At 59.4% G+C, this 57671-nt stretch carries 45 protein-coding genes (2 of these 45 cut by a window edge); 24 read left to right on the top strand and 21 right to left on the bottom strand.

Annotated features, from left to right (window positions below; translation table 11 throughout):
- The 5 genes from FHT78_RS10310 to FHT78_RS10290 form a co-directional block, all read right to left on the bottom strand.
- Positions 1–75 carry the 5' portion of a RidA family protein gene (locus tag FHT78_RS10310; protein WP_183743120.1) on the bottom strand. The gene continues 459 nt to the left of window position 1, outside the view, so the window shows 75 of its 534 coding nt (coding positions 1–75); its start codon is at positions 73–75; the stop codon falls past the left edge of the window.
- Between the two features lie 22 nt (positions 76–97).
- Positions 98–1306 (bottom strand): amidohydrolase/deacetylase family metallohydrolase, encoded by a 1209-nt coding sequence (locus FHT78_RS10305; protein ID WP_183743118.1) that lies wholly within the window; start codon positions 1304–1306, stop codon positions 98–100.
- Positions 1307–2176 (bottom strand): ABC transporter permease, encoded by an 870-nt coding sequence (locus tag FHT78_RS10300; protein ID WP_183743116.1) that lies wholly within the window; start codon positions 2174–2176, stop codon positions 1307–1309.
- A complete protein-coding gene (locus FHT78_RS10295; protein WP_183743114.1) occupies positions 2176–3117 on the bottom strand; it encodes an ABC transporter permease in 942 nt (313 codons plus the stop codon). The genes FHT78_RS10300 and FHT78_RS10295 overlap by 1 nt, the downstream gene beginning before the upstream one ends.
- A 78-nt stretch (positions 3118–3195) precedes the next feature.
- Positions 3196–4722: an ABC transporter substrate-binding protein gene (locus FHT78_RS10290; protein ID WP_183743112.1), complete on the bottom strand. Its 1527-nt coding sequence runs from the start codon at positions 4720–4722 to the stop codon at positions 3196–3198.
- 673 nt (positions 4723–5395) lie between these two features.
- Between FHT78_RS10290 and FHT78_RS10285 the strand changes: the two genes are divergently transcribed.
- From FHT78_RS10285 to FHT78_RS10260, 6 genes are read left to right on the top strand one after another with little or no spacing between them, the layout of a single operon-like run.
- Positions 5396–6385 carry an NAD-dependent epimerase/dehydratase family protein gene (locus FHT78_RS10285; protein ID WP_183743110.1) on the top strand — a complete coding sequence of 330 codons (990 nt, stop codon included), beginning with the start codon at positions 5396–5398 and terminating at the stop codon, positions 6383–6385.
- Between the two features lie 39 nt (positions 6386–6424).
- Positions 6425–7603, top strand: coding sequence for a glycosyltransferase (locus tag FHT78_RS10280; RefSeq protein WP_183743108.1), 1179 nt, complete (start codon positions 6425–6427; stop codon positions 7601–7603).
- The gene (locus tag FHT78_RS10275) at positions 7597–10608 is read left to right on the top strand and encodes a trifunctional glycosyltransferase/class I SAM-dependent methyltransferase/polysaccharide deacetylase (protein WP_183743505.1); all 3012 of its coding nucleotides are present in this window, start codon (positions 7597–7599) and stop codon (positions 10606–10608) included. Before FHT78_RS10280 ends, FHT78_RS10275 begins: the two co-directional genes overlap by 7 nt.
- A 6-nt stretch (positions 10609–10614) precedes the next feature.
- A complete protein-coding gene (locus FHT78_RS10270; RefSeq protein WP_183743106.1) occupies positions 10615–11700 on the top strand; it encodes a glycosyltransferase family A protein in 1086 nt (361 codons plus the stop codon).
- Positions 11697–13439, top strand: coding sequence for an ABC transporter ATP-binding protein (locus tag FHT78_RS10265; RefSeq protein WP_183743105.1), 1743 nt, complete (start codon positions 11697–11699; stop codon positions 13437–13439). The genes FHT78_RS10270 and FHT78_RS10265 overlap by 4 nt, the downstream gene beginning before the upstream one ends.
- Positions 13440–13449: 10 nt before the next feature.
- Positions 13450–14598 carry a glycosyltransferase family A protein gene (locus tag FHT78_RS10260; RefSeq protein ID WP_183743103.1) on the top strand — a complete coding sequence of 383 codons (1149 nt, stop codon included), beginning with the start codon at positions 13450–13452 and terminating at the stop codon, positions 14596–14598.
- Between the two features lie 3 nt (positions 14599–14601).
- On the opposite strand, the gene FHT78_RS10255 is transcribed toward FHT78_RS10260, so the two are convergent.
- Complete coding sequence (locus FHT78_RS10255; protein ID WP_183743101.1) at positions 14602–15516, bottom strand: DMT family transporter; 915 nt, start codon at positions 15514–15516, stop codon at positions 14602–14604.
- A gap of 298 nt (positions 15517–15814) precedes the next feature.
- Here FHT78_RS10255 and FHT78_RS10250 point away from each other — a divergent pair, with 298 nt between their 5' ends.
- On the top strand, positions 15815–17017 hold the full coding sequence (locus tag FHT78_RS10250; protein ID WP_183743099.1) for an ROK family transcriptional regulator: 1203 nt from the start codon (positions 15815–15817) through the stop codon (positions 17015–17017).
- A gap of 21 nt (positions 17018–17038) precedes the next feature.
- On the opposite strand, the gene FHT78_RS10245 is transcribed toward FHT78_RS10250, so the two are convergent.
- Positions 17039–17953: a DMT family transporter gene (locus FHT78_RS10245; RefSeq protein WP_183743097.1), complete on the bottom strand. Its 915-nt coding sequence runs from the start codon at positions 17951–17953 to the stop codon at positions 17039–17041.
- 277 nt (positions 17954–18230) lie between these two features.
- Here FHT78_RS10245 and FHT78_RS10240 point away from each other — a divergent pair, with 277 nt between their 5' ends.
- The gene (locus FHT78_RS10240) at positions 18231–19028 is read left to right on the top strand and encodes an AraC family transcriptional regulator (RefSeq protein WP_246715248.1); all 798 of its coding nucleotides are present in this window, start codon (positions 18231–18233) and stop codon (positions 19026–19028) included.
- Positions 19029–19093: 65 nt separating this feature from the next.
- On the opposite strand, the gene FHT78_RS10235 is transcribed toward FHT78_RS10240, so the two are convergent.
- Positions 19094–19909, bottom strand: a complete 816-nt coding sequence (locus tag FHT78_RS10235; protein ID WP_183743095.1) for an oxidoreductase — start codon at positions 19907–19909, stop codon at positions 19094–19096.
- Between the two features lie 89 nt (positions 19910–19998).
- On the opposite strand from FHT78_RS10235, the gene FHT78_RS10230 reads away from it, so the two are divergent.
- Positions 19999–20460: a helix-turn-helix domain-containing protein gene (locus tag FHT78_RS10230; RefSeq protein WP_183743093.1), complete on the top strand. Its 462-nt coding sequence runs from the start codon at positions 19999–20001 to the stop codon at positions 20458–20460.
- 123 nt (positions 20461–20583) lie between these two features.
- Here the strand turns inward: FHT78_RS10230 and FHT78_RS10225 are convergent, their stop codons facing one another.
- The 8 genes from FHT78_RS10225 to FHT78_RS10190 all read right to left on the bottom strand — a co-directional run bounded on the left by FHT78_RS10225 (position 20584) and on the right by FHT78_RS10190 (position 29285).
- Positions 20584–22605, bottom strand: a complete 2022-nt coding sequence (locus FHT78_RS10225) for a beta-N-acetylhexosaminidase (protein ID WP_183743091.1) — start codon at positions 22603–22605, stop codon at positions 20584–20586.
- A gap of 30 nt (positions 22606–22635) precedes the next feature.
- Positions 22636–23106 carry a GNAT family N-acetyltransferase gene (locus FHT78_RS10220; RefSeq protein ID WP_183743089.1) on the bottom strand — a complete coding sequence of 157 codons (471 nt, stop codon included), beginning with the start codon at positions 23104–23106 and terminating at the stop codon, positions 22636–22638.
- A gap of 13 nt (positions 23107–23119) precedes the next feature.
- Positions 23120–24046: an ABC transporter ATP-binding protein gene (locus FHT78_RS10215; protein ID WP_183743087.1), complete on the bottom strand. Its 927-nt coding sequence runs from the start codon at positions 24044–24046 to the stop codon at positions 23120–23122.
- Positions 24043–24858, bottom strand: coding sequence for an ABC transporter ATP-binding protein (locus FHT78_RS10210; RefSeq protein ID WP_183743085.1), 816 nt, complete (start codon positions 24856–24858; stop codon positions 24043–24045). Before FHT78_RS10210 ends, FHT78_RS10215 begins: the two co-directional genes overlap by 4 nt.
- Complete coding sequence (locus FHT78_RS10205) at positions 24855–25757, bottom strand: ABC transporter permease (RefSeq protein WP_183743083.1); 903 nt, start codon at positions 25755–25757, stop codon at positions 24855–24857. Before FHT78_RS10205 ends, FHT78_RS10210 begins: the two co-directional genes overlap by 4 nt.
- Complete coding sequence (locus FHT78_RS10200) at positions 25757–26737, bottom strand: ABC transporter permease (protein WP_183743081.1); 981 nt, start codon at positions 26735–26737, stop codon at positions 25757–25759. The genes FHT78_RS10205 and FHT78_RS10200 overlap by 1 nt, the downstream gene beginning before the upstream one ends.
- An 18-nt stretch (positions 26738–26755) precedes the next feature.
- Positions 26756–28450 carry an ABC transporter substrate-binding protein gene (locus FHT78_RS10195; protein ID WP_183743079.1) on the bottom strand — a complete coding sequence of 565 codons (1695 nt, stop codon included), beginning with the start codon at positions 28448–28450 and terminating at the stop codon, positions 26756–26758.
- Between the two features lie 367 nt (positions 28451–28817).
- The gene (locus FHT78_RS10190; protein ID WP_183743077.1) at positions 28818–29285 is read right to left on the bottom strand and encodes an Lrp/AsnC family transcriptional regulator; all 468 of its coding nucleotides are present in this window, start codon (positions 29283–29285) and stop codon (positions 28818–28820) included.
- 132 nt (positions 29286–29417) lie between these two features.
- Here FHT78_RS10190 and FHT78_RS10185 point away from each other — a divergent pair, with 132 nt between their 5' ends.
- Positions 29418–29834, top strand: a complete 417-nt coding sequence (locus tag FHT78_RS10185) for a DUF2000 domain-containing protein (protein WP_183743075.1) — start codon at positions 29418–29420, stop codon at positions 29832–29834.
- Positions 29835–30302: 468 nt separating this feature from the next.
- Here FHT78_RS10185 and FHT78_RS10180 read toward each other — a convergent pair whose 3' ends face one another.
- Positions 30303–30488, bottom strand: coding sequence for a hypothetical protein (locus FHT78_RS10180; protein WP_183743524.1), 186 nt, complete (start codon positions 30486–30488; stop codon positions 30303–30305).
- A gap of 298 nt (positions 30489–30786) precedes the next feature.
- Here FHT78_RS10180 and FHT78_RS10175 point away from each other — a divergent pair, with 298 nt between their 5' ends.
- From FHT78_RS10175 to FHT78_RS10165, 3 genes are all read left to right on the top strand, one after another.
- Positions 30787–31326, top strand: coding sequence for a GXWXG domain-containing protein (locus FHT78_RS10175; protein WP_183743073.1), 540 nt, complete (start codon positions 30787–30789; stop codon positions 31324–31326).
- Between the two features lie 188 nt (positions 31327–31514).
- Positions 31515–31961 (top strand): SRPBCC family protein, encoded by a 447-nt coding sequence (locus FHT78_RS10170; protein WP_183743072.1) that lies wholly within the window; start codon positions 31515–31517, stop codon positions 31959–31961.
- A 128-nt stretch (positions 31962–32089) separates the two neighbouring features.
- Positions 32090–33148, top strand: coding sequence for an adenylate/guanylate cyclase domain-containing protein (locus FHT78_RS10165; RefSeq protein ID WP_183743070.1), 1059 nt, complete (start codon positions 32090–32092; stop codon positions 33146–33148).
- A gap of 63 nt (positions 33149–33211) precedes the next feature.
- Here FHT78_RS10165 and FHT78_RS10160 read toward each other — a convergent pair whose 3' ends face one another.
- Both FHT78_RS10160 and FHT78_RS10155 read right to left on the bottom strand, forming a co-directional pair.
- The gene (locus tag FHT78_RS10160; RefSeq protein ID WP_183743068.1) at positions 33212–41707 is read right to left on the bottom strand and encodes a glucoamylase family protein; all 8496 of its coding nucleotides are present in this window, start codon (positions 41705–41707) and stop codon (positions 33212–33214) included.
- Positions 41708–42186: 479 nt separating this feature from the next.
- Entirely contained in the window at positions 42187–43206 is a 1020-nt protein-coding gene (locus tag FHT78_RS10155) for a LacI family DNA-binding transcriptional regulator (protein WP_183743066.1), read from the bottom strand.
- Positions 43207–43422: 216 nt separating this feature from the next.
- Here FHT78_RS10155 and FHT78_RS10150 point away from each other — a divergent pair, with 216 nt between their 5' ends.
- From FHT78_RS10150 to FHT78_RS10130, 5 genes are all read left to right on the top strand, one after another.
- Entirely contained in the window at positions 43423–45681 is a 2259-nt protein-coding gene (locus tag FHT78_RS10150; protein ID WP_246715246.1) for an alpha-L-rhamnosidase, read from the top strand.
- 72 nt (positions 45682–45753) lie between these two features.
- Complete coding sequence (locus FHT78_RS10145) at positions 45754–47028, top strand: extracellular solute-binding protein (protein ID WP_183743062.1); 1275 nt, start codon at positions 45754–45756, stop codon at positions 47026–47028.
- A 63-nt stretch (positions 47029–47091) separates the two neighbouring features.
- Positions 47092–47955 (top strand): sugar ABC transporter permease, encoded by an 864-nt coding sequence (locus FHT78_RS10140; RefSeq protein ID WP_183743059.1) that lies wholly within the window; start codon positions 47092–47094, stop codon positions 47953–47955.
- A complete protein-coding gene (locus FHT78_RS10135) occupies positions 47952–48776 on the top strand; it encodes a carbohydrate ABC transporter permease (RefSeq protein WP_183743057.1) in 825 nt (274 codons plus the stop codon). Before FHT78_RS10140 ends, FHT78_RS10135 begins: the two co-directional genes overlap by 4 nt.
- A gap of 2 nt (positions 48777–48778) precedes the next feature.
- Positions 48779–49759 carry an ABC transporter ATP-binding protein gene (locus FHT78_RS10130; protein ID WP_183743055.1) on the top strand — a complete coding sequence of 327 codons (981 nt, stop codon included), beginning with the start codon at positions 48779–48781 and terminating at the stop codon, positions 49757–49759.
- Positions 49760–49762: 3 nt separating this feature from the next.
- Here the strand turns inward: FHT78_RS10130 and FHT78_RS10125 are convergent, their stop codons facing one another.
- Both FHT78_RS10125 and FHT78_RS10120 read right to left on the bottom strand, forming a co-directional pair.
- Positions 49763–50047, bottom strand: a complete 285-nt coding sequence (locus FHT78_RS10125) for an acylphosphatase (protein WP_183743053.1) — start codon at positions 50045–50047, stop codon at positions 49763–49765.
- Between the two features lie 89 nt (positions 50048–50136).
- Positions 50137–51045, bottom strand: a complete 909-nt coding sequence (locus tag FHT78_RS10120; RefSeq protein ID WP_183743051.1) for a helix-turn-helix domain-containing protein — start codon at positions 51043–51045, stop codon at positions 50137–50139.
- Between the two features lie 85 nt (positions 51046–51130).
- On the opposite strand from FHT78_RS10120, the gene FHT78_RS10115 reads away from it, so the two are divergent.
- The 6 genes from FHT78_RS10115 to FHT78_RS10090 all read left to right on the top strand — a co-directional run.
- Positions 51131–52405 carry an extracellular solute-binding protein gene (locus FHT78_RS10115; protein ID WP_183743049.1) on the top strand — a complete coding sequence of 425 codons (1275 nt, stop codon included), beginning with the start codon at positions 51131–51133 and terminating at the stop codon, positions 52403–52405.
- A gap of 80 nt (positions 52406–52485) precedes the next feature.
- Positions 52486–53346: a sugar ABC transporter permease gene (locus FHT78_RS10110; protein ID WP_183743047.1), complete on the top strand. Its 861-nt coding sequence runs from the start codon at positions 52486–52488 to the stop codon at positions 53344–53346.
- Positions 53343–54179, top strand: a complete 837-nt coding sequence (locus tag FHT78_RS10105) for a carbohydrate ABC transporter permease (protein ID WP_183743045.1) — start codon at positions 53343–53345, stop codon at positions 54177–54179. Before FHT78_RS10110 ends, FHT78_RS10105 begins: the two co-directional genes overlap by 4 nt.
- A gap of 11 nt (positions 54180–54190) precedes the next feature.
- Complete coding sequence (ugpC, locus tag FHT78_RS10100; protein WP_183743043.1) at positions 54191–55276, top strand: sn-glycerol-3-phosphate ABC transporter ATP-binding protein UgpC; 1086 nt, start codon at positions 54191–54193, stop codon at positions 55274–55276.
- Positions 55277–55309: 33 nt separating this feature from the next.
- A complete protein-coding gene (locus FHT78_RS10095; RefSeq protein ID WP_183743041.1) occupies positions 55310–57313 on the top strand; it encodes an aldo/keto reductase in 2004 nt (667 codons plus the stop codon).
- 169 nt (positions 57314–57482) lie between these two features.
- Positions 57483–57671: the 5' portion of a hypothetical protein gene (locus tag FHT78_RS10090; RefSeq protein WP_183743040.1), read on the top strand. It continues 30 nt past the right edge of the window; the window shows 189 of its 219 coding nt (coding positions 1–189); its start codon is at positions 57483–57485; the stop codon falls past the right edge of the window.

Genomic DNA, 57671 nt, shown 5'->3' with positions numbered 1-57671 from the left:
CGATGCGCTGGGTTGAACTGCGGTAACGGGGGGGGCGGCGGTGGCGGGAGACTGGTTCACGCAAACTCCTATCATGCGATTCTTTTATGCTCTAGTCTTATCGGTAGGAATATCCGTGGCTGTGGCGCACCAGCTTGCGAGCACGCGGCACGTAACGGCTGGAGGTGAAGGCCTCGTTGCCCAGCACTGCATAGCGCGGCTCAAAGAGCTTCTTCAAAACCGAGACGTCACCATTGGAATCGGTGGCTTCGAGGTCGGAATCGATGAGATCGAAGATCGTGAACTCGGCGGCAGCACCAACACTCAGGCGGTTTTCCATCGATAGTTTGATGACGGACGCCGGCGCATGGGTGACGGCATCGATCACCTTGTCGAAGGGCATGCCGACCGAGAGCAGCTTCGACATGGTCGTCGCCAAGTCCCAGACCGGGAAGTTCATCGAATGACCATGCAGGTCGGTGGAAATCGAGAAGGGAAGAAGGCCACGGGCGATTGCCGCTTCCGCCACCTTGAAGGAGAAAGAAGCGCCGCCATGGCCGATGTCGAGGCGGATGCCTTCTGACGCACAGCGTTCGGCAAGGTTGAAGAGGTCCTCGTCCTCCATGATGCTCGAACCGGCCTTGCCGTTAAAGCAGTGGGTGACGACATCACCGGGGCCGAGGATTTCAAGCACCTCATCATAGAGCGCCGGCGGTTCGCCGACATGCACCATCATCGGCACCTTGAGGATTTTGGCGATCTTCTTGCCGAGCTTGACGGGGGTGACACCCCAGGAGCCGGTGATCACATGACTGGCGCGCACCTTGATGCCGACGATGTGCTCGCTGTTTTCGGCATAGCATTCGAGGATACGGTCAAGGTCGATATCCCTGATATCGCGCAGTTCCGCAACACGATTGCAGGCGACCAGGCCGATGGAGCCGAGGTTCAGGAAGGCCTTGATCCGTTCCTTCGACGGCTCGATGATATATTCGCGGAAGCCATGAAAATTGGCTTCACCGGCAGAGCCGGCATCGACCAGCGTTGTCACGCCACGCTCGACGCCGCATTCGGACGGGCGGATCGAGATGTCGGTGCCGCCATGCCAGATATGAACATGAAGGTCGACCCAGCCGGGCGAAACGAAGGCGCCCTTGCCGTCGACGCGCATCACGTCATCGCTCGCAGCCAGGGATGGGCCGAGCTTGGCGATCTTGCCATTGGCATCGACCAGAATGTCGATTGCTCCATCGGGCGTGCCAGGGCCGAAGCCGACGGGTTTTACGTTGGTGAGGAGAAGCGGCTTGCCCGCTATTTCACCGGTCATTTAGAGGTCCTTTCGAAGTTTGGGATCGAGCATATCGCGCAGACCGTCACCGACCATCTGGAGCGAAAGCACGGAGAGAATGATGGCGACGCCGGGGAATAGCGTCATCCAGTCGGCCTGGCCGATATATTGCCGGCCGGCAGCAATCATCGTGCCCCAGGTCGGGATTTCCGGACTGACGCCGAGGCCGAGGAAAGACAGACCCGCCTCGGCGAGCATGGCGCTCGCAAAGAGGAACGTCGCCTGAACCAGGATTGGCGAAAGCAGGTTCTTCAGCACATGGCGCGTCATGATATGGAAGGTCGAAATCCCTAGCGCCTGCGCCGCCTCGACATAGGGCAACTCGCGGATGACCAGCGTCGAGGCGCGGACAATGCGGGCAAGACGCGGTGCATAGACGATCGAGAGCGCAATGATGACCGTCGTCAGCGACGGGCCGAGAGCCGCGACAAGCGCAATCGCCAGCAGGATATCCGGGAAGGCCATCATCGCATCGATCAGGCGGGCGATCGGCGTGTCGAGTTTCTTGAAGAAGCCCGCAAGCAGGCCGAGCGTGACCCCAATCGCCGCCGACAAGGCAACGACCGCGACGCCGACGAGCAGCGACAAGCGACCGGCGAAGATGGTGCGCGACAGCACATCCCGGCCGAACTCGTCCGTGCCGAAGAAATATGTCCCGCTCGGCGGCTTCAGACGGTTGATGATCGAGAGCTTCGACGGCGAATAGGGTGCAACCCATGGAGCCAGGATCGCCAGCAGCACGAAAATTGTGAGAATGAGCAAGCCAAGGGCGACTGTCTTGCGCTTTAGAAACTGGCGGATGAATTTGCGGCCTTCGCTTTCGGCCGGCTTGATCGCAATATCCGTCATCAGTAGCGCACCCTAGGGTCGACGAGCAGATAGAGCATGTCGATCGCAAAATTGATCAGGACGTAGAGCGCGGCGATCACTAGCAGCGCACCCTGGATAACAGGATAGTCGCGACGCAGGACGGCCGAGACGACGAGATTGCCGACGCCCGGAAGACCAAAGACGGTCTCGGTCACGACGGCGCCAGAGATCAGGACGGCGGCGGTAAGACCCAGGACGGTCAGGATCGGGATCAGCGCATTCTTCAGGGCGTGCTTGAGGACAACTCTGCGCTCGATCAGGCCCTTGGCTCGTGCCGTGCGGATATAGTCGTCGCCGAGCACGTCGAGCATCGAGGCCCGGGTGAAGCGCAGGATGAGCGCCGAGGAGACGATACCGAGCGCGAATGCAGGCAAGGTCAGGTGATACATGCGGTCGAGAAATGTCGAGCCCGGTCCGCCATATCCGGAAACGGGGAACAGGCCGAAGCGAACGGCAAAGACCTGTATCAGGATGAGGCCGAGCCAGAAGCTCGGAATGCTGGCGGCAAACATCGCCAGCGTCGTTGCCGCCTGATCGACGAAGGAGCCGCGGCGGTAGGCGGCGTAGATGCCGATCGGGAGCGCGATGAGGCTGGCGATAGCAAGCGAGAAGATCGTTAGGAAAAAGGTCGGTTCGGCGCGATCGAGCAGCGCAGACGTCACGGGCATGCTGAGGAAGATCGACTGTCCGAGATCGCCCTTCAGTAACTGGCCGATATAATAGAGGTATTGCGCGCCGATCGATCGATCGAGACCAAGGCTGGCCCTGAGATCGGCGATGTCCTGCGGCGTCGCATCGGGGCCGAGCATGACGGCAGCCGGATCGCCAGGGGTGACGCGCACGATGATGAAGACGATCGTAACGACGAGGAACATCACCACGATCATGCCAAGCAGGCGCTGAAAAATGTAACGTATCATGAAGTCTGTCCCGGTGCCGAGCGGGCACAATGGAAGAAGGATATCGGCGCAGGCGCGCCGATATCCTGCGATTGAGCGCTACTTCTTGACGGAGGCGTTCCAGAAATATGGCCACGGAGCCGGATCGACGCCTTCAAGCTTGGTCGATTTGGCCGAGACGGCGTTGAAATCGCCGATCTTCATGTAGGGCAGTTCGTCATACATGGCCTTCTGGACTTCGGCCCAGAGTGCAATGCGCTTCTGCGGATCGACCTCTGACGTGAAGGCATCGACGACGGCCTTGCGCGCCGGCGTATCCCACCAGCCGGGCGAGCTCGGAGACAGCGACCCGATCAGTGCCGGCTCCGGCAGGAAGGGGCTGTGGGTGATGTAGATATCCCAGAGCTTCGGATCTGTGCGGCGCTGCGTCAGCGTTGCCCAGTCGACGACCTGCAGGTCAACCGCGAAGCCCGCAGCCTTCAGATATTCGGCTGCGACCTGCGCCATCTTGTAGTGGAATTCATACTGGCGGCTGGTTAGAATGCGGATCGGCTCGCCATTATAGCCGGCCTTTTTCGCCGCTTCGGCGGCTCCTTCGGGATCGGCGACATTGTAATTGCCCTCGACACCGGCATCCGTATTCCAGACATACGACGTTGGATAGATGTCACCATCGAGCGTATAGAAATCCGTGCTGCCGAAGGCGGCGGCGAGCATGTCTTCCATACTGAGTGCCTGGCGGATTGCCTTGCGGACCTCGACATTCTTGGCAAGGCCTTCCTTCGTGTTGAAGACGAAGACCGGATAGCCGAATGGCTTCAGGACGACCGGCTGCGATGCGGTCGATGTCTTCAGCTTGTCGAAGGATTCGACCGGGATCGAGTCGACATAATCATACTGCCCGGAAACGGCGGCCTCGACGCGGGTGTTCGGATCCGGAACCGGTACGAAGCGGATTTCGTCGAGATACTGGTGACGGGCACCGCCATAACCGTCACTCTCGCCGTCACGCGATTTATAACCGTCGAAACGGACGAGCTGGATATACTGGTCCGCCTTGCGCTCCTTCAGCATGTAGGGACCGGTGCCGATGAATTCTCTCATCGGTTCATCCTGCTTTTCAGCGGGGATGATGATGGCGGCGGAGTTGTTGAATGCCAGCAGCGAGGTCAACGGCGCATAGGGCTGCTTCAGGGCGATCTTGACAGTCGCCGGATCGGCGGCGGTGATGGAGTCGATGAAGCCTGCGACCTGCTTGCCGCGCGAGGCGATCTTCATCCAACGGTTCAGCGAGGCAACGACATCTTCCGAGGTCATATCGGAGTTATCGTGGAACTTGATGCCGGTGCGAAGCTTGATTGTATAGGTCTTACCGTCGGCACTGATTTCTGGCAGGCTTTCGGCCAGAAGCGGCGTGACATTCCACTTCTTGTCGAACGTGTAGAGTGTTTCGAAAATATGCTGCGTGACGATGCCGACGAGGTCGGCAGTCGAGGACATCGGGTCAAGCGTCGGCGGTTCGCCGATCGTCGCGACGTTGATAACGCCACCCTTTTCCTGAGCCATTAAGGTTGTCGGCAAGGCGACCAGCGCAGTGCCGAGAAGGAATGCGACAAAAGTCTTCATTTCATGCTCCCGGTTTAGTGTTCCACAATTATGTTATCTTGATTTTTATAATAGAATAACGGCGAGAACGGTTCTGTCAAGAGAACGAGGTTCCGCCTGTTGAGACGAGTTCCGACCTATGTCGGAACAGGAGAGCCACGTCTTTATTTCGGGTGCAGCGAACTGGATCGGGTGAAACTTGTTGTTCAAGTCGAACACTCCTCCCGAAAGATTCAACCATGAATTACGCGCAGTATGGAAAGCATATCTCAGGTTCGTTGATCGCCTCTGTCTACTTCGGATGAAGTAGATCATATCAGACTAAAGTCCGTGTTCTGCAGCGCACAAAAAAGCTAAACACCCCTGTTGCTTGCAATCGAGGACAGCGTATGTGCGTCGAAAGCGATCCTCTAAGACGGCTGCTAGATGGAGTTTAAGCTTGGCGAGCGCTGTTATCACGGATCGGGGTGCGGCAACATCGAAGGCAGCCTTTCTCATTTCAGCCGTTGATCATTGCGCCACGCGCGATGAAGGGTCGGAAATTCGACGGAGGTATTCCCGATACCGATTTACTATAATTACTTTCGTTAACGAGGGATCTTAAGGTTAAGTTCTTGAAAAACGTCGCAGTTATTGACGAGCTTTCTCAGTTCTAACTGCTCTAATAGGCAACACGCGATCCGCAGGAGAAGTCATGAAGAAAGTGCTTGTAGCAGGCGGCGCCGGTTTTCTCGGATCACATTTGTGCGACAGGCTTTTAAATCGGACCGACATCGAAAAGCTCGTCGTCGTCGATAATCTTTGGACCGGCCATGCGGCAAATATTTCCCACATTCGAGATCCCCGCTTCCATTTCGTTCGATCCGACGTGGAAGACCTTCAAACTTCGGACAAGTTTGACGAAGTTTATCACCTCGCTTCTCCGGCTTCGCCGCCGTGGTATATGAGGGACCCCAAGAGGACCATTTCGGCAAATCTCATTGGAGCATTCCGTCTGCTGGACCTTCTGAAGAAAGGCGGCCGCTTCTGCTTCACCTCGTCCTCAGAAGTCTATGGCGATCCGCTCGTCTCGCCGCAGCCGGAATCCTATAAAGGCCAGGTTGATTGCACCGGGCCACGCTCTTCCTACGACGAAAGCAAACGCTGCACCGAGTCCTTGCTGTTCGAGATGCAGCGCACGCAGGGGCTGGACGTTAAAATCGTTCGGCCCTTCAACGTATACGGACCGAGAACGCGGCCGGAAGACGGACGAGCCGTCTCCAATTTCATTGCCCAGGCCCTGACCGGCAGGCCCATTACGGTGTTCGGGGATGGCCTCCAATCTCGCAGCTGGGGCTATGTCGACGACATCATTGACGGATTCGCGCGTTATTTCTGGATGAACGAAACGGATTACAGGGGCCCGCTTAACATCGGGAACGACAGGGAAATCGCGGTCCTGGAAGTGGCACAATACGTCTCACGCCTGATGGGCGGTGTTCCGATCGTCTTTGAGCCATCACCTCCGGACGATCCCACAAACCGGCGGCCAGACCTGACAAATGCAAATCATGTCATGCCCGAATGGTCATGCAAAATCAGCTATGAGGAGGGTGTTGCAAAGACTCTGAACTGGTTCAGGGAGGACATGAAAATTGCAGCAGGGCCGGCCGAGGCGAACTTCCGCCAGCAGGCCGAGGCATGACGCTAAACGGTTCACCGGCCTCTGGCGCAGAGAGTAGCAATGAGGGACCTCATACCGAGTGACATGAAAGACAACGTCTTTCCTGTGCCTATCCGATACGTCGATCTTTTGTCAGATGCTGTTGGTGCCAGTGCTCCCGTGATCGGCGCAGGCCTCGTCGTCTTCGTCTCCGACGGCCTTCCCGTCGGCCAGGCTTATATCGAGGGATCAGAAAACCTGGGCGCTCTGGCTGCGCGCGCCGTGTTGCCGGAGACCATACAACACGCTCGGAATGTGATGCAGGCGCCGATCAGGAACCGCGACGTCAGCCTCCTGATCTGCACCAAAGATCGGCCGGATGAACTGGCCAGATGCCTCGCGTCAATCCCCAGGCAGTCTCTGCCTCCGGTTGAGGTCATCGTCGTCGACAACGCCTCAGCCGGTGATGACACGCGCCGCATCGTGGAGGCGTCCGGCGCGACCTATGTACGCGAGAACAGGGTCGGGCTGGATTACGCCCGCAATGCCGCCGTACGCGCGGCAAAGACCGAGTTCCTGGCGTTCACAGATGACGACGTTGTCCTGCACGAACGTTGGCTGGAGAACCTGATGAAGGCCTTTGACCGGCCCGAGGTTGGATGCGTTACCGGCCTTGTCCTTCCCGGAGAGCTTTCCACGCCCGCGCAGCTGATATTCGAAACCCATTGGGGATTTGGCAGAGGCTATAAGCGTCGGGACTTCGGTCCGGACTTCTATCGCCAGAGCGCGCCATTCGTGGCGCCTGCCTGGCTGATCGGCGCGGGTGCAAGCCAGGCATTCCGGCGACAGGTATTCGACGATATAGGATTGTTCGACGTGCGACTGGACATGGGTGCGGCAGGGTGTTCGGGAGATTCCGAGTTCTGGAATCGCCTTCTCCATCACGGCGGCACTTGCCGCTACGAGCCGACGGCGGTTTCCTGGCATTTCCATCGCAAGGAGATGAAGGGTCTCGCCAAACAGATACGTCAATATATGAGCGGTCACGTGGCGGCCTTGCTGGTCCAGTATCAGAACACCGGAAACCTGGGTAATCTGTGGCGCATCCTTGTCTCGTTGCCTAAACACTATCTTCAAAAGTTCGGGAAATGGCTGCGCAAGGAAGCAACGTCGGACAACATCTTTCTCAGGGACGAAATACTGGGGTGCCTGAACGGCGCGTGGTATGTCCTTCGCCGCTGGAAGACGCCGGCATGGTAACCGCATCGAAGCCGGACATATCGTTCCTCATCCCCGCCTATAACGCTGCGGATACGCTGTCCGACTGCCTAGTCAGTCTGCAAAAACAGTCGGTGTCGAACTGGCAGGCCGTGGTCATCGATGACGGATCGAAAGACAAGACTTGGGATCTCCTCGAAGGCTTTGCAAAAGCGGACAGCCGAATACTGATCCATCGTCAGGCGAATGCCGGCGCGGCTGCGGCGCGCAACGCGGCAGCCGGGTTTGCTGCCGCTCCTCTTCTCTGCATGCTCGATGCGGACGACTGGCTGGATCCGGCTTTCATCGAAAGCATGTTGCCTGTTGCCGTGAAAGGCCCTCAGCCGGTGATCGCCTTCTGCAGCTATCGGCGTGTGACGCCGGATGGTCGGATGCTGGAGATCGAGACGCCCCCCAATCTGGTGGGCGATCGGGCTAAGCGGGAATTCTCGTTATTTTGCGCCCTGGCCATTCATGCAGTGGTTTTTCCCAAGGACCTTTTCGTCCGGCTTGGCGGTATGGATACCGAGCTGCAAACCTGCGAGGACTGGGATCTCTGGCTTCGCATCGCGTTTGCAGGAGCTGAATTCAGGCAGGTCGACCAATGCCTTGCCTTCTATCGTATGAAGGCTGGTTCGCTCTCGGGCGATCCCTATAAATTGGTAAGGGATACGATCCGGGTTACAAGCAGGGCCCAGGTCCTGCGCATGAATGGAAATCCGTCGGCGAACGATGAGCATGCACCGTGGACGGTACCGGCTGTCGCGCAATTGCGAATGCTCGCTTGGGCCGCTTCAGCAAACCTGTGCGTGGGAGCCGATCTAGCCGCGCTAGCAGAGCTTCTTCCGGAATTTCCTAACGCCGCGGGTTATGAAGGCTTACTCGCCGCAGTGATATTGCATGGATTGCAAACAGGTCTGGCAGTTGCGCATGCCGCCGATATTCTCGATCTGCAGGAGCAATGGAAACCAGCGTTTTTCGAAATTGTTCGACTGATTGAGCAGCACTCGCTGCCCGGGACCGGGCGGCGGCTGAAAGAACTCTTTGTCTGGTCGGTCTCGGCAGCGGATATGTCACGCTCCTTCATACTTGAGCATCTGCAGGTGGCTGTCGTCGATACCGGCAAACTAATGCCTGTCGCCAAGGTGGACGACGCCGACACGCTGTTGCTGCAGGTCTTTTCCGCAGGGCGACATGTGGGGTCCTATGTCGGCCCCCTGTGGGGAGACCTCTCTGTTCGCGCTCAACTCAGGCTCATCATCGATGAACTGTGGGCCGGAGATCACGTGCCTGCGCCGTCGACCTTTTCCTATGCGCGCTCCTGGGCAGTCGAAGCCGTTCGCAACATCAGGGTGCTGGGCAAAATCGTCCGGCGGCGACGGGGGCGCCGGCGGCAGCTCAATCAGCTCTCCTATGCAATACGCCGGAACGTGCTCATCAACTCTGCGGCGAAGGTGTCTGGGGACAATGACGCGCGCTTGTTGGAGGTGCTTTCATTCTCCGAGCAGAAATTCGCCGGGCCGGTTGCCGAGACGAGCGAGGCGCCTCGCGAAAAGGGAAACATGCTGGCGGTTCTGCCGGAGGTTGCAACGAAAGAGGAGTATTGGGAACGCGTTTTTGAGCGTCCGGACCCGTGGAACTACCTCTCTGTCTACGAGCAGGTTAAATATGAGCAGACACTGAGCCTTATTCCCGAGGGGGTTGATAGAGCGCTCGAGCTCGCCTGCGCGGAAGGGATATTCACAGCAAAACTTGCACAGAAGGTCGGTTTCCTGACGGCAACGGATATTTCCCGTCGCGCCATCGAGAGGGCATCCGAGAGATGTCGGAACTCTAAGAACACCGAGTTTCGCGTCCTGGATTTCGTTGAGAGCGAACTTCCGCCCGGGCAGGATCTGATCGTCTGCTCGGAGGTCCTATACTACATGGACGATGAGAAGATCCTGGAACAGGTATGCCGGAAGATCGCGGCGGCCCTGAGACCGGGCGGCTGCCTTGTCACAGCACATGCGCATATCCGTCGCGATGAACCCGATAGAACCGGTTTCGACTGGGACAACCCGTTTGGCGTTGGCACGATCAAGAAGGTTCTGGCGAACCTGCCTGATCTGGTGCTGGAAGAAACGATCGAGACCGAACTTTACGCGGTCCATCGGTTCGCAAGGCGCAAGGCTGCAACACCGAGCGTGCGGATCGAAACCCATGGCGTCCCTCTCGATGCCGATGTGGCCAAGCACATCATCTGGGGACCGACCGGCGTTGATCGCGGGGCGGCATGGATGAACGAGGTCACGACTTCGGTTCCTGTACTCATGTATCATAGAATTGCGCTCGACGGGCCGGACGCCCTCCGTCGATTTCGGGTTGCGCCGGAGGTCTTCCGCAAGCAGATGCAGTTTCTCCGGCGGGAGGGCTATTATACTCTAACGGCTCAGGGCCTGGCCGCTCTATTGCGCGACGGCAAACCCATCCAAGGACGTCCCGTCGTCCTGACCTTTGACGACGCCTATCTCGATTTTCTCACCGACGCCTTCCCTATTCTGGCTGAGAACGGGTTCGGCGCGGAGGTTTTCGTGGTGACAGACAAGGTCGGCGGCCGGTCGGATTGGGATGCCGCCTATGGGGAGCCAGCCCCGCTGATGTCCTGGGCCGATATTCAGATGCTGCACCGGCAAGGAATTTGCTTCGGATCTCATCTGGCGTCGCACAGGCCGGCAAGCTCCCTCGACAATGCCACGTTGCTCGGCGAAGCGGCTTTATCGCGTAATGCGCTGGAAAGCCAGCTAGGGGAGGCTGTCAAGTCAATCGCCCTTCCCTTCGGCTGCACCGATTTCCGCGTCCCCAGCATTCTCGCTCACACCGGTTACGAGATCGGCTTTTCGACAAAGGCCTCAAGGGTGAGCTCTTCCGACCCTGCACTTTTCCTGCCGCGCCTCGAAGTTCGCGGCGACCTTCCGCTTACGGCTTTTGCGGAACTGATGGGCCAACCCGATGCGTTCATTGGATAGCAAGTGATGAACGCGTCCTTTCTCCCTTTGGTCACGGTGGTCATTCCGGCTTACAATGCCGAGAAAACGCTTATCGACACGCTTGAGAGTGTATCGAACCAGACCTATGAACGCCTCGAAATCATCGTGGTCGACGATGGTTCGCAGGACGGAACATACGAACTGGCAACCGAATATCGCCTTCAAGATTCCCGCATCAGGGTCCTGAGACAAGAAAACGGCGGCGTGGCTCGCGCCCGCAACTTCGCAATCCGCGAAGCGGCCGGCAGCTATATTGCCCCAATCGATGCCGACGACCTCTGGCACCCCTGCAAGATCGAATTGCAAGTCCAAGCATTGGGGAATTTTCCCGAAGGACGAGCGGTCGCCTACAACTGGTATGCGGCAATCGACGCTGATGATGTGATATTCAACCATTCGAAGCCGGTGCTGTACAAAGGCGACGTGTTCGAAATCATGGTTTTGGAAAACTTTATCGGCAACGGCAGCACGCCGCTCATGCCTCGTGCGGATGTCCTGGCATGCGGTGGCTATGATCCGGCACTGCGTGATCAAAAGGCGGAGGGATGCGAAGATCTGAAGCTTTATCTCGCACTCGCCGAGAAGCTCCCCTTCGCTGTGGTTCCTGACTTTCTGACCGGATACCGGTTCAGTCAGGGGAACATGTCGAGCAATGCGTACCGCATGTTGAAATCCCATGCCTTGGTGATGGCAGAGGTGAAGACACGCTACCCACACCTTGCCGCAATCGCCAGCGCTGCGGAATTCGACACGGCGCGATGGTATTTCAACAGGACAATTGCTAGCGGAGACCAAGATCAGGTCAGAAAACTGGCGCCGATGATTGCCAGACGATTCCCTCTAAAACTAGCTGTCCATGCTACTAGCCTCCTCTGGCGCACGGCTAAACGTCGCGCGCGGCGACTGGCAAATCGATTGCGAAGGCATCCAACACCGTCTGCCCGCCCGACAACAGACGGGACTATGAAGATCGCACTTCCCGAAAACGGTACATCATTCCATGATCTTGCTGAAGCAGTCGCTGTCGGCAGAGCAGGTTGGTTCGCCACGCCGCGGGCGGGTGATGTATGACGACCATGCGAAGATACGTTTCCGGCAGGCCGACAGGCGCCTTCAATCTGGTCGTCGCGGCCCGTTTCCGAGAGCTTCTACAACTCGTTCCAGCGCTTCGGATGAAGACCACGATGATGATCGTAATCGGCATCCTGAGCGGCCTAATGGAAATGGTCGGAATCACCCTTCTCGTCAGCCTAGTTTTCCTTCTTGGCCAGCAGGGACCTGCTTCCGGAGCGGCAGTCAGTTTGCTTCCCGCATTTGTCGGTAAATTCGATACCGCGATCTCGAAGCCGATGCTCATCACCATCCTCGTCTGCGCCATTGTCCTCAGGATCGTGCTGGGCTTTGCCAACTCCATTATCGCGGGCACCGTCAGCCATCAGATCAGCAATCGCATCCGGCATCGTCTTTATTCAAAGATCCTGACGATCCCGTTCCAGCGCTTTCAGCATTACGAGCGCAGCGACGTGATGAATGTGATCGCCGCCGAATCGTATTCCGTCGCTTCGGCGCATGCGAGTCTTGTTCGCCTTGGGATCAATCTCGGGACCATCATTATCTTCGGCGCTGGAATGCTGGTCACGGCATGGCCGATTGCGCTGCTGGGACTCGTCTTCGGTATTGTCCACAACCTGACGCTCGGCCTGTTTGCCAATGCCTATCGACGTATCGGCGAGACCGCTCTTTCAGCAGTGGAGGATTTGGCGCAATTAACATGGACCACCCTGCAGACGTTAAAGGCGGTTAAAAGCTTCGGCCTGGAAAAACGCTACGAGCGGATTTTTGAATCCCTTTCCAAAGATGTCGGGCAAGCTATGTCCCGCTCCGACCGTTTGGACGCGGCAACGTCGCTCCTGAGCGAGGCGCTGACATTCGGCGTGATCCTGACGATCATTTTGTCCTCGCAGTTTCTTCCGGTGGATTTCCGCGCAGCATTATCGGCCACCGTTCTTCTCTACCGGCTTCAGCCGCATATCAAGGAGTTCGACTCCCAGATCCTTCGCCTTCATTCCATGGAAGCCTCCTTGCAGAACGTTCTCAAGATAATTTCCGAAGCGAACGATGCCCGACAAACTTCCGACGGGGAAGAGTTGCGACATCTGCAAGGCGAGATCGCTTTCCACGACGTTTCCTTCTTTTATGAGCCCGGTAGCGTTCCCGCTGTCAGCCATGTCAGCTTCTCGATCAGGGTCGGCGAGACGACCGCGCTGATCGGCCCAAGCGGCTCTGGCAAGACGACGATCCTCAACATGATTCTCGATCTCATCCAGCCGACGGAGGGTCGCATCACTCTCGACGGCAAGGATCTTTCGACCATCGAACGATCAAGTTGGTTGCGGCAGTTGGCCGTCTCGGGCCAGGATGTCGAACTTATGGAGGGTTCGGTCCTCGACAACATCCGCTTCCGTCGCGAGATTTCCGAAGAAGACATTCGTTGGGCAGCCGATATGGCCTGCGCGACTGAGTTTATAGAGAAATTGCCTTACGGCTTCGATGAATGGTTGGGCGATGAGGCGATAAGGCTTTCGGGCGGCCAGCGGCAGCGCATTGGCCTGGCACGTGCGCTGGCCGGACGACCGGAGATACTGCTCCTGGACGAAGCCACCAATGCGCTCGACGAGGCCACCGAGGCGCGGGTGCTTTCCCTTCTGCTTGAGGAATATCAGGGGCGAACACTTGTTATCGTCAGTCATCGATCGTCGGTCGCCAGCCTCATGAAACAACAGATCTGCCTGGTTCCGGCAGTGATATAAGGAATAATCTATGAATCGAGGAGACGCTTTTTATGCTGCTCAGCCTTTGGTTTCGGTAGTCATCCCGGCTTTTAACGCTTCCATCTATATCGAGCGCACGCTTCGATCCGCTATGCGCCAGACCTATACGGCGTTAGAGATCATTGTTGTTAATGACGGCTCCACGGACGACACGGCGAAACTGGTCGAGCAGATCGCGATAACAGATTCACGGATCCGCCTCCTGACCACCCCAAACCGCGGTGTCGCTGCTGCAAGGAATACTGGGATCGATGCATCATCAGGCCCATTCGTGGCATTTCTTGACGCCGACGATCTCTGGCACCCGACGAAAATCGAGAAGCAGGTAAACGCTCTCACTCGCTTATCCCCGCGATGGGCTGCGGTCTACGCGCTGCATTATATCATCGACGAGAACGACGACATCATTCGGCCTGGCACATCCGATATCGCAAGGGGTTATATTTACGCCCGACATTTGAATTTCAAATATATCGGCAACGGAAGCGCGCTTCTCGTGCGACGGGACGTTGCGCTTGAGATAGGCGGCTTTGATAGCTCATACGCGCAAGCGGATATTGGCGGATGCGAAGACCTTGATTTCGAACTTAGGCTTGCCGCGCGCTATTATATGGAAGCCATTCCCGAACGCCTGGTGGGTTACCGGAAATATCCCGGCAATATGTCGTCCAACTACGCGCGAATGGGCCAAGGCGTTTTGGAAGTAATCAAGCGTTCGATCGCCGCAAATCCGCAGCTTCCTGGCTACGCGGCCGAAAGCGCCATCGCGCTTACTCAAAGATGGGCATTCCGGCAGTACAGAAAGGCGAGGAACCTGCGCCTTTCAATCGCGGCCGCTTGGGCGATTATTAAAAAGCCGGGTAGTTTTCTCGATTTCCTGTGGCACACTAGCCTGCGGATCATAAAGCGACTCTCTGCTGCACCCAAACCTGGAATGGTGCGTGGCAAGCAGCAATTGCACCAATCGAAATTCGACGAGAAAATCATCCTTTCGCCCATTGTTTCCCCTGAAGGGGACTCGCGTTCACCACATCTTCTAATGCGATTGACCGCGACGGATATCGAGCTGAGCTCAATCCATGAGAACGATGAGAGGCCAGAGCTCCCCAGTGGTGAAAGTCGCCATAAAATCGCGTAGCCGCTAATGCCCATCGGGCGAAACATCGGCTTTGGACGTGACTTCAGCGATGTTCTTGCGATGGAAGATGAAGAGGCCTGCGAGAACGATGATGGCGGAGCCGATCAGAATCTGCCTGTCCGGCAATTCGCCGAAGAAAATATAGCCAAGCACGATTGCCCAGAGCAACAGGCTGTATTGGAGCGGCGCAAGCAGGGAGGCCGGGGCAAGTTTCAGCGCGCGCGTGATCATCAAATGAGCGCTGCCCGCCACGATGCCGAGCGCCAGCATCGCGACCAAGTCGAGGGCGGACATGGCGCGCCAGTCGCCTACGCTTAAGATTAGACCCGTGACGAGAGCGCCGACCGTCTGCCATGTCACGAGAGTCGCATCGTTGGTTTGCCGCAGCCGGCGGCCGAGGATCAGTGTCAGCGCGAAGGAAAGGCTGCCGATCAGACCGAAGATCGACGGCCAGGATAGCATCGCCGTCGAGGGCCTGAGTGCTATCACGACGCCGACAAAGCCTGTGATAACGGCGAGCCAGCGGCGCCAGCCGATCGTTTCGCCGAGGAAGAAGTGCGAAAGAGCGGCCACATAGATGGGACCGGCCATATAAAAAGTCATGACGTCGGCGAGCGGAAGGTAGGCGACCGCGGCATAGAAAAACGCGACATCCCCTGTCGTCAGGATCACCCGCAGGATCTGCAGGGGCACGCGCTCGACCTGAAATAGCGAGCGCGGTCCTTGCCGGGCAATCATTGGCGCAAGGATCAGAAAGGAGCCGACCGAACGGATTACCAAGACCTGACCGACCGCAAAGCTCGCCACCAGCCATTTGCCCATGGCGTCGTTGAGCGAAAACAGGAAATCTCCGAGAAGCATCAGCAGCACGCCGAAGAGTACGGTGTTTTCCGCGGTGCGGCTTATGCGCAGATTCATGATTCGTCCCAATTGGTTAGGCTTTCCGTCTGCCATAGAACTTCATCCTGGCGCCGTCGATTGCTGGCAGACGATTTTCATGACGGATCCCTTATCATTCTCAATGAATTCGATGCCTGTCCGGTGCCGTCAACTGCATCGATCGCAGCGACGCAGCCATTAAAGTGATACTTTAAGAACCAGTGGAACGATCGGTATCAATTGTCGTGGCGATCACATTGAAAAGACTGCACACTTCTCCCCTTCCCCACGTCATTATCCTGTGGCAATGGTGATACTGGAACTCCATAAAGACACCATGAAAGCGATTTCAGGCACCAATCTCGAGCAGGCCAAGTCACACAACAGGCGTGTCGTGATTGAGGCTATCCGTACCAACGGTCCGCTGTCGCGCGCCGCGATCGCCCGTATGACCGCGCTGACGGCGCAGACGGTCTCGAACATCGTCGAGGAATTGCAGCGCTCTCATCTGCTCGTGCCGGCGAAAGCGCAGAAGCTTGCGCGCGGCCAACCGATCATTCCCTATTCGATCAACCCACACGGGGCCTATTCCGTCGGCCTCGAACTCGGCCGCCAGCGCGCCAGTGGTGTGCTGACCGATCTCTCGGGCGCCGTCTGTGCACGCATCGAACGCCATGTCGAACATCCGGATCCCGAACAGGCGATGCCTGTCCTCGGTTCCATTGTCGAGGATCTGCAGGAAGCCTTCTCCTTCGATCGCAACAGGCTGCTCGGTGTCGGCATGGCCCTGCCCGGCCGCTATGCGGAGGGAGGGGTCACGTCGCTCAGCCCGCAGAACCTGCCCGGTTGGCAGGACTTCCCCGTTGGCTACGAGCTGGAACGGCGCGTCAGGGTGCCGGTGCTTGTCGAGAACGATGCAACGGCGGCTGCCATCGGCGAGCGCCTGCATGGTGTTGCCCGCGGCTTCAGCAGCTTCGTCTATCTCTTCCTTGCGGGCGGCGGCGGCATCGGCGCCGGCATGTTTCTCGACGGGCACCTCTACAAGGGCAGCCGGCAGAATGCCGGCGAGATCGGCCACATCATCGTCGAGCCGCACGGCCGGCTCTGCAGCTGCGGCAAACGCGGCTGTCTCGACCGCTACGTGTCGCCGACTGTCGCCTATGAGTTCATGGGTATTGCGAATGCCGAAGAGCTTTTGCCGGATGAACTCGAGGCGCTGATCGCCAGAGGCGGCGAAGGTCTGGATGCCTGGCTGGATCAGGCGGTTCAGCCGCTGCGGCAGACCGTCGATTTTCTGGAACTGGCCTTCGATCCGCAGACCATCGTGCTCGGAGGAAGCATATCGACATCGCTGATGCAGCGGCTCGCCGAGCGGCTGGAGCCGCTGCACATTCCGATCGACCCCAACCAGAAACGGACGGTGCCCCGCGTCATGATCGGCATGACTGGCAAGGATACGGCGATCCTCGGCGCCGCGGCCCTGCCGATCTTTTCCGAAACCAATCCACGCTTCGACGTTCTGCAAAAGCCGCTCGGCTAGGAAGATTGCCGACGCCGGCCCTCATCCGCCTGCCGGCAGCCTTGCATCTGCCTGCGGCGGGCGACGGGCCAGAGGTCGCGCAAAGATGACCACGTTCCCGAGAAGCGTCAGCGTTAGGCCGATCAGGCCTAGACCGCTCCAGTGGTAGCCCTCGAAGACCGTCGACAACGACAGGGCGACGATCGGGAACAGGACGGTGGCATAGGCAGCGCGTGAGGAGCCGATGCGCGACACCAGCATGAGATAGGCGGTAAAGCCGATCACCGATCCGATTGCCGCGAGATAGAGCAGAGCGGCAAGATAGGTGATGTCAGGCGGCGCCACGATGGGCGTTTGCGTCGCGGCAATCAGCAAGAGGAGGACGATCGTGCCATAGGCCATGCCCCAGGCATTGGCGGTCAGCGGTGAGATTCCGGCCGCGCTGTTTCGACGCGATGCCATATTCCCCAGAGAAAAGAACAGCGTGCCAAGCGCTGCAAGACCGATCCCTTTCAGCGTGCCCAAATCGAAATCCACGACAACCTCCTCTCCGAAAAGTAAGAGAAGGCCGGTTGCTCCGAGCGCCGCTGCGAGAAGCGTGCGGCCTGTAATGCGGTCGCCGAAAAAGAGGCGCGCATTGACCGCATTGTAGATCGTTGCGAGCGAGAAGATCACGGAGATTAGCCCTGATGGAATCGAGGCGGCGGCGTTGTAGAAACAGATGAAATTGAGGCTGAACAGGCAGAGCGCTTGCGCAAGGATGAAAGGTTGATCGCGCAAGGCGGGGAACTTGAGCCGCCGCATGACAGCCAGGATGGCGACGAGGATCACTGCTGCGACCGCAAATCTGTAAAAGACCGAGACCAAGACCGGCACCGGACCGACCTGCATCGCAATGGCGATCCAAGTCGTCCCCCATATCAGAACGGTCGCGATGAAGAGAGCGGCATTTGCCATAGACTGATCCTCGTTTTCCTAACGAGTAGGCGAACCGTGAGCAGGTCTCTTGCAGATTCTTGCTATGAAATCGATTTGCCCGGACTTCCTGCTCGCCACGCGGGCCGTCGATCAGTATTGTTCGCAAGGCGTGGCCAGGTGTGGGAAAGAATTGGTGAAAGACAGCCGCCTCTCGGTTTTCAGGTTTTTGTCCGCATCTCCCAATGCGCGGATGTCACAGTCCATCGATTTGGGTTTCGGGAGATCAGCTGCCATCTGGAGCAACGCACACGACAGGATGATCTACGAGCGGCCGAACGGTCATACGTTCAGTCTTTATCTCAGGGGCGGCGCCGGAACGCGTCGTCTGGATGGCAGCCTCGACGCACGCGGCCGTCCGGGGGTGCTGTGCATCATGCCACAGGGGCACTCGTCCGAATGGGAAATCACCGACTTCTTCGAATTCGTCCACCTGTATGTTCCCGACGATCAGATGCGCCGGATGTTTGCTGAGACGTTTGACCGCGATGCTCGTCTCATGACCCTTCCCGAAGTGACCTTCGCAGATGCACCCGCCTTGTCGCACACGCTTCGGCAGATGACGAAAGCGGTGTTGGCGGGCGGTCATCTGCTGGCTGAAGAAGCGATGACACAGGCGATCAACGATTTCTTCGTTGATCCGCGTTATGGAGGGATGCGTCCTTGCGCGATCAGCGGCGGGCTCGCTCCCCATGTGCGGCGGCGGAGTCTGGACTATATCGAGGCCCATCTCGGTGAGGCGATCCGCTTGCAGGATCTGGCGGCGATCGGGCAGCTGAGTGCATTTCATTTTCAGCGGATGTTTCGGGCAAGCTACGGTGTATCCCCGCAGGGCTGGGTGGCTCACCGGCGTATCGAGCGCGCCAAATCGATGTTGCGCGGCCCGGATCCAATCGCGCAGATTGCTTCGGCCTGCGGCTTCAGCAGCCAGAGCCACATGACACGGGCATTTAAGTTCGGTACAGGCGTCACACCTTCTGCCTACCGGCAACACAGTGAAGGCCCTTCGCTCGAGAAACGTTTGTTCGCTGTGGGCGGGGCGGGACGGCAGTCTTGAACTTACCGTCCTTCTGGGGGCGAACTTTCGTTCCTGTGGTGCCTGGGAAATGCGGTAAGGCTAGCTCAACCGGGAAGCTTGTTGAATTTTCGGAGGCTCTTGTCGACGAAGGACTCGGGCAGGAAGCGACGGATGAACCGCACCTGTCCTGCTGCTTTCCCGGCCGTATAGCGTCTCTTTGGTGATGTCACATTGGCCGCCTTGACGACGGCTGCGGCAACCACCTCGGGCGCATCGCCCTTCGAAACGATCTCGCGCATCAGCTTCTCCGCACCGGCGCGCACCGCATCGTAGACGGCAAGCGGCTGGTCCGGGCGCGTAATGTTCTCTTCGAAGGATGTGCGGGTGACACCAGGTTCGACGAGCACGACGCGGATGCCTTGTGTCCGCACTTCGTGATCGAGAGATTCCGAATAGCCTTCGATCGCGTGCTTGGTCGCTGCGTAGAGCGCGTTGAAGGGCGCCGGGATCAGCCCGAGGATCGAGCTGAGATTGATGATCCGCCCCCTGCGCTGCCGCCGCATCACCGGCAACACTGCATTCGTCATTCTGATGGTACCGAAGACGTTGACGTCGAACACGGCTTTCGCCTGCGCCGTCGTCGATTCCTCGGCGCCGCCGAGCAGGCCGATCCCGGCATTGTTAACGAGAAGATCGATTCGCCCTGCCCGGCTCAGAACCTCGTCGACGACGGCCTGTACGGATTGATCGTCGATGACATCGCAGATCAGCATGGTGATGCCGTCGGCAGTGTCGGCCATCGGCTTTCGGCTGGTGCCGAACACACGGTAACCGTCGCGCAGCAAGGCTCGCGCCGTTACCAGCCCGATGCCGGAGGAAGCCCCGGTGACCAGGGCAATACCGCGTTCTCTTTTGCTCATTGACATCTGCCTTCGTTTTGACGTGGAACATCTATGCGTATTCTGTTACTATCAAATTGATAGCAAGTCACTACTAAAAAGATATCGACATGAAAAATCTTTCGAACCAGCCTTGTCTCATCGCCCGAAGCTTGGCGCTCGTGGGCGATGCGTGGAGCATGCTGATCATGCGCGACGCCCATGCGGGACTGACTCGCTTTGATGATTTTCGAAGAAGCCTCGGCATCGCCCCGACAATGCTGACGGGTCGGCTGTCATCGCTGACTGAGGAAGGATTGCTGGAAAAACGCCGCTATTCCGAGCGTCCGCCGCGCGACGAATATGTGCTGACGGAAGCCGGCCGAGACTTCCTGCCGGTTCTGTTCGCGATCGGCGCCTGGGGGCGCAAGCACCGTGGCGGCGGCGAGATCACTCGCTTCTTCGACGCCGAGACCGGAACCGAAATCGATCCCATCACCATCGATCGCGCGACCGGCGCCCCTATTGGAACCCGTCCCATTCGCATCGCCGAACCCGGATGCGCTGCGCCGCCGCAGGATCCGCAAGGCTGAACGCCGGCGCATGCTTGCATCCGTGTCTAAGACGCTCAAGCTTGCAGCTTGAGCGTAATGTCAATGTCGAGTGCCATCCCCGTCTCCGGTGATGGCAAAATGATCCTCAATCCTGACCCGAACTTACGACTGCTGCAGCCCGTAGAGCAGCGGCATCAGCCCTGCGAGCGCCCTGAAACGCTCCCACGACTTGGACGACGGCTTCGTCCAGCCCGTTTCGGCAAGCGCGGACAGGCGCGGAAAGACGAGCCGATCGAAGACGGCGCGATCGGTCATCGGTTCCGACCAGATGCAGGCCTGAATGCCGCGAAGCTTCTGCTTCTGCGTTTCCGTCCAGCCGCCGACAGGATCGAAGGTGTAGAGCTTCTCGGCATCCGACGTGCCGGCCCAGCTGGCGCCCGGCTCGTCCCAGTCGGGCCGCAGCGCCATGTCGAGATAGTAGACCTGCCCCGGGCAGACGACGATCTCATAGCCGCGGTTGGCAAGGTCGGCCGCGACCTCGACATTGCGCCAGCTGCAGAGATAGCTCTTCGATTTGTCGATGACATCGCCATGCGCCGCCTCTTCCCAGCCGCCGGTGATGCAGCCCTTCGAGGCGAGGAAATTTTGGATGCGCTTCAGGAATTCCGCTTGCAGAAAAGCCGCACCCGAGCCGTGGATATCGTCAGCACCATGCGTGTTGGTGATCACGTTCAGGCGCTTGGCATGTGCATCGGCAACCTCGTTGCCGGCGAGCGAACGCAGCTTTTCGAGCGCCTCCGGCGAACCTGACCATGCGCCGAGCGGCACTTCGTCGGCACCGATATGGATGGTCTTGAAGGGGAAAAGCTCGATGAGTTCCGAAAAGATCGTTTCGATGACCTCATAGGTCTTTTCACGGGCAGGATTGATGCAATTGTCCGGGAAACCCTGAACCGAATAGTAGCTGCCAGCTTCCTGCGGATCGCGGAGTTCCGGTATGGCCTGCAGCATGGCGTAGCAATGGCCGGGTATGTCGATCTCCGGCACGATGTCGATGCCGAACCCTTGCGCGCAGGCGACAATCCGGTGAATGGCAGCCTTGGTATAGTAGCCGCCGGTGCGGGCCGGGCTGGAGCCGAGCAGCGGCGGCAGGGCAAGACCGTGACCGCGCCATGCGCCGATTTCGGTCAGCGCCGGATAGGCATCGATTTCGACGCGCCAGGCTTCGTCATCGGAGAGGTGCCAATGGAAACGGTTGAGCTTGTTCCAGGCCAGCACCGCCATCAGCTTCTTGATTTCGGCCTCGCCATAGAACTGGCGGGCGACATCGAGATGCAACCCGCGCCAGCCCATCGACGGTTCATCCACGATCTCGCCCGAGGCGGGGAACTGGAAGGTTCTTGGGTGCAGGCGCGCCCCGCGCCAGATCTGCCCGAGCGTCACTAGGCCGTAGAGGAAACCAGCGCGACTGCTCGCCTCAACGGTAATCGCCTCGCCTTCGAAGCTCAGCCGATAGGCTTCGGGGCCGAAACCGGCAGTCTTCTTCAATCTGACGCTCAAAGCACCTTCCGCTGCAGTGCGGATGATGCCTTCGACAGCAAAGAGCTGGTCGACCAGTGCCGTAAAGCTATCGGCAGCCGCTTTTGCGTCCGGATCGTCGGCCTGGAGCGAAAACCCTGCCGGCAAGGGCTGACGAGAACTGACGGCCACGTGGTTCGGCCAGGGTATAATTGAAACTTGAACGGGCACCGTGGCAGGTACCGGAAAGATCTCCGCGCCACGCTTCAATGGTGCATTGCTGGCGGAAGACCGCGTCGGCTCGAGCCCAAGCGAGACTGTGCTGCCGTCGGCAAAGGCCAGATAGGCGCTCGTTGCACCATCCGTCCAGTGACGGAACTGCCAACTCAATGCATGGACGGAAATCGTCCAGGTCTCGCCCCTATCGAGAACGAACCCTTCCGGGGGATGAAATTCGGTGAAGTTCGACAGCCTTTTGGAAACCGTCGCACCCTCGACGCGACCGGCGGGATCAATCCGCCCAGGCCCGCTGACACAGAGTGAGAAGCCGGCCAGCGGTTCGGCATTGAGGTTCTTGAGCTGCAGGACATAGGAAAAATCCTTGCCCTCGGCCGGCGGGTTCCAGACTGTTTCGAGCCGCAAGGCCTGAGGTCGCGGTGTGGACATGATCGTTTCTTTCTTTTCGTACTATCGAAATCAACTCTTCAGCATGCCGGCATAGATGCCGGGGGCGGAATCAGGGATGGGAATGGCATTGACGGCTTTTTCGTAGAAGGCGGACGGGCCGACATCGCCGATGATCGCATAGCCGTAGCCCATGGTTTTCAGGTCATTGAGGCTGGCAAAGAGCAGCGCCCGACCGATGCCAAGCCCACGAAGGCTCTCGTCGACACCGGTCGGTCCGAAGAAGTCGGGTGCGGTCGCCTCGTGGCAGGAAAAGCCGACGAGCTTGCCTTCGCGCGTGGCGATGAAACAGGTTGGCGGCTGGCGCGTCATCGCAACCGTTGCCTCGCTTGCCCAGGCTTCGCCAAAATGCTCGTCGATCCAGCGGATGATCAGCTTTAGTTCAGGCGGCAGTGCCCGGCGGATGGTGACGCCTGCCTTTGCCATGGCGTCGGGTGATTTTGTGTCCTGCGGAAGGGTCGACAAATTGACGAGATAATCCATGAGGACGTCCTGTTTAGCTCTGCGCGCCGAGCGTGCGCATGAAATGATTGGGACCGATCTGCTCGATCACGATGGATTCCGGGCGGCTGAGCGACCGGACGCGCTCGGCCTGTTCGAGGAAGCGTGCGCTGCCGCCGGTCACGAAGGGCCGTCCGCCGTCAGGCACTGCAGAAAGCAGCAGCTGGGTATAGGGATGACGCGGATGGGAGAGCACCGTTTCGGTATCACCCCATTCGACCATCTGGCCGGCAAACATCACGACGATCTCCTCGGCCACATGGGCCGCCGTCGCAATATCGTGGGTGATGTAAAGCATCGCCAGCTCGTTCTCCTGCTTCACCCGTGCGAGCAGATCGAGGATGTCCTTGCGGATGGAAACGTCGAGCATAGAGGTCGGCTCGTCGGCGACCAGCACGCTCGGCGCCACCGCAAGCGCGCGGGCAATATTGACGCGCTGACGCTGGCCGCCCGACAGTTCATGCGGAAACTTCTGCTTCGAGACGGCCGGATCCAGGCCGACGTTTTCCAGCAATTCCGTAATGCCATTCTCAAGGGCGCGCCGCGACGTGTTCTGGCTGTGAAGCTGCAGCGGCCGGGAAAGATGATGGCTTACGGTGAAGGCAGGGTTGAGCGACGAGAACGGATCCTGAAAGACCATCTGCACGTCCTTGCGATAAAGACGCTCGTCTTTTGCCGTCCCCTGGGCCGTCAGATCCTGCCCGTGAAAGAACAGCTTGCCGCCGGTCGGCCTGTCGAGACGCGCGATGATGCGGGCGCAGGTCGTCTTGCCGCAGCCGGATTCGCCGACGAGTGCCAGCGCGCGGCCGGGAAAGAGCGAGAAGGAGACATCCTTCAACGCATGGACCGGGCCGAACTGGCGCCTGATCTCCTCAAGCCGTATGACGGCTCCGGCCGGGGACGGATGTGCCTCGGACTTCATGCCAATGCTCCTGAAAGATGGGGCCTGCTCGGAAGCTGGGGAATGGCGTTCCAGAGCTTGCGCGTGTAGTCGTGGAGCGGCGCCTGGCTGACCTGCCTGACATCGCCGACTTCGACGAGTTCGCCCTTCAGCATGACGCCGATACGTTGGCAAAGCTGAGCCATCAGATGCACGTCGTGGGTGATGAACAGCACCGAGAAACCGTAAGTCCGTTGCAGGTCGACGACCTGTTCGAGGATCTCGCGCTGCACGACGACATCGAGCGCCGTCGTCGGCTCGTCCATGATGATGAGCTCCGGCCTCAGCGCCAGGCAGATGGCAATGACGATGCGCTGGCGCATGCCGCCGGAAAACTGATGCGGATAGTCGCTGATGCGCTCCGGCGGTATGCCGACGAGCCGGAACATCTCCTCGCCGCGCGCCCGTGACTGCTGGCGCGAGCATCCCGTGTGCCGGTAGAGCACATCGTGGAACTGTGCCTCAACGCGCATCAAAGGATTAAGCGAGTTCATGGCGCTCTGAAAGACCATGCCGATACGCTTCCAGCGGATGTTCTGCAGCTCCCGCTCCGGCATTTTGAGAAGATCCTGCCCGTCCATTCGGATGCTGCCGCCGCTGATCCAGGCTGGCGCCTTGGAAAGGCGTGTGATGGCATAGGCGATGGTGCTCTTGCCGCAGCCTGATTCACCAGCCAGCCCGAAGATCTCGCCTCGACCGATACTGAACGACACGTCCTTGACGGCGCGGAACTCGCCCTTGTCGAGCAGGTAGTCGACGTTGAGCTTTTCGACTTGCAGCAAATTTCCGCTCATCGGCCGGCCTCCAGTTGACGGTTGCGGGCACCGGTCAGGCGGAACCAGCGCGACAGCGCCGGCCCGGAGCGAAGCTGCGGATTGGCAATCTCGTCGAAGGTGAAATTGAGAAGTGCGAGGCCAAGGCCGGTCACGGCAATGCCGACCGCCGGGACACCGACATCCCACCAGGCGCCGACCATGATCGCCGAAGCGTTCTGGGCATTATAGAGCATCGTGCCCCAGGACACTTTCAGTGGGTCGCCGAAGCCGAGATATTCGAGTGTCGTCTGCGCGACGATCGCATAGATGATGCTGCCGACGAGGTTGATACCGATCAGCGGCGTGAGGTTCGGCAGGATCTCCACGAAGATGATCCGCCAGGCTGGCTCGCCGATCATTTTCGATGCAGTGACGAAATCGCGATTGCGCAGCGCCATCGTCTGCGACCGTGTCATGCGGGCACCCCATGGCCACGAGGTCAGGGCAATGATCGTCATGATCGTCGTCGGCCCGACCGTGCCGGCAAAAGAGGCAAGCAGGATCAAAAGCGGCATGTTCGGAACAACGAGTACCGTGTTCGTTGCAAGATCGAGGGCGGCATCAGTCTTGCCGCCGACATAGCCGGCGACGAGGCCGATGGCGGTGCCGATCACGGTAATCGCAATGCCCGTGGCAAAACCGACGGTGAGCGAGCTGCGCGCACCCCACACGAACTGGCGATAGACGTCGCGGCCCATCTTTGTCGTGCCGAGCACATGCTCGATGGACGGAGACTGGTGAGAGCGGCCGACGCGGGCGCCAGGTTCACCGGGCGCGATGATCGGTGCAGATAGCGCCATGAGCCAGAGGGCGACAACAATGATGAGGCCGGCGACGGCCTTCTTCTGTCGAAGGATGGATCTCAGCGTGAAACGCATTACACAGCATCCCGCAGTCTTGGGTCGATAAACCCGTAAATGATGTCGACGAGCAAGTTGGCCCCGAGCGTTGCGAGCGTCATCAGAAGCAGTTGCCCTTGAATGACCGGATAATCGCGGGCAACGCTCGCCGTATAGAGCGTCAGGCCGAGTCCCGGATAATTGAAGACAATCTCAGTGACGATCGAACCGCCGAAGACGGCACCAAGCATGAGGGCAAGGTTTGTCAGGACAGGAAGCATGGCGTTGCGCGCGCCATAGCCGAACATCACGTTAAGATGGCTGAGACCCTTGGCGCGGGCCATCGTCACATAATCCTCACCGAGGATCGAGATCATCGACGAGCGCATGGTCGTCTGGAATTCACCGATCAGGAAAGGCGAGAGCGTCAGTACCGGCAGGATGGCGTGCATGAAGACGCTGCCGGCAAAGGTGAAGTTGAACGCAGGATCGAGATTCGGGTCGTAGGCGTAACCGACCGGAAACCAGCGCAGCGAGACGCCAAAAATGAAAAGCGTCGTCAGCGCAATAATGACAGGCGGCACCGAGATCATGACGACCGACAGCGGCGAGACGATCGTGTCGAAGCGGCCACCGCGCCGCCATGCCGAGACCGCGCCAAGCACGACGCCGATGCAGAGCGAAAAGATGATGGCGGTGACGACGAGGAAAATGGTCCAGATGGTCGAGCGACCGAGAACCTGGACGACGGTCTGGGGATAGTATTTGACCGAGACGCCGAGGTCGAAAGTCGCAAGCCCCTTCAGATAATCGACGAATTGCAGAAGCATCGGCTGATCGACGGCTCCGAAGCGTACCTTGATCGCCTCGACGGCTGCGGGTGTGGCCCGCGGGCCAAGCTGGGCGACCATGGCATCGACGGGTGTCCCCGGCATGAGCCGGGGAAGAATGAAATTCATCACGATGGCAAACGCCAAGGCGACCGCGTAGACGCCGAGGCGCCGTCCGGAAATACGCATATCCCTACCCTCGCGGTCTTATTGGACCGGCTTCAGGCGCAGGAGATGCATCAGGCGCATCCGGTTGTTGTCATGATCTTCCGGGTTCATGACTGGGTCCTTCTCGGTTACCCAGCCGGTGAAACGCTTGCTGGAGAACTGGTACCAGGTCGGGCCGTTGAAGACAGGCACAACCGGGAAATCGTCGGCGACAAGCACCTGTATATCGTTGAAGATCTTCTTGTGATCCTCATCCGACGTCGCCTTCAGATACTGATCGAAGAGCGCATCGAGCTTCGGGTTCTGATAGCGCGAGGGAGCACCGGTGACACGCCCGGCATAGGCCGTCGACAGGCTTTGGTAGTAGCCGCGAAACGGAGTGGCGCCATCGGCGCGCGAGTTCATGACGACCTCGAAGCTGCCGTCGAGAATCTGCTTGCGCCATTGTTCATATTCCGGTGTCGCGACCGAAGCATTGATGCCGGCTGCGCGCAAGCCTTCGACGGCGATCTGTACGGCGTCGATCCAGTCTGTCCAGCCATTGGGAACGATGATCGGGAAATTGATCGGTTTGCCACTCGGCGTCGTACGAAAGCCATCCGAACCCTTCATGTAGCCTGCGTCTTCGAGGATCTTGCTGGCCTTCTCGGTATCAAAACCCATGAAGGCATCTTTGTCGCCTTCAGCCGCCTTGTTGCGCCAGCCTTCAAAGCGAGGCGGCAGGCCGGAGGCATGTTCGTTGACGACGGGATAGCCGAAGCCGGCAATATCGACCATCGACTTGCGATCCATGGCAAGACTGAAGGCGTGGCGGAAGTTGAGGTCCTTATAGGCTTCCAGATTGCCGTCATTCTTGCTTTTGAAATTCATCTGAAAGGCAACGGTTTCCGCAGGCGGCTGCCAATAGCCGTTATGGTCGGCGTCAAGCGCCACGAAGGTCTTGTCGATCTCGGGAATGAAGGAGCCGATCCAGTCCATATTGCCTTCAGGCAGGATCGCCAGCATCTGGTCGTTGCCGGAAATCTGCGGTAGCCTCAGGCAATCGACATGGAGCGAAGCGGCATCCCAGTAATTCGGGTTGCGGCACTGCTCGTAAACTTGCGGCGTGAAACGGTGAACTTCCGTCATCGGACCCGAGCCGACCGGCTTCTCGTTCTTGAAGGCCACGGGATCGGAGACATCCTTCCAGACATGCTCGGGAACGACGGCGAGGTCGGCCAGCGATTCCGGAAAGTCGGAATTGACCGCCTTGAGCTTGATCGTCACCTCAGTCGGCGACGGCGTCTCGACGGACGCTACGGTTTCGCCGACACCAACGGTATCAAGTGCGGCGTTCTTCAGCATCAGATCGATCGTGTATTTGACGTCCGCTGATGTCAGCGGCTGGCCGTCCGACCATTTCACGCCCGGACGCAGTTCATAGGTGATCGACTTCATGTCGTCGGAAAACCTATAGTTCGTGGCAAGGCGCCAGACCGGCTTGCCACCCTCCTGTGCGTTGAAGATGACGAGCGGCTCATAGATGAAGTCCATGGTGCTCTGCCGGCGCCCGGCGAGGTCGAACGGGTTAAAGTTCTGCACCCAGCTCGTCTGCTCTTCGATATGCATCGTCAGCACGGATTCGGCGGCCGAAGCAGCCGATATCCCAAACGCCATGACCGCAGTCAGGGTAGTCGCCGCGGCCCAACCGGCGCGCGCGGACACACTTCGGATTACGCTCTTATCCAGTCCCATTTTTACGTTCCTTTGATTGTTATTTTTGGAGTCAATCAAATTGATTTAATCAAGCTAGCGTAAGATTTCCGATCCGGTCAATCGGGCGGCAACTAAAATTTCGGCTCCGATATCTGAACGTTATCGCGTCGAACCACATGTTGGCAGATTGCTCGCCAACCTCCCACCTTTCGGGAAACTAAATTGTCATACTTATTGTGCGCTGCGAAAAGCCTGGCGCAAGCGCAGCCAGCCAGACTGAGGTCGTTAAAATGCGATGATTTGATCCAACCTTTATTGAAGCCATGACGGCCTAATTTTCAGCACGATCAAGCCGTCCAGCATCAGCTGGACGGCTATTCCAATGATTCTTGGTCGGATCAGCCTCTTAAAGTCCTACCGGGAAGCCTTCGAACGATTTGATTTCCTTGAGAACAAACGTAGTCTGCATTTCCTTGATGCGCGGCAGGCGGCGCACGACCGACATTGCGAAATCGGCATAGGAATCCAGATCGGCAGAGACGACCTGCAGCAGAAAATCGGAGTCTCCGGCAATGCTGTAGCAGGCGACAACCTCCTGCAGCCGTGCAACTTCGGTGGCAAAGGCATCTGCTTCCGTCTCGTTATGGCTGTCAATTTTCACCCGGATGAAGGCGAGGACACCGAGCCCGAGTTTGCGCCGATTGAGATCGGCTCTGTAACCCCGGATCACGCCTGTCTCTTCGAGTTGACGTACCTTTCGCCAACAAGGAGACGTCGACATGCCGACCCGCTCAGACAGTTCCTGATTTGTCAGCCGCCCCTCATCCTGCAAGCTTGAGAGGATTTTCAGCGCAACCGGCTCGAATGTCGTCATCGGTAATATCTACCCGCATATCCCATGATCCAGGTGAAGGTTACCAAATCTCGGCGCTGGATAGCAATATCAGGTAAGATCCTTCTGGTGTGATCGCTTAGGCTGTGACCATCGCAATTTCAGGTCTTTCCCATGCTCCCCGATATCCGCATTGCCATTGTCGTCGATCCCAAGCTTCCGCCAGCCTTTGTTGCAAATACCGTCAGCGCCATCGGTATAGGTATGGGCGCCAAGATGCCACTCCTCGGTGCTGAAAGGCTCAGCGACCGTGCCGGCAGGACGACCGATATCGTCTCCAACCGACCTGTGCTGATACTGCAGGCCGACGGGCAGACGATCCGTCAGATCATGCTGAAGGCGCTGAATCAACCTGAGGAGCGCGCCATCGTACCGTTTCCTGGTTTCGCGCGTTCACTGCACGATTACGCCGACTATCAGCGCAGTTTTCCGCAGCGGGACCTGAACGAAGAAGTGATTGACGGACTGGGTCTTGCCGGACCGGCGAAATGGGTGAGATCCTTGACGGGCTCTCTGAAGTTGCTTCGCTAGCTCGTTGAGCAAGTACCGAAAACGAGATTTGCTGTCGCTTGCAGATGGATCGTTTACTGCTGTTTGGTACCGGGAACTTGTTGGGGAAGCTCGTCCGGTCGAATGACCGGCATGTCTTCGGTGGGGGGAGCCGGTTCGACCAACCCACGATCGCCAGTCGGCGGAGGCGCCAGCAGGCCCTTGCAACGAGATGTTTGGCCTTCCGGCCCCCGATTTTCCGACTGCCGATCCTTGCCGACTGACGACTGGCTATCTGCTTCACACTCCGGTTGCGGCCCTTTGCTGTCCATCTGACTGATAGCAGCCTGGGGTCCAGCAAGGAGTAACGCGAAGGCAAGTCCAAAAAGGACAGACCTACCGGAAAGGCGATGAATCGAACGCCTGGTCAGGGATATGGGCCGTAAAATACACATCGGTGTCACTCCCTGCTCCCGAGACAGCCAACTGCGCTGAGCTACGGGGAGATCGTCACTTCCCTTCACGAACGCGAACGCCCGGTTTGCCAATCGGCATCAGCCGGGGATCATTGATGCCGGGCCTTATGGCATCCTGCTCGCTCGACTCCTTGAGAGGCGGCGCGCGTCCGGTCCTGTTCTCCGGGGCATTGGGAGGTGTTTGCAAATGTTCGCGATGTTGCTTGTCGAGTTTGGTCATAAGCAGCCTCATTGCGTCGACCAATCGCATGTCGGAACCGGTTCTGGGCGCGGCGGTTTTTCGAGGGATGAACGCCGCTTGCGGTCGCCAACGCCAGGATGAGAGGCTGCAATAAAGCCAACACACCGGGCGCCGTCTCGCGATTGGAGCTTTTCCTATCCGGTTCAACCGGCGCCGACTTCGAAAGTTCCGGATAGAGATAGAATTGATCCTCGGAACGTTCGGGTTCAGACGTTGCATCGTTCTCCGGAGCGAACATGAGAAAAGGTGACCCGTGCAAACGAACCTGCAGAAAGACATGACGGCTTGGTTTCGCTCGCTCGAACCTGTCGACCCTGTCGAGATGATCGGACTGTGGAGGGGTGTCGGCGTTCCGTCAGGACATCCACTGGACGGCGTTCTTGAGAATTTGCGATGGTTCGGCAAGCGCTTTCATCCCGACATGCGGGCGGATCCCCTGCTCTTTCAGTGGTTGCCGGGACAGCTCGTCGCCATCGATCCGCGCTTGGTCCCCGTCCGGCTTGCGATCAGACTTGCGCCGCTCGGACGGACCTCCCTTGCCCGAAATCTGTTCTCGCATATTCAGAAGGCATTCCGCGCGCAAGCTACGACAGCCGCTCTGGAGATTCGGACATTCGAGCAGACCGCGAGCGCTGCAATGATCTATGACAAGCAACCGATCGTCGACCACTTCAGGAGGGCAAACGATGACACGCTGGCTGGGATGATGTGCGTGCGCGACGACGAGATGCGGCTCTTCTTCAAACTCATGAAGGTCGATGTTCAGGTCTGGAACGATGTTGAAAAGGCAGATTCGCGATCGCGCCGTCATTCGTAGACACGCTCACGGCCTCCAATTTCTTCGAAATCAGTGAAACTCAAGGCGGCAAGCGAGAGCTGAGCGCTCTCCACAATTCAAGCGCTGCCAGCTGATGATACCCTTGCTGCGGGCGATCTTCCTCCTAAGATACTCGAGGTTATCGCGTCGTACATTCGGTCGACGCCGACCAAATTTGGGAGAAAGCGATGCAAGAGGCTCTCGTCGTACGCCGCGAAACGCATCTTTCCGCGCCGCCTGCGGCGGTGTTCGCCCTGCTGACGGATCCGGAAAAGATCCTTCGCTGGATGGGAACGGAGGCGGAGGTCGAGCCGCAGCCAGGAGGGCTCTATCTCGTCAATGTGACCGGCGCACGTTTCGCTCGCGGCTCTTTTCGCGAAGTGGTGCCGGTCCATCGTCTGGCCTATAGCTTCGGCTGGGACGGCAGCGAGGTGGTGCCGCCGGGATCGAGCCTGGTCGAGATCGACCTGATCGAGCAGCCGGATGGGACACTCCTGCGTCTGACACATACCGGCTTGCCCAATGCCGAACAATGCGCCGGCCATGCCGAGGGCTGGGCTCACTACCTCGATCGGCTGAGCACGGTGGCGGCTGGACGCGATCCAGGCCCCGATCCCTTTCATGGTCGGACATAACCACGCTGCTCAATCGAGCGAGAAGCCGAATTGATGAAGAAAACGACCTCTTGCCGAATGAAATCGACTCGCCGTTCTGTTGCAGCCGCCTGGCTGACATCAAGTGACCGCTATGGCATGATCGAAGCATGGATTTGCCCGCCCACCTTGCCTGGTTGATCGATGAGGCCAGCGCCTCGTCCGGCCCAGAACAATTCATAGCCGAGCTTGGCCGCCACTTGCTTGCAGATGGCCTGCCACTTACGGGTGGGGCTCTCACTCTCGCCGTTCCGCACCCGATCATTGCGCGCCGCACTTGGTTGTGGCGGGCAGAAACCGACGCAGTCATCGAGGCGCTCGACTTTGCCGGCAGCCCGCTCAACAAGTCTGCGGACGACTGGCTTGCCGGCCTTGGGCCAATATATGAAGGAAAGATCGGCCGGGGCTCTGACAGCCCAATATTGGGCTGGGCCGCATCCCGGCCGTTCGGTCCTGCCGAGGCGGATCGGCTGAACCAGGCCGCGCGTTTCGCAGCGGCACCCTTGTCGGCTCTGACCGCACGAACGGCGTTGACAACTCTTTTGGAGGCCTATCTCGGCAAACGCAGTGCCGCGCAGGTGCAGGCTGGAGCGCTCGGCCGCAGCAGCGGTGAAACCATTCGCGCCGCTTTGCTCTGCGCAGATCTGCGAGACTTTACGGCGCTCTCCGAAGCGACCGAGCCCCCTGCCATGATCGCCACGCTCGACGCCTGGTTCGATCGTGTTGCAGGCGCAGTGCACGCTTTCGGAGGTGAAGTGCTGAAGTTCATCGGGGACGGTGTTTTAGCAATCTTTCCCGTTACCGGCACGCCCGGCGAGGCCTGCGAAGCATCGCTACGCGCCGTCGCGGCGGCTTGTGCCGGCATGGCCCATCTTGATGCCGCACGGCAGGCACAGGGCCTGCCCCCGCTACCCTTCGGCGCGGCTCTGCACTTCGGCGAAATGCTTTGGGGCAATATCGGTGCCGCCGATCGGCTGGACTTCACCGCCATCGGCCCGGCCGTCAATCTTGTCAGCCGGCTGGAAGGGCTCTGCAAGTCCCTTGGTCATCGCGTACTGATATCAGGTGCGCTCGCCGCGGAGACGACGACACATCTGGTTCCCCTGGGCGAACATCGGCTGCGGGGCATCGCCGATCCCTGCGCTGTCTTCACTTTGCCGACGGACTGAATAACGCAGATCACGCGATCGCCGGGGCAGTGACACCAGTCGATCTGCCCCCGCAGCAAGTTCTCATTTGGCCGCGAGCAGATATCCTTCATTCAGATCATCGAGCGCCATGCCGTTGATGGTCACAGAGCAGCGGTCCGCATCCACCCTCGAAACGGAAACCTGATATTTCCCGCCCGGCAGGTCGAGTTCGGCGGAGAAGCCGTTCCATCCGTCCGGCAGCACCGGCTTGACGTGCAGGCGGCCATTCTCTGAGTGGATGCCGAGGATGCCCTCGATTGCCACACGGTAGAGCCAGCCGGCCGACCCGGTGTACCAGCTCCAGCCGCCGCGGCCCTTGAGCGCGCCTTCGCCATAGACGTCGCCGGCGATCACATAAGGCTCAGTGCGGTATACCTCCGCAGACGCCTTATCGAGCGAGTGATTGATCGGATTCAGCATTTCGAAGGCCCGCCAAGCATCGTTGGCGTGACCCATGCGGGCGAGCGCCAGAACTGCCCAGGCGGCGGCATGAGTGTACTGGCCGCCGTTTTCGCGAACGCCGGGCGGATAGGCCCTGATCACACCGGGGTCGTTGACCGGCTTGACGAAAGGCGGCGTCAGGAGACGGATGAACTTGCCATCTTCATCGACGAGGTTGTCGAGGACGGCTTTCATCGCCATCTCGCTGCGTTCCGGGTTGCCCTCGCCCGACAGCACACTCCAGGACTGAGCGATCGAATCGATCTTGTCTTCCTCGGACTGGCTGGAGCCGAGTGGCACGCCGTTGTCGTAATAGCCGCGACGATAATATTCGCCGTCCCAGCCGGCCGTTTCGATCGCGTTCCTGAGCTTTTCGAGATGTGCGGTCCAGTGGCTGACACGCTGCGTGTCGCCGCGGCTTTCAGCATAGGCAATGAAACGGCGCAACGCACCGGCCAGGAACCAGCCGAGCCAGACGCTTTCGCCGCGGCCGGCCATGCCGACACGGTCCATCTTGTCGCACCAATCGCCGCTCATCATCAGCGGCAGGCCGTTGACGCCGGTACGCTTGATCGCGAGATCGAGACCGAGGGCGGCATGCTCGTAAAGCGATGCGGTTTCCTCCGAAACACGCGGCTGCAGGAAGGCGTCATACTGGCCGGGGCTGAGCGGCGCGCCTTCGACGAAGGGCAGCATCTCGTCCATGATCGAGCTGTCGCCGGTCGCCGTGCAATATTGATCGACGGCATAGGCGAGCCAGACGGGATCGTCGGAGATGTTCGTGCGCACACCGGCGCCGCTGTCTGCCAGCCACCAGTGCTGGAAGTCACCTTCCGGGAACTGGCGCCGGCCGGTATTGAGGATCTGCTTGCGAGCGATATCAGGCGAATGCAGCAGGAAAGCCAGCGAATCCTGCAACTGATCGCGCAGGTTCCACGCGCCGCTCGATTGATAGAAAGCGGTGCGGGCCATGATGCGGCAGCTATAGGTCTGATAGGGCAGCCAACTGTTGACCATGAAATCGAGGCGTTGATCCGGTGTCGAAACACGCGTCTTGCCGGTAAAGTTCTTCCAGAAGTCACGCGTCTGACCGAGCACTTCTTCGAAGCTGACGGAACGGATCTCGGCAATCAGAGCAGCCGCTTCCTCCTGCGAGGCAGCATCGCCCATATAGAAGCAGATGTCGCGGACCTCGCCAGGCCCGATTGTCAGATCGAAGGCCATGGCGGCGGCCGGATCGCCATCGAGATCCAGAGCGTTGGAGAGACGCGAGCCGGCAGAGACGGTACGAGGCTGCTGGATCGTTCCGTGCCGGCCGATGAATTCGCGACGGCTGGTGGAAACGCTCGACGGCGTTTCGCTTGCGGCAAAGGCCGCAACACGGGTGCCGAAGCTCACGCTGAACGGATTGCTCGCGAAGACCGCCCCACTCGCGCTGTCGAAGCTGGAGATGATGAAGGGTTTGCTCTTCGTCGGGTTGTTGCCGAGGATCCATTCGGCATAGCCATAAAGACGCAGTTTGCGTGCCTCGTCGGCATCGTTGCGGATGCGCAGCTGCGTGAGCTTGACCGACTTCTGCATATGCAGGGTCTGCGTCACCTCCAGGACGATCTCGTCCTGAACCGTGGAGAAGACCGAGTAGCCGAGGCCATGACGGGCTTCGAAGCGCGTGTCGGAGCGCTGCGCCAGAGACGCATAGGGCACGATGACCGAACCCCGATCGAGGTCCTTCAGGTAGAAGGCTTCGCCCGGTCGGTTGGTGACGATATCGTTGGTCCAGGGTGTCAGCTGGTGATCGCGTGAGTTCTGGCTCCAGGTGAAGGCAGCGCCTTCCGCCGAGACATGGAAGCCGAAGCTGTCATTGGCCATGATGTTGACCCACGGATGCGGCGTCTGTTCGCCGCCCGACAGGCGCACAACATATTCGCTGCCATCGGCCGCGAATCCGCCATAGCCATTCCAGAACTCGAGATCGCTGCCGTCGACCGGTTCTGGCGAAGCCAGGCCGCGGACCATCCTCGGCACCAGCGTGGAATCACCCCACTGGCCGAGGAGCGCAGGTGAACCGGCAACGGAACGAGCCTTCTGCAACTGGTCGACAAGACTGCCGTCACGGCCCCGCAGTACGACGCGCGAGGCGGCAATGATGGCGTCATAGGCTTCCGGTGTCGTCAGGTCCTTGCGCAGCACATAGATGTTGCGCTGAATACCGGCAATTTCGCTTGCATGACGCGCCGCATCGCAGAGTTGATCGATCGTGCGCTGCATTTCCGCAGCCGCCTCGCCGGCACGTTCGTTGAAGATCACGAGATCGACCTCGACGCCGCGCGACTGCAGGAGACCCTGAGCCCGCAACAGTTCCTTGACGAGATCGGTGCCGAGCTCGTCGGTGATGCGCAACGTCATCAACGGCGCATCACCCGAGAGCGTTGCTCCCCAGAGAACGGACTGGGACTTAAGACCCTCGCGGACCGTCTTGCTGTCGGCGCGTAACGCCATGTCGGGATAGATAATGTAGCGCGCGAACCGCTGGTAGGCGGCTGCCTCCTTCGAGTTGACGCCGATCTGGCGCAACTGGCTCTGCGTTCTCGTCCAGGCCTGAACGAGGCCCTGGGCAAAGCTTTCCGGCTGGCGATAGTGCTCCAGCGCCGATTCGAGTTCGGCGCGTTCGGCTGCCGCAACGGTCCAGAAAGTCACGCTGACCTTTTCGCCGGCCGGCACACGAAGCGTACGGCGCAGCGACACGCAGGCATCCATGGTGAAGCCGTCGGTGCCTGACAATTTGGCATCCGGATCGAAGGCGGCAGCTTCGGTCAGGGTACGGCCGCGACCGAGGAAGCGCATTCGATCCGTCTCATATTGCGTCGGGCCGTTTTCGCCTGATGTATCGACGATCAGCTGCGCGATGGCGACATCGGGATCGGTGAGGCCACGCTTCTGGCGCTCGACGAAGATCGCATCGCCGGCTGCGGCAATCTCGGTCTTCAGGAACATGCGGGCAAAGACCGGGTGGCCTGTATCGACGATATCGAGTGTCGCGACCGGCTCCATATAGGAGGTCACTTCGATAACGCGATCTTCCGTGCCGGTATTGGAGATCGTCAGACGGCGGCCTTCCGCATCGTGATCGCTGGCGACGAAGACCTCCATCTCGCTCGTCAGTTCTCCGACGGTCTTGATGAACTCCGCCTTGTCGTCGCTGAAGCTGACGCGCACGTGCTCGTTGGCGATCGAGCGCGGCTCCGCCGTCGCAGACCACCATTCGTTGGACGCGGTGTCCCGCAGGAAGATGAAGGAACCCCAGCGGTCTTCGGTCGGATCGGCCCGCCACCGGTTGACGGAAAGGTTCTTCCAGCGGCTGTAGCCGGAACCGGTTGCCGTCAGCATGGTCGAATAGCGACCGTTGGACAGCAGCAGCAATTCGCGTTCGCGCGATGCCGGGTCTTCCAGGCGGCGCACTTCCGGACGCATGAGGTCGCCCTGGATGGTCGCCGGCGCATCGGTTTCGTGCTTGGCTGCCATGACGGGAATGTCGCGCGGCGCCTTTTCCTGCAGCAGCAGTTCGGCTGCCTCGATGACAGGATCGGCATGGAAAAGCTCACGCAGCATGCCGTCGAAAACGACGTTGGCAACCGCTGCGATCGACATGCCGTGATGGTGGGCATAGTAGTTGTAGACCACGGCACACTGCTTACCCTCAGGCACGCGTGTTGGCGTGAAGTCGACGGCATCATGGAAGCCATACATGCCGAGCGCGCCGACGGCCCGTAACCTGTTGAGGTTTTCGAGTGCGGCGACCGGGTGGTATTGGCTCGCCAGTAGCGAAGCGTAAGGCGCGATGACGGCATTCTGGCCGAGGCCGCGCTTCAGGCCGAGCGTCGGCACACCGAAATTGCTGTACTGATAGTTCATCTGGTGGTCGCGGGCATTGAAAGCCGCTTCCGAGATGCCCCAGGGGGTGCCGAGTTTGCGAGCATAGTTCATCTGTTCGAGAACGATCAGATTGTTGGTCTGGTTGAGAATACCTCCGCTGCGCTCCTGCATGACGAGCGGCGGCATCAGATATTCGAACATCGAACCGGACCAGGAGACGAGCGCCCCGCGCGGGCCGACAGGCACGACGTGACGGCCGAGCTTGTACCAGTGTTCAGTCGGAAGATCGCCCTTGGCAACGGAGAACAGGCTCGTCAGTCGTGCTTCCGAGGCAAGCAGATCGTAGCAGGCCGCATCGACTTCTTCCGTCTCGACCCGGAAGCCGATCGACAGCAGCCGGCGCTCGGGGCGATAGAGGAAACTGAAATCCATGTCAAAAGCGATTTCGCGGGCACGATTGCCGACACGGGTGAGCCTTTCGCTGATGGCGTCCGCTTGCGAGGGATCGAAAGCTTTATCGGTCAGATGAAGCTCGCAGGTTGCCACGAGCTTTTCCGCCCAATGGACAACCTCGTCGCTCTGCGCGGTCTTGACTTCGCGGTCGAGGCTGCCGGCTAGTTCCTTGATTTCTCGCGCCTGCCCGGCAAAACGCTCGATTAGGCCCGAAGAGAACTCCTTTTCCCGTTTGCCGGTAGCAACCGCACTTTCGAGGTCAGCAATTCGGCCATCCAGCCGATCGTGAAGGGATTGGACCGACTTATCTTCCTCCCGAAGCTCGTTCAGCACCTCGCGAAGAATGGCCGCAACATCGCCAATGCCGTCGAGATCGGTATGAATGTGAGCAAGCGGAGACTGCGCCCACATGCGGCAGGCCGACGATACTGCAATCAGATGGCCGGCAAAATTGCCGCTGTCGACCGACGACACATATCGGCGGCCGAGCGGCTTCAGCGTGTCGGTATGATACCAGTTGAAGAGGTGGCCGCGATATTTCTCGAGCCTGTCGACGGTTTCGATCGTCTGCTCGATACGCTTGACCGCGTCTTCGAAGGAAATCCAGCCAAAACGACGCGCCGAAATCACTGACAGCAGGTAGACGCCGATATTGGTCGGCGAGGTACGCATGGCGACGACGGCATGCGGCGTCTGCTGGACATTGTCCGGCGGCAGGTAATGCTGGCCGGGAACCACGAAGTGGTCGAAATAGCGCCAGGTACGCCTTGCGATCTTGCGCAATTCGTTGCGGACAGTCTCCGGCACATCGAGCCGGTCTTCAGTTTCCGCCGTCTGGCTGACCGTCCAGGCGATGGCCGGCGAGAGGATCCACAGAATAACGAAGGGAAGGCCGACCATCCAGGCGCTGTCGCCGGAGGAAATGACGAAAAGCAATGCCAGGATGGCAAGCACCGGAGCCCGCCACATGACTTTATAATGACCGAGGATGGTGGTCTGCGCCATCGCCTGGGCGCTTGCGGCAGTGCGCCACTGCAGCATCAGCTTGCGGCTGACGAAGAGGCGGTAGAGCGAGCGGATGATGGCGTCGGCCATCACGCAGGCGGTGTCGGCGATGAAGACGATGCGCATCGCCACCTGGGCGTTGGCATTCTCGATGTCTTTCCAGACCGTGTGGAGATGCGCCTGCAGGATGATGTCGCTGGTGCGCGGGATGATACCATTGATCAGCGACAGGGTCGGTGCGACGAACAGGCTGAAGATCAAGAGGATCTGCCAGATGAGCGCGCCGAGCGGGTCCATCCAGTACCAGCCGAGAACGGAAGCCAGGAACCAGGCGATCGGCGTCAGCGAGCGGCGCAGGTTGTCGAACATCTTCCAACAGCCGAGTGCAGTGACGCCGCGCCGATCGTCGAAGATATAAGGCAGAAGCTGCCAGTCTCCACGCGCCCACCGATGCTGGCGCGAGACTTCCACTTCATAGCGGATCGGGAAGTCCTCGACCAGCTCGCAGTCCGTCACCAGTGCGCAACGCGCCATCGAGCCTTCGAGCAGGTCGTGGCTGAGAACCGAGTTTTCCTTGATGCGGCCCTTCAGCGAGGCCTCGAAGGCATCGACGTGATAGAGGCCCTTGCCGGTGAAGGTGCCTTCGCCGGTAATGTCCTGATAGACGTCGGAGACGGCAAAGACATAGGGGTCGAGGCCGCGGTTGACCGAGAAGACGCGCTGGAAGGTCGATGCATCCTTGCCTGTCGTGAGCGACGGCGTCACACGGGGCTGGAGCACACCGTAGCCATCGACGACCCGTTGTTTCTTTTCGTCGAAGACCGGGCGATTGATCGGATGGTGCAGCTTGCCGACGAGCTTGATCACGGTGTCGCGGACGACACGCGTGTCGCTGTCGAGGGTCATCACATATTTTACGTCCTGCGGCACGACATCGGCGCCCGGCAGGAAACTCGTGTTCGGCTCGCCGCGCAGAAGCATGTTGAGCTCATGCAGCTTGCCGCGCTTGCGCTCCCAGCCCATCCAGGCGCCTTCGGCGGGATTATATTGGCGGCGGCGATGCAGCAGATAGAAGCGCTGCTTGCCGTCTTCGGCATAACGTGCCTCCAGATCGGCAATCTTGCTCAACGCATAGTCGAGCACCTCGAGATCGCGGGCGCTCTGTTCTTCCTGCGCGTCCGGCCAATCACTCAAAAGCGCGTAATAGATTTCACCGCGCGCATTGGCGAGATAATGAACCTCGAGGTTGCGGACGAGTTCATCGACATGCTCACGCTTGCCGATCAGGCAAGGGATGGTGACGAGTGTGCGGGCTTCCGCCGGCAAGCCCTTCTTGAATTCATAACCCACCAGACGATCGGGCGTGATGAAGAAGGTAGCAAAGAAGTTGAAGAGGCCGGTCGCTCCTTCGGAGGCCGGAAGCGCGAACATCAACAGCAGCACGATCGTCGCGAAAAGCGGCATCCCGGCATCGACGAAAACCGCTTCGGTAATGACCAGCGCCAGCAGCGTCAGGAGCAGCACCGGCACGGCGATTGCCAGCCAGTTCAGCTTGCGGATGACGCGCATGAACCGCAGGCCGAGCGGCCGCCGGAAGCCGATCTCTGCTTCGAGAGCGGGGCGTCCATTGCCGACGAAATAATAGCCGACATTGCCGGCTGCCGCGGAAAGATCCTGGCTTCCCGCCTTCGGGCGGTCGGCCAAGCGGACGGCCGCCTCGGCGATATCCATCTCCGTCTTGTCGGAGCGCTTCGCAAGCTTTTCGATCTGGCGGCGATAGCTGTTGCGGGAGCCGGAATCGAGCTCGGCATAATCCGTCTGCTGCCAGAGCAGCTTGTCGATGGTGCTGACCTCTTCGACCCATTCGGACCAGTCGGTATCGTTGATCTCCCGCAGGCTCTTGATGATGCTGCCCATCAGGGCATTGGCCGCCCCAAGACGCAGTTGCTCGGCCGACATCACAGCTTCGGCGTCCGTCCCCCTCGCCACGAGCTTGGCCTCAAGCCAATTGAGCGCGGCCTCGGTCGGCTCCAGCGCATTGCGCAGGCGATAATGCAGCTGGGTAACGAAGGTCGTATCGTCGAGATTGGCCGAAAGCGTCTCCAGGAAACCCGCGGCCCCGGAATCGCCGAGCGCAATCGCCTGGGTCGCCGCTGCGTTGGCGCTGCCGCGCATTTCGCTGCCCTTATGGACCCGTGCCGCAACGTGACGAAGATTGTCAATTAGAACGTAACGGACGAGCGAAGGCAACGCCCAGAGTTCGCCGATACGCAGCGTCTCCTTGTCCTGGAAACCTTCCGTAACGGCGGTCATGCCTGCATTGCTGATATTGCTGTGGGCATGCGCCATATAGAGCCAGGCGAGTGCCAGCGTGCGCGGCACTTCCGTCCCGTCGAGTGTGATCTTGCGCAGCTCCCGATAGAATTTCTTCGGAAAGTCGCGACGGACTTCCTGGATCGCCTCTTCGACGATGTAGTGGTTGTCGAGCAGCCATTCGGTGGCCGGCGTGATGCTCTCGCCGGCATCGACGTCAGCAGCGGCAGCGCGATAGACCCTCAATATCTCCGCTTCGTTCTCCCGATGCCGCTGGAAGAAATCGAAATTCTTGAAACTCGCCACATCAAGGGCGCGGCTTTCTGCAAACTGCGCAGCCTTGACCCTCAGCTGCTCGTTCGACAACAGAGATGCGCGGATGCCGAAATCGGGATCAGCGGAAGATGCTTGAACATGCGCGCTCGTAGCGCCTACAAGATTTTGAGACGTCATAGCTTTACCTTCTACTGGGTTCGTGTCCGACGAATGCATTCTTGCGGAACTGGATGCGAGCAGGGGCACGAGCGTTTCGAATTGGGCATCTTCATTGCTTCTGAGAGACAGTCTACATTCAAACGTGAATTGTTCGAAATGGCGGATAATGGTCAATAGCGGCCGTAAAATGAACGGACGATTAATCGGACGGCTCACCAAATGAAATGGACCTGCAGGAATATGTCGCCGCTTGCGCAGTCGCGTTCCAATACGCAGTCAGGCAGCCGGAGCCAAGGTGGTTCCATCGGGTTGAAACCCCTTAACGCCGTTGGTTTCGATCGGTACGCTTGGCGCTTTTAAGCGCCAGCGATCCCATCGATGACAGGCGAGATTGCCGATACTCTGCCGCCGCGGGCGCATGAATCAGCCAGTCACTCAAAATCGTGACGGCGTTCTTTGTCGCATAATCTCGCCAGCTTCCAGAAGCCACCTGCCCTTCAAGTGCTTCCGCGTATTTCGACATGCGGATCGATCAGCAGATGCCGGGCTTCTTCACGGCCGTCGATCCTGCCGAGCAGCGTCTTGGCTGCAGTTCTGCCGAGTTCAGCGGCATTCTGATCCACGCTGGTCAGGCCGACGAGCGGTATCGCCGCCATCGGAGAGTTGTCATAGCCGATAATCGCCAGATCCTCCGGAACCCGTAGGCCGCTCATGCGCGCGGCATTGATGAGCGGAACGGCATCGAGATCGGACCAGACGAAAACGGCACGCGGACGGTCCTTCAAGACCAGAAAATCATCGATCGCGGCTCGACGGTCGGTTCCTACCAAAGGCAGGCGAAGGATGCGGGCCTCCAGCCCCGCCGCCTTCATGCCGTCAAGATAGCCCTTCTCGCGCTGCACGGCGACAATGGTCGGCGGTGAATCCGCAAGGTCATAACCGAGCATGGCGATATCCGTGTAGCCGGACCGCAACGCCGCTTCCACTGCCAGAGTGGCGCCCCGGCGATCATCAGAATTGACGGTGTCGTAGGTCTGGGCATGCGGCTCGTGATGGGCGATGACGACGATCGGGATCTGACGCGCATAGCGCTCCAGCACCTTGCCCGATATCCTGGGAGCAATAATCAGTACACCATCCATACGATTATCGATCATCGATTCAATCATCGAAGCCTCGATCGGGCTCGTAGAGCGGCCTATCCCGATCAGCGACTTAAAGCTGCTTTCCGCCAGCGTGCCGTTGGCTTCCTCGATGACACCCGCAAGGAACGGGTTCGACAATTCGATCACCAGGATGCCGACCGTCTGCGTGCGGCCGCGCATGGCGCGTGCCGCCACAGACGGACGATAATTCAGCTTTTCGATGGAGGTCTCGACCTTCGTCCGCAAGATGTCGCTGACACCGTAGGCATTGCGCAAAACCTTCGACACCGCAGCGACGGAGACGCCGGCATCCTGCGCCACATCGCGGATCGTGATCCTGTCTCTCGTCGCGTTAATCGCCTGATTTTTCATTCCAAATTGCCTCAACCAAAAGTGTCCTAAAATTATTGGCACAAAAGCTCTTGCGCGGCAATCGAGAATGTAGAATGATATACATAGAACGATACACACGGAGCGGCCGTCGGAGGAATTGGCGGTTGAGGGAGGTTCTGAATGAGGACTATTTCGACCCATGGCATCGCCGGGGAGGACGGGCTTGCGGGGTCTGCTTTCCAGTTTACAGCATCGATGATCGGTCCGTCCTGCGATGGCGGACAGGCAACAGCTGGCACCTTCCTGTCGCGCGAATTCATGCTTGATACCGTTCCTGCAGAAGCAACACTGCGCATTTCGGCACTCGGCCTCTACCGCGCCTTCATTAACGGTCAGCGCGTGGGCAGCGACCTGTTGACACCCGGCTGGACCTGCTACGACGACCGCATCGCCTATCAGACCTATGACGTCACCAGGCTCCTGCAGCCCGGCAGCAACCGCATCGAGATCTGGCTCGGCGATGGCTGGTATCGCAGCCAGCTGATGTGGGCTGCCAATCCAATCGTCAATTGCTGGGGCGAGCGGGTAGCCGCGATCGCAGAATTGCGAGCCGGCGGCGAACTGCTCCTGAAGACGGATGACAGCTGGAAGAGCGGCTTCACTCCCGTTGTTCGCAACGGGATCTATTACGGTGAAGATTACGACGCCCGTATCCGCCCCCACGATGACTATGGTGTCGACATCCTTTCCTTCGATAAGGCCTCGCTGGTGCCGCACGAAACCGGTGCGGTCAAGGAACTGGATGCTCTCGCCCCGATCGACAGCTGGACGGAGGCCGATGGGCGCACCGTTTATGATTTCGGGCAGAACGCCGGCGCCTATGTCCGCCTGCGCCTGAAAGGTACTGCAGGCGCGCAGGTGCGCGTCGAGCATTCCGAGGTGCTCGGGCCGGATCGCTTCTTCGACAACCGCAACTATCGCAGCGCACGCGCCGAACTTCTCTACACCCTCTCGGGTGAGGGCGAAGAAGAATATGCCCCGCTCTTCACCTTCTTCGGATTCCGTTATGCGCGCATCACTGTGACCGGCAAGGCCGAGCTCGTCGCTATTACCATGGTGCCGGTCACCTCGGTGCCGGTCAGAGCCGGCGGCTTCACCTCGGGCGTTGCCGCCGTCAACCGGCTCGTCGACAACACCATCTGGTCGCAGCGCTCCAACTTCATCGAAGTGCCGACCGATTGCCCGCAGCGCGATGAGCGCCTCGGCTGGACCGGCGATGCGCAGGTCTTTGCCGGGGCCGCCTGCTGGCTCGCCGATAGCCAGTCCTTCCTGAAGAAATATCTTCGCGATGTGATCCACGACCAGCGCGCCGATGGCGCCGTTTCGCATTTCTCCCCCGATCCGACGCGACTGCACCCAATCAGCGGCCGTGGCGAATGGGCGGGCTCGACCGGCTGGGGCGATGCGATCGTCATCATTCCTTGGCAGCTCTACCTGCATTACGGCGAAAGCGCGGTCCTGGAAGAATGTTTTCCGGCCATGCTGCGCTGGCTCGATTATCTTTGGGGGATCTCCGATGGGCCGATCATCCGTCCGCCCGCCGTCTGGGGCGCGCATGGTTTCACATTCGGCGATTGGCTCCAGCCGGTCGGCGATAACAGGAAGCCGCGCCCGACCGTGGCAGACGATTGCGCAGCCACCCTCTACCACTTCATTTCCACTCAGCTGACGGCGAAGATCGCACGTATTCTCGGCGAAACCGTCGAAGCTGCGCGGCTTGAGAAACGCGCCGACGAGATCAGGGCGGCTTTCAGGAACGAGTTCTTCTCGCCCTCCGGCCGCATTGCCCATAACGACCAGACGTCATGGTCTCTGGCTTTTCTCCATGGCCTCGTCCCATCCGAATATGAAGAGGCCGCTCGCGGTTATTTTCGCAGGGTGGCTGAAGAAACTGACGGCGTCATCGGTACGGGCTTCATCGGCACCCCTGCCCTGCTGCCGGCTCTGACCCGGCTCGGCATGCTGGACCTCGCCGAAAAGATGTTCCTGAACCGGAAGGTTCCGGGATGGCTGTATCAGGTCGAGCACGGCGCGACATCGATCTGGGAGCGATGGGATGCGCTCGCCGAAGATGGGACGATCTACGATCCCGATATGAACAGCTACAATCATTATGCCTATGGCGCCGTTTGCCAATGGCTCTTCGAAGACGTTGCCGGGATCAAGCCGCTGGAGGACAAGCCGGGCTTTGAGGAGATTGCCTTCGATCCGGCAATCCTACCTGCTCTCTCGCCGGTTTCAGCCTGGCATGACACGCGTTTTGGCCGTATCGAAGCTGGATGGACCCTGGAGGAGGGTTTCGTCACGTGCCGTCTGGTGCTGCCGCCGGGTGTTACTGCACGCCTGCAGGGCCGAAGCGACCGTAAGGCGTTGAAGGCGAATGGCGCCACAGTCGAGCAAGGTCAGGATATCAGGCTCGTTGCGGGGGAGCATAAAATAACATTTTCCATCTGATGTGGTCGCTCGCGGTGAAATCCCGCGAGCAGGTAGCCAACGCATTCCGGTCTTCAAGAGGAGGAAATGACTATGCGAATGACGAAGTGCAGCATCCTTGCAGCCAGCATCATGGCTCTTGCCGCTGGAGTGGCACATGCGGATGTGACCCTCAGCGTGCTGATCGATACCAATCCGGAATCCATTGCCTCGTTCGATGCCGTTTCCAAGGCCTATATGGAAAAGCACCCGGACGTTACCTTTGACGTCGAGCAGCGCGCCGGCGGCTCTGAGGGCGACAACATCGTCAAGACCCGGCTCGCGACCGGCGAAATGGCCGATGTCTTCCAATATAACAGCGGTTCGCTCTTCCAGGCTTTGAAACCGCAGGAAACGATCACGGATCTTTCCGATCTTCCCTCGGAAGCCGGCATTCAGGACAGCTTCAAGAAGGTCGTCACCAGTCCTGACGGGCATGTCCGTGGCATCCCCTTCGGCTCGGCGATGGGCGGTGGCATCTTCTACAATAGAAAGATCTACGCCGATCTCGGGCTGACGCCGCCGAAGACATGGGCGGAGTTCATGAGCAACAACGAGAAGATCAAAGCAGCCGGCAAGGTTGCCGTGGCGCAGACCTACGGCACGACCTGGACCTCGCAGCTCTTCGTGCTGGCCGATTTCTACAACGTGCAGTCCGAGGTTCCGAACTTCGCCGACGACTATACTGCCAACAAGGTCAAATATGCCAATACGCCGGCAGCGCTGCGCGGCTTCGAGCATCTCGAGGAGGTGGCCAAGGGCGGCTACCTCAATGCGGACTTCGGAGCGGCGACCTTTGATGACGGCATGCGCATGGTCGCTACCGGCGAAGCCGCCCATTATCCAAACCTCACTTTCGGCATCGGCAATGTTCAACAGAATTTCCCTGACAACCTCAAGGACTTGGGCTTCTTCGCCCAGCCTGGAACCGACGCCACCAAAAACGGCCTGACGGTCTGGATGCCCTCGGCGCTCTACGTTTCCGCAAAGTCCGCAAATGTCGAGGAAGCCAAGAAATTTCTCGATTTTGTCGGCTCCAAGGAAGCCTGCGACCTGATGGCAAAGGCCGTCCCATCCGGTCCCTATCTCGTCAAGGGTTGCGAACTGCCGAAAGATATTCCACCGGCCGTTTCCGATATGCTTCCCTATTTCGAGACGGCGGGACGCAATGGTCCGGCGCTCGAATTCCTCTCGCCCGTCAAGGGACCGGCGCTCGAGCAGATCACCGTCGAGGTCGGAACCGGCATCCGCTCCGCCAAGGACGCCGCTGCCCTCTACGACCAGGATGTCGAGAAGCAAGCCAAGCAGCTTGGCCTGCCGAACTGGTAACCTCCCAGCCGATCCCCCATCCAGGTCCATCGGGCTGGATGGGGGACGCCTCAAGGTGTCCGTATGACAAGACGCAAGTCCCCTTATCCCTACTGGTTCGTGCTGCCGGCGGCGGTGGTGTTCACTGTTCTCTTCCTGGCCCCGACGATCGCATCCTTCTGGTTCAGCCTGACGCGCTGGGATCTGTTCACCACGCAGTTCATCGGCCTGGAGAACTATCGGCAGTTCTTCCGAGAGCCCTTCCTGATCCAGGGCCTGATCAATACGATCATCTATGCCGTCCTGACCTCGGGCACAAAAACGGTGCTCGGTCTGCTGCTCGCCGTCTTGCTGACCTCAGGCCTCTGGGGGCAAGGCCTGCTGCGCACCGTGATCTTCTTTCCGGTCCTGGTATCGACAATCGGCGTCGGCATCACCTTCTCGGTGCTCATGCATCCGACCCGCGGGCTGATCAATGTGGCGCTCGCCGCCATTGGCATCCATGGCCCCGGCTGGCTGACCGACCCGGCCCTTGCGCTCTATTCCATCGTCTTCGTCGACCTCTGGAAGGGGATCGGGCTTGCGACGGTCATCTATATTGCCGGTCTTGCCTCGATTAGCCCGGATTATTATGAGGCCGCCCGCATTGATGGCGCGACCCGCCGACAGATGTTCTTTCGCGTCACGGTTCCGCTGGTCAGGCCTGCGACCGTCACCGTCGTGACGCTCTCGCTGATCGGCGGGCTCAGAAGCTTCGACCTGATCTGGGCGATGACCCGCGGCGGTCCCGGTTTTTCGTCGGATGTGCTCGCAAGCGTCATCTACAAGCAATACCAGGCAGGTTTCTACGGCCTGTCGACCGCCGGTAACGTGATCCTCTTCCTGCTCATCGGCCTCATCGTCCTGCCGCTGACGGCCTGGTTCAATCGCAAGGAGGTGGACCTATGAGCCGGCGCCAGCTCTATACCGGGATTGCGGCGCTGGCCGCCTGCGGCGCGATCTTCGTGCTGCCTTTCCTCTTCATCTTCATCACCGCCGCCAAAACGAAACAGGATGCGGCGACGCTGAGATTCAACTGGCCGGTCGAATGGCAGCTCTGGCAGAATTTCATGGAGGTCGTGCAGACCCGCAACTATATGCTGCTGCTCGCCTATTTTAATTCGACCATCATCACGGTGGCCGCCGTCACCCTGCTGGTGCTGTTCGGCGCCATGGTCGGCTATGTGCTGCAGCGCCGCCCCTCACGCTGGAATACGGTCATCTATGGCTGCGTGCTCGCCGGCCTGATGATCCCGCCAGCGGTTGTCCCGACCATCTGGGTGCTGCAACTGCTTGGCCTGTTCAAGACGCTGTCGGGCATGGTGCTGATCCAGGTCGCCTATGGGCTGGGCTTCACCGTTCTGTTGTTTCGCAGTTTCATCGCAACGATCCCGCGGGATCTCGACGAGGCTGCGATCATCGATGGCGCAAAGCCGTTCCAGATCTTCTTTCGCGTCATCCTGCCGCTTTTGAAGCCGGTTACCGTCACGGTCATCGTCGTTCAGTCGATTGCCATCTTCAACGATTTCACCAACCCGCTTTACTATCTGCCGGGCCGCGAGAACGTCACCGTGCAGCTGACGCTCTATAACTTTCAGGGGCAGTTCCAGACGCAGTTCAATCTGCTGTTCATGAACATCCTTCTGGTGACCATTCCGCCCCTGATCGTCTTCATCTTCTTCAACCGTCAGATCGTAGCAGGCATGACCGCCGGTGCAGTCAAGGGATAGCCATGACATCAGTTGTTCTCGAAAGTGTCCGCAAGAGTTTTGGCAGCCTGGAGGTCATGAAGGGCGTCGATCTCACCGTCGAGCCAGGCGAATTCTGCGTCTTCGTCGGCCCGTCCGGCTGCGGAAAATCGACCCTTCTGCGCATCATCTCCGGATTGGAAACGACGACATCGGGGCAGGTGTTCATCGACGGCAAGGACGTGACCGATGCCGAGCCTTCCGAGCGCGGCATCGCCATGGTTTTCCAGTCCTATGCACTCTATCCGCATCTGACCGTTGCGGAGAACATCGGCTTCGGCCTGTCGCTCGCAAAGCGCCCCAAGGCGGAAATTGCCGAAAGGGTGAAGCAGACCGCCGACGTTCTGCAGCTTTCGCATCTGCTCGATCGTAAGCCGAAGGCGCTCTCCGGCGGTCAGCGTCAGCGTGTCGCGATCGGCCGGGCAATCATCCGCAATCCGAAAGTCTTTCTGTTCGACGAACCGCTGTCGAACCTCGATGCATCACTGCGCTCGCAAATGCGCATCGAATTGACCGAGCTTCATGCCAAGCTCGGCGCGACCATGATCTATGTCACCCATGATCAGGTCGAGGCGATGACCATGGCCGACAAGATCGTCGTCCTGAACGGCGGACAGATTGAACAGGTGGGAACGCCGATGACGCTCTACAACAATCCGGCCAGCCCCTTCGTTGCCGGCTTCATCGGCTCACCGAAGATGAACCTTTTCGATGGAGAGATTGCAACTCGGGAAGGCTGCCGGATCTACGGTATCCGGCCCGAGCATATCGCGCTTTCATCCACCGAAGGAAAATGGCAGGGCAAAGTACGCCATATCGAGCGACTCGGTGCCGATACGGTAATCTATCTCGATGTTCCGGAACTGCAGACGCTTATCGTACGTACAGACGGCGATCGCTCGGTGATGATCGGAGAAATACAATTCGCCTCGCCGCTCGCAGGTAAAGAACACAGGTTCTCCTGATCGCTATCGGACGATACGAAAGTCGTTCGGCACCTCATCGAGTGTTGCTTCCTCCGCCTTCACGTCGGATACGGAGGAGCCGGAGGGACCGCTCCAGAAACGCTCCAGCATGGCACCGGTAGCGCCTTGAGGGCCGACAATCAAAGCACTGACCGAGCCGTCGGCCTCATTGCGCACCCAGCCTGTTAAGCCGAGTTGCAAGGCTTGGCCGCGGGTCCAGGCGCGATAGCCGACGCCTTGCACGCCACCGGTGATGCACACACGAAAGGCATCCTGACTGATCGTCATTTTGCAGTCCTCTCTGACATCAGGACAACGATGCCCGGCTGTCGCTCGTTCCAAGCGCGACCGGTTCTGAGAGGCATGTTCACGGCATCTCAACCGGCGACGGAGATATTCCCTATCACTGAGCGTATATCCCGGCGGAAGTCGGACGGGGACATGCCGGCTATATTGCGGAACGACTTGTTGAAGGCACTGATCGATCCAAAACCGCTGTCCATCGCGATCTGGAGCACATTGGAGCCCTCGCCCATCAACTGTGCCTGGGCATGCGAAAGACGCAGCAAATTGAGATATTTACTTATCGTCATGCCGGTCGTCTTCTTGAACAGGTTCATGGCATATTTCGGATGGAGATCGACCGCGCGGGCAATCTCGACGGTATCGATATCCTGCAAGAAATTGCTCGCAATGAAGTCGCACATGCGAGCAACGCTGCGGGACAATTGCGCGTTGGGTTGCTCAAGTTCGTCCGCGATATTTCCAGGTATCATCGAGTAGGAATCGAGCGCAATCCGCTCGATGCGCAGAAGCAGTTCGTCCACGGCATGTTGCGTCTTCCGCAGGTCGCCGGACCTGGCATAATCATACCAACGCGGGAAATTCGCTTCATCCGCCGCGTCGGTCGAAGACGTCAGCAGCATCTCTCCTTTCATCAGGCGAGTGCCTATCGTCGGAGGCAGGCGCATTCTGAAGAAATAAACAAGCGGCAGATGCGCGCCGGCATAGAGGGAATCATCCGACGAATCGTCCATCTGATGCGGCTGTCCGCCCCAGAACAGGCACATCTGGCCAGCCCTGAGGCTGACTTCATGGCCATTCATGCGATAGTGAACACTGCCGCGCATGATGTAATTGACCTCGACCTGAGCATGCCAGTGCGGCATCGCCATGACCGGCGGATGGGCATAAAACATCTGAAGTGCCATCGGCATGCCTTCAATGGTGCTGGCACCGGGCTGGTAAACAGGTTTGCCGACGACCTTACTTTCCGCCAATTCCATATTCCCTTTTTATGAGACAGCCATTCCCGCAGCGCTAGATTAGTCACGTTCGCTCAGCGACGGCAATTGAAAAGGGAGGATTTTCATGCGCTCTAAACTCGTCACTGCAACGACAGCGCTTGTGCTGCTTGCATCCGGATCTGCCTATGCGCAATCCGCTACGCTTACCATCTGGAGCTGGAATGTCGCAGCTTCGGCTCTCAAATCTACGGTCGAAGGCTTCAACAAGCAGTTTCCCGACATCAAGGTCGATGTTCAGGATCTTGGTAATCAGCAGGTCTTCGACAAGACGCTCGCTGCCTGTGCTGCCGGCGGCGACGGCCTTCCCGATATCGTGACGGTCGAGAATTTCGAGGCCGAGATCTTCTGGAGCCGTTTTCCGGATTGCTTCGCCAATTTGAAGGACCTCGGCTATAACGCCGATATGCAGGCGAAATTCCCCGAGTTCAAGCGAACCGAGCTCGAGGTCGGCGATGTCGCCTATGCCATGCCCTGGGATTCCGGGCCGGTCGCCGTCTTCTATCGTCGTGATTACTATGAAAAGGCTGGCGTCGATCCTAAGTCGATCGCAACCTGGGACGATTTCATTGCTGCCGGCAAGAAGATTTCTGCCGCCAATCCCGGCGTCGTGATGGGCCAGGCTGATTTCAACGGCGACAGCGAATGGTTCCGCATGCTCGCCAATGAACAGGGCTGCGGCTATTTCTCGACCGATGGCCAGTCGATCACCATCAACCAACCGGCCTGCGTCCAGACGCTGGAAAAAGTCAAGGCGATGAAGGATGCCGGCACGCTGACGGCGGCAAACTGGGACGAGAAGATCTCCTCCAACACCGCCGGCAAAGTGGCGAGCCAGCTCTTCGGCGGCTGGTACGAAGGCACGATCCGTTCCGGCTCTCCCGATCTGGCTGGCAAGTGGGGCGTCTATGCCATGCCCGGCATGACCGCCGACAGCCCGCATGCGGCCAATCTCGGCGGCTCGTCGCTCGCGATCAACGCCAATTCGCAGAACAAGGAAGCAGCCTTCAAATATCTGACCTACGCACTCACCACAAATGAGGGCCAAGTCACGATGCTGAAATCTTTCGGCCTCGTGCCGTCTCTGTTGTCAGCTGTCCAGGATCCCTTCGTCAACGAGCCGCAGCCCTATTGGGGCGGCCAGAAGATCTGGGCCGACATTCTCGCGACCCTGCCGAAGATCGTGCCGAGCCGCGGCACTGCCTTCCAGACGGATGCAGATGCCATCTACAAGACGACGCAGACGAAGTATTTCGCTGGCGGCTATCCCGATGCAAAGGCAGCCCTCGACGACGCTGCCAAGCAGATCGCTTCGGCGACGGGTCTTTCGATCGCACAATGAATGGCAAGCCGGGCGCCAAAGCGCCCGGCCTCGTCTGCCGCGGGAGGCGGCGGGCACATTCGTTTCGGTAAGGAGGTACCATGCCGGTCAGAAACCGGAGCGCCTACGCGTTCCTTGCGCCCTATCTTCTGGTCTTTGCCGCCTTCTGGGTCTGGCCGATCATCAATTCATTTCTGATCTCGTTCCAGAACACGCGCATCAATCCGTGGAAATTCAGCCTTCAGGCCAATTGGGGACGCCTGTTCGCCGACCCTGCCTTCTATAATGCCGTCTATAACACCCTCGTCATCCTGGTCATCCAGGTGCCGGTCATGATCGCCCTTGCGACCATTATGGCGGTGCTGCTCAATTCGCCGCTTCTGAAAGCGCGCGCCCTGTTCCGCTTCGCCTTCTTCGCGCCTGTTGTCGTGGGCGAAGTCGCCTATGCAGCGGTCTTCCGGCTGATGTTCAACCTCGATTTCGGCATCATCAACAAGCTGATCGGCGCAACAGGCCTTGCGCCCGTTTCCTGGTTCGACAATGCCAATGCCGCCATGGTCGTCATCGTCATCGCCGTGACGTGGCGCTGGGCGGGTTACAATGCCATCATCATCCTGGCCGGCCTGCAATCGATCCCGGAAGATGTTTACGAGGCAGCCACACTCGACCGCGTCAGCAAGCTGCAGCAGTTCTTCCACATCACCCTGCCGCTCCTGAAGCCGATCATTCTTTTCTGCGTCGTCCTGTCGGTCATCGGCACGATGCAGCTCTTCGCCGAGCCTTTCCTCATCACCAATCGCGGCGGGCCGGGCGGCGGCACGGAGACGCTTGGTCTGCTTCTCTATCGCCAGGGCTTTACATCGCTGAACTTCGGTTACGCTTCAGCAATCGCCTATACGATGGCCGCCCTCGCAGTCGCGATCTCGCTTCTCAATCTCTGGGTCGGGAGGGAGCCGAAATGAGATCCAAGTCACAATCCCTTCTCATCCGCCAGATCGCCTTGCACGCCTTCCTGCTGCCGCTCGCAATCATCTGGCTCTTTCCGCTCTGGATGATGTTCGTCTTCTCGACGATGCCCGATTACGGCATTTTCAGCCCGCAGATCGTGCTCTGGCCATCGACCAACTTCGTGGCAAATTTCCAGAACCTGCAGGCAGACACGAACTTCGTCGGCGCAATGGTCATCTCCATCGTCGTCGCCACCGTCTATACCGTTCTGTCCGTGCTCTTGACCTCGATGGCCGGATGGGCGCTCGCCCGCTACCGCTTCGTCGGCCGCTCGCTGGTCATCGCCATCATCCTCGGCACCATCACGCTTCCTTATTTCGTCGTCGTCATTCCGCAATTCATCATGGTGGCGCGCGAGTTCAAGCTCGCCAATACCTGGGTCGCCCTCATCGTGCCGCCGCTCTTCAATTCGCTCGGCGTTCTCTTCATGCGGCAGTCTTTTTCCATGATGCCGAACGATCTCTTCGATGCGGCGCGTGTCGAAGGCGTCAAGGAATGGCAGATCTTCCTCCGCATTGCCCTGCCGCTTGCCCGGCCGACGATGGCGGCACTGGCGATCATTCTCTTCCTCGCCTCCTGGAACAACTATCTCTGGCCGCTGCTCATCAACTCGAAGCCAGGCATGATGACGGCTCCGGTAGCGCTTGGCGTTCTGATCGGCCTGACCAAGGTCTCCTGGGGCGGCATCATGGCGGGCGCGGTGCTTCTGACCGCGCCGATTCTCATCGTCTTCGTGGCTCTACAGCGCCACTTCATCGCCGGCATTGCGGCCGGCGCAATCAAATAATCGGGGAGCCCATGGCAGAGCTTTCACTCAACAATATCGTCAAACGTTACGGTTCATTCGAAATCATCCACGGCGCCGATCTGGACGTGAAGGACGGCGAATTCGTCGTCTTCGTCGGCCCTTCCGGCTGCGGAAAGTCCACGCTCTTGCGCATGATCGCCGGCCTGGAGGATATCACCGGCGGCGAACTGAAGATCGGCGGGCGCGTCGTCAACGATGTCGAACCGGCCGACCGCGGCATCGCCATGGTTTTCCAGTCCTATGCGCTCTATCCGCATCTGACTGTCGAGGAGAACCTGAGCTTCGGCCTGCGCATGAATGGCAATCCGAAGGCCGATACCGAACGGCGCGTTCGCCATGTCGCGGAGATTCTGCAGATCACGGAATTGATGACGCGCCGGCCCAAGCAGCTCTCCGGCGGTCAGCGCCAGCGTGTGGCGATCGGCCGGGCCATCGTGCGCGAACCGCAGGTCTTCCTGTTCGACGAGCCGCTTTCGAACCTCGATGCGGAATTGCGCGTACAGATGCGCGTAGAGATCTCCAGGCTGCACAAGCAGCTCGGCACGACGATGATCTATGTGACCCACGATCAGACCGAGGCGATGACGCTGGCCGACAAGATCGTCGTCTTGCGCGCCGGCAATATCGAACAGATCGGTGCGCCGCTCGATCTTTACGACGACCCCGCCAACCAGTTTGTCGCCGGCTTCGTCGGTTCGCCGAAGATGAACTTCCTGAGAGCCGAGGTGGCGGGCGTGCTGGCAGGCAAGGCAACGGTCGTGCTTACAGGCGACAATACGGTTCGGATGGAAGTGCCGCTTTCCGACCCGTCCGTAACATCCGGCGCGGAAGTGACGCTCGGTATCCGGCCCGAACATTTCGGCGAGGCGGGCCAGGGCGAGGCTGATCTGAAGGTTGCCGTCGATGTTGCCGAGCACCTTGGAAATACCAGTTACATCTACGCCAATTTCGGCGGCGAGCAGCTCATCATCGAGCAGCCTGAATCCCGCAATCTTGGGAAGACCGAGACGCTGATAGTCTCCCTGCCCGCCGCCCGCACCTTCCTGTTCGACGCCGCCGGCAAGCGGCTCCGCTAACCTGATCCCAAGACTTAGACGAAAGAGGATAGTATGACTTCAGATAATCCGATCCGCTGGGGCATCATCGGCCCCGGCACCATCGCCCGCACCTTTGCCGATGGCGTCGCGCATTCACGCACCGGCAAACTCGTGGCGATCGCCACCCGCAATCCCGATAAGCCGGGCCTGGCCGAGGGCTTTCCGGGAGCCCGTATCGTCAACGGTTACGAAGCCCTGTTGACGGACAAGGAGGTCGACGCGATCTATATCGCCACACCCCATACCGGCCATGCCGAATGGGCCATCAAGGCGATCCGCGCCGGCAAGCATGTGCTGGTCGAAAAGCCGATCGCTCTCTCAGCCTATGATGCCGAGGCGATTTACTACGAGGCGAAGAAGGCTGGCGTCTTTGCCGGTGAAGCCTTCATGTATCGTGTCCATCCGCAGACCGAAAAGCTTGTCGAACTCGTCAAGAGCGGCGTGATCGGCGAGGTCCGCATCATCCGTTCCTCGTTCGGCTTCAGCATGGGGACATACAAGCCGGAACATCGCCTGTTTGCCAATGAAACGGCCGGCGGCGGCATCCTCGATGTCGGTGGCTATCCCGTTTCCGTGGCCCGGTTGATCGCCGGTGCCGCGGCCGGAAAGCCGTTCCTCGATCCCGAAAAGGTTTCGGGCGTCGCCCATCTCGGCCAGTCCGGCGTCGACGAGTGGGCATCGGCCGTGCTGAAATTCCCGAACGAGATCATCGCCGAAGTCTCTTGCTCGATCATGGCACAGCAGGACAATGTGCTTCGCATCATCGGCTCGCAGGGCCGTATCGAGGTCAAGGATTTCTGGTTTGCCTCCGGCCACAAGGGCGGCGTCGGCAAGATCGAGATCTTCAGGAACGGCGAGCAGGAGACGGTCGAAGTCAAGGAAGACCGCTGGCTCTATTCCTTCGAAGCGGATGCCGCCGGTGACGCGATCCGTGCCGGCGAGCAGGAATTCCGCTCACCGGGCATGAGCTGGACGGATTCGATCAACAATCTCAAGGTTCTCGACCAGTGGCGCGCGTCGGTCGGTCTCGAATATGGCGTCGAAAAAGCCACCAAGCGCACCCGGAACATCGCCGGCGGGGTTGTCCGGCGCGGCAACTCCATACCGCAGCGCCAGATCCCCGGTATTTCCAAGCCGGCCTCGGTCGTCACTCTCGGTTTTGAATTCTTCCCGAATTTCGCAGCCGCCTCGCTGACACTCGACACCTTCTATGAGGCAGGCGGCAATGTCTTCGACACGGCCTTCGTCTATGGCGGCGGGAAGACGGAGAGCATCTTCGGCGACTGGCACACAAGCCGGCAGGTGCCACGCGAGGAGATCGTCCTGATCGGCAAGGGCGCCCACTCGCCGCTCTGCTATCCCGATGTCATCAGCAGACAACTCGACCAGTCGCTCAACCGCCTGAAGACCGATTATGTCGATATCTACTTCATGCATCGCGACAATACCGATGTGCCGGTCGGCGAATTCGTCGACGCCATGGATGCCGAGGTCAAACGCGGCCGCATCCGCGGCATCTTCGGTGGCTCGAACTGGACGCGCGAGCGCTTCGACGAGGCGATCGCCTACGCGAAGAAAAACGGGAAGCAAGCACCTGCCGCCCTTTCCAACAACTTCTCGCTCGCTGAAATGCTCGATCCGATCTGGGCCGGCTGCGTTACCGCCTCTGATGACGAGTGGAAAAGGTGGCTGAACGAAAAGCAGATCCCGAACTTCGCCTGGTCGAGCCAGGGCCGCGGTTTCTTCACCGACCGGGCCGGTCGCGACAAGCGTGACGACGAGGAGATCGTGCGCTGCTGGTATTCGGATCGCAATTTCGAACGGCGTGACCGCGCGATCGCGCTTGCCAAGGAGCTTGGCCGGCATCCGATCCATATCGCGCTCGCCTATGTCATCGCTCAGCCCTTCCCCGTCATCCCGCTGATCGGGCCGCGCACGATCGCCGAGCTGGAAGACAGCCTTTCGGCGCTGGACATAAAGCTGACGGTCGAACAGGTGAAATGGCTGGAAAGCTGATTGCCTCTTCCAAAGACGGCATGACGACAAGCGGCAGGCCTGAGCGCCTGCCGCTTTTCTGTTGTGCGACGCTGTAGCGTCAGCAACAACTAATCCATCGGTGTTGCATTCTCGCCATTGCAGTCAACCATAGGTCATCTAGTGTGGGGCTGCACCAGGGAGCAACGCGATGACGCGAACGGTTTGGCCGAAGGAAGCGCTGACGTCGGAGACGATGAATTTTCTCGACGGCATTCACCAGGAATGGTGCTCGGCCGCGCGTTGCAACCGTAGCAGCAGCCTCGGAATGGCGAAGGCGAAAGCGTTGGTCGACTGGTTCGAGTTCGGCGTGCAGGATCGCGACGAATTGCTGGGTCTG

The sequence above is a fragment of the Rhizobium sp. BK196 genome (assembly GCF_014193255.1).
Taxonomy (GTDB): domain Bacteria; phylum Pseudomonadota; class Alphaproteobacteria; order Rhizobiales; family Rhizobiaceae; genus Rhizobium.
The sequence above is the reverse complement of the archived record's forward strand: the minus strand, read 5'-3'. Positions and strand labels throughout refer to the sequence as shown.

Coding starts and splice junctions, on each gene's coding strand:
- FHT78_RS10295 (WP_183743114.1), bottom strand. CDS start 3,117: ATGATACGTTACATTTTTCAGCGCCTGCTTGGCATGATCGTGGTGATG.
- FHT78_RS10195 (WP_183743079.1), bottom strand. CDS start 28,450: ATGGGACTGGATAAGAGCGTAATCCGAAGTGTGTCCGCGCGCGCCGGT.
- FHT78_RS10145 (WP_183743062.1), top strand. CDS start 45,754: ATGCGAATGACGAAGTGCAGCATCCTTGCAGCCAGCATCATGGCTCTT.
- FHT78_RS10300 (WP_183743116.1), bottom strand. CDS start 2,176: ATGACGGATATTGCGATCAAGCCGGCCGAAAGCGAAGGCCGCAAATTC.
- FHT78_RS10245 (WP_183743097.1), bottom strand. CDS start 17,953: ATGGCAAATGCCGCTCTCTTCATCGCGACCGTTCTGATATGGGGGACG.
- FHT78_RS10190 (WP_183743077.1), bottom strand. CDS start 29,285: ATGACGACATTCGAGCCGGTTGCGCTGAAAATCCTCTCAAGCTTGCAG.
- FHT78_RS10305 (WP_183743118.1), bottom strand. CDS start 1,306: ATGACCGGTGAAATAGCGGGCAAGCCGCTTCTCCTCACCAACGTAAAA.
- FHT78_RS10095 (WP_183743041.1), top strand. CDS start 55,310: ATGACTTCAGATAATCCGATCCGCTGGGGCATCATCGGCCCCGGCACC.
- FHT78_RS10200 (WP_183743081.1), bottom strand. CDS start 26,737: ATGCGTATTTCCGGACGGCGCCTCGGCGTCTACGCGGTCGCCTTGGCG.
- FHT78_RS10110 (WP_183743047.1), top strand. CDS start 52,486: ATGCCGGTCAGAAACCGGAGCGCCTACGCGTTCCTTGCGCCCTATCTT.
- FHT78_RS10185 (WP_183743075.1), top strand. CDS start 29,418: ATGCTCCCCGATATCCGCATTGCCATTGTCGTCGATCCCAAGCTTCCG.
- FHT78_RS10140 (WP_183743059.1), top strand. CDS start 47,092: ATGACAAGACGCAAGTCCCCTTATCCCTACTGGTTCGTGCTGCCGGCG.
- FHT78_RS10265 (WP_183743105.1), top strand. CDS start 11,697: ATGACGACCATGCGAAGATACGTTTCCGGCAGGCCGACAGGCGCCTTC.
- FHT78_RS10250 (WP_183743099.1), top strand. CDS start 15,815: ATGAAAGCGATTTCAGGCACCAATCTCGAGCAGGCCAAGTCACACAAC.
- FHT78_RS10115 (WP_183743049.1), top strand. CDS start 51,131: ATGCGCTCTAAACTCGTCACTGCAACGACAGCGCTTGTGCTGCTTGCA.
- FHT78_RS10230 (WP_183743093.1), top strand. CDS start 19,999: ATGAAAAATCTTTCGAACCAGCCTTGTCTCATCGCCCGAAGCTTGGCG.
- FHT78_RS10170 (WP_183743072.1), top strand. CDS start 31,515: ATGCAAGAGGCTCTCGTCGTACGCCGCGAAACGCATCTTTCCGCGCCG.
- FHT78_RS10180 (WP_183743524.1), bottom strand. CDS start 30,488: ATGACCAAACTCGACAAGCAACATCGCGAACATTTGCAAACACCTCCC.
- FHT78_RS10130 (WP_183743055.1), top strand. CDS start 48,779: ATGACATCAGTTGTTCTCGAAAGTGTCCGCAAGAGTTTTGGCAGCCTG.
- FHT78_RS10255 (WP_183743101.1), bottom strand. CDS start 15,516: ATGAATCTGCGCATAAGCCGCACCGCGGAAAACACCGTACTCTTCGGC.
- FHT78_RS10215 (WP_183743087.1), bottom strand. CDS start 24,046: ATGAAGTCCGAGGCACATCCGTCCCCGGCCGGAGCCGTCATACGGCTT.
- FHT78_RS10260 (WP_183743103.1), top strand. CDS start 13,450: ATGAATCGAGGAGACGCTTTTTATGCTGCTCAGCCTTTGGTTTCGGTA.
- FHT78_RS10225 (WP_183743091.1), bottom strand. CDS start 22,605: ATGTCCACACCGCGACCTCAGGCCTTGCGGCTCGAAACAGTCTGGAAC.
- FHT78_RS10220 (WP_183743089.1), bottom strand. CDS start 23,106: ATGGATTATCTCGTCAATTTGTCGACCCTTCCGCAGGACACAAAATCA.
- FHT78_RS10165 (WP_183743070.1), top strand. CDS start 32,090: ATGGATTTGCCCGCCCACCTTGCCTGGTTGATCGATGAGGCCAGCGCC.
- FHT78_RS10160 (WP_183743068.1), bottom strand. CDS start 41,707: ATGACGTCTCAAAATCTTGTAGGCGCTACGAGCGCGCATGTTCAAGCA.
- FHT78_RS10150 (WP_246715246.1), top strand. CDS start 43,423: ATGATCGGTCCGTCCTGCGATGGCGGACAGGCAACAGCTGGCACCTTC.
- FHT78_RS10135 (WP_183743057.1), top strand. CDS start 47,952: ATGAGCCGGCGCCAGCTCTATACCGGGATTGCGGCGCTGGCCGCCTGC.
- FHT78_RS10120 (WP_183743051.1), bottom strand. CDS start 51,045: ATGGAATTGGCGGAAAGTAAGGTCGTCGGCAAACCTGTTTACCAGCCC.
- FHT78_RS10240 (WP_246715248.1), top strand. CDS start 18,231: ATGATCTACGAGCGGCCGAACGGTCATACGTTCAGTCTTTATCTCAGG.
- FHT78_RS10275 (WP_183743505.1), top strand. CDS start 7,597: ATGGTAACCGCATCGAAGCCGGACATATCGTTCCTCATCCCCGCCTAT.
- FHT78_RS10280 (WP_183743108.1), top strand. CDS start 6,425: ATGAGGGACCTCATACCGAGTGACATGAAAGACAACGTCTTTCCTGTG.
- FHT78_RS10285 (WP_183743110.1), top strand. CDS start 5,396: ATGAAGAAAGTGCTTGTAGCAGGCGGCGCCGGTTTTCTCGGATCACAT.
- FHT78_RS10210 (WP_183743085.1), bottom strand. CDS start 24,858: ATGAGCGGAAATTTGCTGCAAGTCGAAAAGCTCAACGTCGACTACCTG.
- FHT78_RS10155 (WP_183743066.1), bottom strand. CDS start 43,206: ATGAAAAATCAGGCGATTAACGCGACGAGAGACAGGATCACGATCCGC.
- FHT78_RS10290 (WP_183743112.1), bottom strand. CDS start 4,722: ATGAAGACTTTTGTCGCATTCCTTCTCGGCACTGCGCTGGTCGCCTTG.
- FHT78_RS10105 (WP_183743045.1), top strand. CDS start 53,343: ATGAGATCCAAGTCACAATCCCTTCTCATCCGCCAGATCGCCTTGCAC.
- FHT78_RS10205 (WP_183743083.1), bottom strand. CDS start 25,757: ATGCGTTTCACGCTGAGATCCATCCTTCGACAGAAGAAGGCCGTCGCC.
- ugpC (WP_183743043.1), top strand. CDS start 54,191: ATGGCAGAGCTTTCACTCAACAATATCGTCAAACGTTACGGTTCATTC.
- FHT78_RS10175 (WP_183743073.1), top strand. CDS start 30,787: ATGACGGCTTGGTTTCGCTCGCTCGAACCTGTCGACCCTGTCGAGATG.
- FHT78_RS10235 (WP_183743095.1), bottom strand. CDS start 19,909: ATGAGCAAAAGAGAACGCGGTATTGCCCTGGTCACCGGGGCTTCCTCC.
- FHT78_RS10125 (WP_183743053.1), bottom strand. CDS start 50,047: ATGACGATCAGTCAGGATGCCTTTCGTGTGTGCATCACCGGTGGCGTG.
- FHT78_RS10270 (WP_183743106.1), top strand. CDS start 10,615: ATGAACGCGTCCTTTCTCCCTTTGGTCACGGTGGTCATTCCGGCTTAC.